A 57,671-nucleotide genomic window follows, 5' to 3' on the forward strand; every position below is an offset into this window, starting at 1 on the left:
TCAGTGGTTCGAATCCACTCTCCTCCATTTTATAGGGGCATAGTTTAAAGGTAGAACAGCGGTCTCCAAAACCGTTAGTGTGGGTTCAATTCCTGCTGCCCCTGCCATGGCGAATGTGGCGAAGTGGTTAACGCACCGGATTGTGGCTCCGGCATTCGTGGGTTCGATTCCCATCATTCGCCCTTTTTATTCTTGGGGTATAGCCAAGCGGTAAGGCAAGGGACTTTGACTCCCTCATGCGTTGGTTCGAATCCAGCTACCCCAGTTTCTATAATTTATTCTTTATTTTATAGATTGATAATAGTATAATGGCGGTATAGCCAAGTGGTAAGGCAGAGGTCTGCAAAACCTTCATCACCGGTTCAAATCCGGTTACCGCCTTAGTACTAATAAATCAACTTGCCGGCGTGGCGGAATTGGCAGACGCGCTGGACTCAAAATCCAGTGCCCGTTGAGGGCGTGCCGGTTCGACCCCGGCCGCCGGTATTGACTAAGATGTCTTCATCTTAGTTTTTTATTGAGAAATTAAATAACATCTTTTATGATGGCGAATGTGGCGAAGTGGTTAACGCACCGGATTGTGGCTCCGGCATTCGTGGGTTCGATTCCCATCATTCGCCCTTTATTCTTGGGGTATAGCCAAGCGGTAAGGCAAGGGACTTTGACTCCCTCATGCGTTGGTTCGAATCCAGCTACCCCAGTTATTCTTTTAATTTGCCGGCGTGGCGGAATTGGCAGACGCGCTGGACTCAAAATCCAGTGTCCGTTGAGGACGTGCCGGTTCGACCCCGGCCGCCGGTATTACGAAAAACCTTGAAATTTAATTTCAAGGTTTTTTATTTTATTTAAATACTATTTTATAAACCCATAGATCAGTATAGGAACAGTAAAGTTTATTAGGTTTGAAAAATTTTTTTGTATAGAAAAAAGAACCTGTATTAAAAAATAATAATATTTTCTACTAAAATATATTGAAATAAAATTTCATAATTATATAATTAATTATGAACATTCTTTGCTTCATCATGCAGTGAATGCTTTCTATTTTATTGAAAAGGAGTGGTTTTAGTGGAAAAGCTGATGAAATGGGTTGAGGAAAAACTTGTCCCACCAATGGCAAAAATTGGTACACAGCGACATTTATTGGCAATTCGTAATGGGGTTGTTTCAACACTGTCATTGATTTTGATTGGTACATTTTTTATGGTTTTCATCAATTTACCGTTTCCTGGATGGAATGAATTTATTGCCCCTTATTCGGCAACGATCGTTTTACCTTTCAGGATTACGATGGGATTAATGGCTATTTACGCAACTTTTGTTATGGGTTCGGATTTAGCTAAATCATATGGGTTGGATAGTGTGACGGGTGGTATATTATCACTAGGGACGTTCTTTATGTTACAAGTTCCTGTAAACGTTTTAACACCTGAAGAGGCACCTCTTGGCTGGGTCTTACCGATGAGTTCTTTAGGAGCATCTGGGATGTTTGCCGGGATCCTATCCATGATTTTTGCAGTGGAAGTGTATCGTTTCTTTAAAAAGCGTAATATTACTATCAAAATGCCAGAACAAGTACCACCTGCTGTTGCCCGTAGTTTTGAGGCATTGATTCCTGGTGCAGTGATTTTAACAACGACTTGGTTGATTCGAAGCGTCGCGGGCTTTGATGTAAACGCTGCCTTGTTATCGTTATTCGAGCCTTTAACCAATATTTTAGGGAATAATCTGCTTGGTGTTTTATTACCGATGTTTTTGATCCATTTGTTGTGGTCATTTGGGATCCATGGCATGAGTATCGTAGGGGCTGTCGTTCGTCCAATGTGGCTGATTATGTTGGATGAGAATGCGAAGGCGTTAGCAGATGGTACAGCTGCTACCAAATTGCCTTATATTGCTCCTGAACAGTTTTATCAATGGACAGTTACGATTGGCGGTGCAGGAGCCACGATTGTGGTATCAGTTTTGTTTTTATTCTTTTGTAAATCAAAATTCTTAAAAGAAGTTGGTCGCTTTTCCATTATTCCTGGTATCTTCAATATCAATGAGCCGATGATTTTTGGAGCTCCTATGATGTTGAATCCTTATATGTTCATTCCATTCAACTTAGTTCCTTTAGTTTTGACTATTGTCAGCTATTTTGCAGTCAAATTAGAAATGGTCAATGGATTTACTGTGTTGCCAACATGGACATTACCAGCACCAATCGGCGGCTATCTTTCAGCAGGAAATGACTGGCGTGTGGTTGTTTTGATTGTGATCAATACACTGATAGCATTTATCATCTATTATCCATTTGTAAAAGCTTATGATAAAAAGATGTTGTCAGATGAACAAAATAATAATGGAGATAACGAAATACAAACTGCTTAAGTCTGATTTCAGAGGTGAAAAACAATGTATTGGCTGATTTTATTTTTTGTTTTTATCTTTTTATTAACGATAAGCCAACTTATGTTGAATATGCTGGCTATGCGTCACGTTCACATCAATCGTTGGGTTTGGGCACTGGCATCATTTTTGATTGTGATTCTTCCAAAGATCATTTTACCGCAGATGAATGTTTTATTATCATGGGGTACATATATACTTTGTGGAATTTTTGCTATCAATTTTATGATCGAGCAGCATAGGTGGTTTGTCACATCGAAGCTTTAATCGAAGCTTTAAATGTTCCAAAAGCAGGCTTGTAAATGCAAGCTTGCTTTTTTACCGTTGTATCAAGAACAATAGACCATACTCCATACTAACTGAGTCGTTTCTTTTCTTTCCGTTCTGCCATTGATGTTTTTTTATATAAAGATTATGATTGCTTTAACCGATTTGGCAGAAAGAAGGAGATAAAAATGAGCGATTTATCAACAATGGATTTAGAATTAGTGGATGCTGCAACCGAAGTCATTAAATCAAATATTGATTTGGTGTCTTTCAATCATACAGTAGGAGCTGCAGTACGTTGCACAAACGGTAATGTGTATACTGGTGTGAATGTTTATTCGAATCATGGGGCATGTGCAGAAATCATTGCGTTAGGGACAGCAATCAGTCGTGGTGAACGTGATTTTGAGTGTATCGTAGCTGTGGGTGGAGATCATTCTGACATGATCTATTCTCCATGTGGGAATTGCCGACAGTTTATATTGGAGTATGCACCTGATTGTGAAATCATTGTCTCAACAGAAGAGGGGGCTAAAAAAATCAAAATTACGGATCTCATTCCATATGCTTACCACAGATCAGAATGATTTTATACAAACAGATTCTCTTTTTATTTTCAATCAATAGAAGGTTTAATGATGTTGGATGAATGATTATCGGTATACAAGGAGATGCAGTGTCATGGGGAAGCTAGTCATATTAAGAGGAAATTCAGCAAGTGGGAAAACAACGACAGCTAAAGCTATTCAAAATCATTTTCCTATGGGGAAGGTGATGCGAATCTCTCAAGATGAAGTGAGAAGAGGAATGTTGAATGTCAAAGATAAAATAGGAAATCCTACACCAGATTTGATCCGTCAGTTGGCAGAATTTGGAAAAGACAGATTTGATTTAGTCCTTGTTGAGGGGATCATGAGCGCAAAAATCTACAAAGCGATGCTTATGGACCTGTATGAGAGCTTTCAAGGAAATGTATTTGCTTATTATTACGATCTTTCTTTTGAAGAAACGCTGAGACGTCACAGCCAGAGAAAGATGTCAAAAGAATTTGGTGCAGAACAAATGGCGGAGTGGTGGTTGGAGCACGATATACTTGGATTGCCTAATGAGAAGATACTGACTGCCGAATTAAGTCAACAAGAAATGATAGAGAAAATACTTCAGGAGATTGATCTGCAGGTAGACAGTTGATTTTTTATCAAGAAATAATTGGTGATAAAAATTAAAATTTTTATTCTGTTCTAAACAATTATGGTTGTTTAGAACTTTTTTTTGTGTATGATATAAAGGAGAAATAATTTTTTAAAGGGAAGGAAATTGTTTTGATAAAAGTAGATGGAGCATTACTGAAAGAATACCGAAAGAAAAAGGGGTTAACCCAAGTACAATTAGCAGAAGGTATTTGCGAACAGGCAACTGTCAGCAATATCGAAAACAAGAATATGTCACCAGGTATCAACATCCTAAGTGCGCTTTGCAAAAAGTTGAATGTCGAGATCTCCGATATATTAGTGGAAACAGAAGAAGACAAGATCAGAAAAAAATTAAGTGAGATTCAATCGTTGAATGCTGTATCGAAGTACAAAGAATCTTATGAAATTTTACAAACGATTGATCAGAAAAAAGTAAGCAATTCTGATCTTTTAAACCAAATCTTGTTTTATCAAGGACTGCTTGATCATCTTTATGCAAAAAAAGAAGATGCAGCATTGTTTTATTTCAATCAAGTGTTGGAACAAACGACCGAAACAGATATCCATCATTTACAAGCAGCTGCAAATGTGGCCATGATCTATTTGGCAAAAGGAGAATTAGACTTTGCAAAAGTGTATGTGGAACGTACGCTTAAAATCTTGAATGATACTGATTTTGATAATCTGATGGTTTGTGCCGTATATTATAATATCGCTACCTATTACAGCAAAATCGAGAACTATGAAAAAGCAATCCAGTTGTGCGAGAAGGGGATCGAATACAATAAGAAACATAAATCGACCCATTCATTGGAATACTTGCTTTATGAAATTGCTTTTTGCCATAAGCAACTAGGAGAAGACGATTATTTAGAAAGATATATGGATGCCAAAAAAGTAGCATGTTTCAACGGGAATGATCACGCGGTGAAAGTGATCGAAAACGACCTTAAATAAAGAAATCTTGACAGAAGTGTTCAACTTTAAGAACATCGTATATTCGAAAAAAAGAGATGTGACAAAAATTTTTGTCACATCTCCTTTATTATGGTTTAATTTCGATTTCAGCAGTTGCTTCAAAACTTTTCAACATACGATCTAGTCCATCTACTAATTTCGATTTCGGACAGCCGATATTCAATCGTAAAAATTGATGACCGTTTCCGCCATAAATCGATCCATCCATAATCGCCACTTTACCTACAGAAATCAGCTTCTCTCTTAAAAGAGGGATATCTGATACAGCTTTGGATACATCCAGCCACATCAAATAGGTTGCTTCAAGATCGACGACTTTTACATCTGGCAGTTTTTCCTGGATAAATGCTTTTACATACCGCTGATTGCTTTCAAGATAATGATTCAATTCATCTACCCAATGACTGCAATACCGATAGGCACTCATTGTCGCTAACATACCGAAAACATTGGTAGAAGATAACCCATCCGCATTTTTTAACTTCCTTTGAAAATGCTCACGTAACCCAAGATTCGGTATCAACGCATAGGCAAATGTCAATCCAGGGAAGTTAAATGTTTTTGTACCGCTGGTGACAATCGCCACTTGTTCATAATTGAAGCGTGTGATAGGTATATGCCTTTGTCCTCGTCCTAAAATGTCCATGTGTATCTCATCAGATAATAAAAATATAGAATACTGACGGCACAATGCCACGATTTTTTCTAATTCCCATTGTTTCCATACTCTTCCGGTTGGATTGTGGGGAGAGCAGAGAAGTAGTACTTTGTTTTCTGGCCTGGCTAATTTATCTTCTAAATCCGTAAAATCGATCCGGTACTGACTTTCTTCATAGATCAAAGGATTCTCGACTAGAAGTCGGTCATTGTCTTGGATGACTTTAAAAAAAGCATCATAAGCTGGCGTTTGTAAAACCACTCCTTCCCCTTTTTTAGTAAGCATTTGAATAAGGGTAGATACTGCATAGATAACTGTTGGAGTGTACATGATCCATTCTTCTTCCAGTAGTGTGTCAAAACGGGATTGATACCACTGTTTAATTGCTTCTTTTAATTCATGATGATTCCAGCGGGTATAGCCAAATACTGGATGGTTCATTCTTTCTTTCAAAGTTTCAAGTACTTCTTCGGGGACCATAAAATCTGTATCAGAAATCGTAAAAGGGAGTAAATCAGCTTCTCCAAATCGGTCTTCAACGTAGTCCCACTGTGTACAGTACGTTCCTTTTCTATTTATAGCGGTATCAAATGTCACAAAATTCACCTTCTATCTTTTTATCCTAAAATCGTATCAAGCTGATTGCGAACAGTTGTGACTTTTGTTCCGATAATCACTTGGACGTTTTGATGATCGAGATGGACCACACCTAATGCTCCTAGTTGTTTTAACTTTTCATCATCTACGATATCTGCATCTGCTAAAACTAAACGTAAACGTGTAATACAATTATCTAAAGATTGGATGTTTTCTTGACCGCCAAGTGCTGCTAAAATTCCTTTTGCATCGTATCCGCCTGTTTTATGAAAGTTCACTTCTTGATCGGTATATTCTGTTTCATCCACTGTCTTGTCACGCCCAGGTGTTTTTAAATCCAATTTTATGATTACTGTTTTGAAGACAATATAGTAAATACCGAACCACAAAGCACCGATTATTAATACCCACCACCATTTTGTGTCATTACCTTGGAGTAGACCAAAAATCACAAAATCTAAGATTCCACCATCTGTATTCCCGATTACTACACCTAATAATGCCATGACCATAAAACCTAGACCAGTCATGACGACATGGAAGAGCCATAATAGCGGACTAATGAATAAAAATAAAAATTCGATTGGTTCTGTGATTCCGGTCACAGCTGTCGCAATCACACCTGAAATCAATAATCCTTTGATTTTATGTCGATTTTGTGGTGCTGCGGTACGATACATAGCTAATGCTGCTGCAGGCAGTCCAAAAATAAATGTAGGCATTTTTCCCTGTGATAAAAAGGCAGTTGCACTTGGCGAAATAGGCAAATTGTTTTGCAATTCTGCATAAAAGATATTCAGTGCACCAAATACTTCTTTCCCATCAATGATCGCCGAACCACCAGCTTCAGTAAAGCGTATCATCGAAACTAGAATATGATGAAGCCCGAATGGAAGAAGCAGTCGTTCCCCTGAGCCGAATAAGAAGGGACCAAATATTCCTGAACGTTGGATTAGCTGGCCGATAGCCATAATGACCATAGCGAATAAAGGCCAAATCAAGGGGATGATCAAACCAACAAACCCTAAAACTAGAGAAGTGATAATCGGTACAAAACGAGCCCCTGAGAAGAAGGCGAAACTATCTGGTAACTGAACAGTATAAAACCTGTTATGCAACTTATAAACGATGATTCCAGCAATGATCCCTCCAAGAACACCCATTTCGATCGTCTGGATACCAAAAACCATTCCTTGTCCAGCTTCTCGCAAGTGGTCGGCATCAACTAAACGATTTGTCAGGACTAAGTAAAAGTTGATGGCTAAATTCATGACAGTGTAACCGACGAATCCAGAGAAAGCGGCCACACCTTTTTCCTTACGAACTAATCCTAATGGAATGGCCATGGCAAACATGACTGGCAAGTAGGTAAAGGCAAAACCGCCAATAGCAGACATGAATTGGAACACTGCTTTGACTGTTGGATATCCTAAAAACGGTAAAGTCTGAATCATTGATTCACTGGAAAATGAACTACCTAACCCTAAAAGAATACCCATGAAAGCTAACAAAGCAACCGGCAACATAAAAGTCTTTCCCAACCCTTGAAAGAACTCCCAAAAGGTCGATTTCTTTTTCTTTGTATCCATTTTTCTTCCTCCATCTCTTAGTAGTTTTAAGATCTTCAAAAAAATGATTGCGTTTTCATAGATAGGTTTATTATAGCTAACTAAAGGAAATAAAAAAGAGGAGACAGATATTCTGTATCCTCATACATGATTGAGTAAGCTGTTTCACTAGAAATAGCAACAAATTATAGCTAATTGTTTTTCATTTGGTCTGCATACATCAAGAGTACTGTATCAAATAAACAAATGACAGAAATTCTTGAACTTAAATCGACACTGTGGTGATAGCGAGTCGTTCCCTTTGCATATAAGGAAATCGTCGATAATTTTTCCAAGTTACTTCCCTTGGTTGAAATAATGCTGATGATAGGGACTTGTTGTCTTTGAGCAATCTGGGCATAGGAGAGGATACCTTTTGTTTCTCCTGTGAAACTGACGAAAATAGCTAAGTCTTCCTGATTTAAATTACTTACAGCTGCTTCTTGTTCATCCCAATCTGAACGAGCAAATGCTTTTTTTCCTAAAAAAGTCAGTTTTCGAGCAAAATCTGTACAAATAGGGAAGCTTCCTCCTAATCCAAAAACTTCAATAGTATTCGATTGATGGATCAATGTCATCATTTGTTTGGCCTTTTCTTCGCTCATTTGATGGAACGTTTCTGTAACATTTGAAGTGATCTGGTTCGTGATTGTTTGAAAGCTTCGGCTATTTCCTTCCTGTTCCTCTACATGGATGGATTGATCGATGGCGTATTTCAACTCTTTAAAACCTTGATAGCCTAAATGTTTAGCCGTTCGGGAGATAGTAGCAGTTGAGACAAATAAATCATCAGATACTTCATAAATCGTTTTTGTTCCAATATCGGACAAATGGAGGAATATATAATCCAATATTTCATTTTCGATTTTACTTAACGAGGAACGCTTCTTTTCTAGTAAAGCAATCAAACTATTGCTTAACATGGACGGTACTCCTTTCAATATCTAACAAAAATAACACTCGTAAACAAATAGCTCTGTTGAGTTTAGATAATAATCTAACTTATTATATAGCGCTTTCATGAAAATGTATATATAATAAAAGTTAGTTAAAATACTGGGATGATCTAAAGACAAAAGAGAAGAAGGTAACCAATGAATCGTAACAAGCCCAAGATTGCTGAACAAAGTCCAAAGAAAATCTTTCTTTTCGATATGACATTCAGTTTGATTTCTTCTGATGGACTTTTGCAAACGCAACGTTTAGAAAGAAAATTGACACATTTCTTTCAAAAAGCGCAAAAAAATGTGTCAGTCAAAGTCTATGATTCTAGCCAAATAGACAAAGAAGCAAAGAGAGCAGACATCTTATTGCTCACTCCTTTACTTGGATACGCAAAAGATAAAATAGAAAGTCAGTTCCCTGAAATACCTGTTTTCGTGATATCTAAGGAAGAATATGGAACTTTGGATGTGGAGAAAATAGTTAGTAAAATGGTTGATTAAATCAAATTTTGATTGTTCCACCATTTTAGCGTTTTAAGAAGTCTCTGCTATGTTCAAATGATAATTTTGAATGTAGCAGAGTTTTTTACGCAAACAAACATAATTCTTAAAATGAATCTACTTGGATGATTTTTGTCCCCGTATTCTTGATCTCGTCTAATACTTTTTCAGAGCAAAATTTATCAGTGATCAAATAATCAAAGACTGAAATATCAGCAATCTTGAACTTTGATGTCAGTCCGATTTTTCGATGATCAGCAACTAGAATCTTGCATTTGATTGTCTGGTTGATCATCATTTCATTGATTGTTGATTCATTCAATATTTTCGTTGTGACCCCATGTGCGACATCGACTCCGCTGCAACCAATGATACAAATGTCTGCATTGATTGAAGAAATCGTATTTAATACGATATCGCCCACCAGTGCTTCTTTTGGAAAGCGCATCTCTCCGCCAGTTAAAATATAACTGCAATTATCTTTGTGAGGAGAATAGTTGATTTTTACGTTGTTTGTAACGACGGTCAAATGGTTAGATTGAAGAAAATCCAGTGTTTTCAATGCAGTCGAGCTAGAATTAATAAACAATGTATCATAATCGCTAATGTATTTACTAGCTTCTCTGGCAATCGCTTGTTTAATCCTTTCAGGACCAGATTGATCAAAATCAGTCTGGTTTTTGTAATTATAAGAACAATAACCGTAATTGCGGATGATCTCGTTTTTTTCTTCTAATAAATTTAAATCTCTGCGTATCGTACTAATAGATACATCCAGAGATTCAGCTAATTCAAAAGTTGACAATTGTTCGGTTTGCTGAAGTAGTTCCAAAATATCTTTTTGCCGTTTTTCAATATTGACAAGTGAGTTTTTCATGACTGTTGCCTCCTGAAGGTCACCTTGATCCATGGATTTATTTGATTGGTTGTTCATTTAAATATTCATATCTGTCTTTATTATACTGAAACGATCATTAACCTTTAAAAGAAAATCATATAAAAGACAAACAGTCATATAAAAGGGTTTTCACGCATGCGGTTACGCATTAAGATTTACTTGTAAGTCGTAAGAATGATATGGGGGGAGCAAGCAAATGAGCAAAACGGTGAATGAAGTGACAAAAGAAAAGTGGATATTAGAAACATTTCCAGAATGGGGTACGTATTTGAACGAGGAAATCGAATCAGAGGTAGTGGAACCTGGAACTTTTGCTATGTGGTGGCTAGGCTGTACGGGAATTTGGCTGAAAAGTCATGAAGGAACGAATATCTTATGTGATCTATGGTGTGGAACGGGAAAACGCAGTCATGGAAATGGCATGATGAAAAAAGGGCATCAGATGATGCGTATGAGCGGTGTTCAAAAGATGCAGCCTAACTTACGGACTCAGCCTTTCGTAATCGATCCTTTTGAAATAAAAAATGTAGACGCTTTAATCGTCACACACATCCATTCCGATCATCTAGATATCCACACAGCTGCAGCCGTTCATCAAAATTGTCCTGAAGCAATATTCATTGGACCAAAAGAAGTGGTTCACACGTGGCAAAAATGGGGGATCCCTGAAGAAAAAACGATTATCGTGAAACCAGGTGATGCGGTCAAAATCAAAGATATCAATGTAGTAGCTTTAGAAGCGTTTGATCGGACAGCGTTGGTTACTTGTGAAGATCCGGAAGAAGTATTGAAAGGAAAAATGCCTCAGGAGATGGATCAAATAGCAGTAAATTATTTATTCGAAACATCAGGAGGTACTCTTTATCACGCAGGAGATTCACATTATTCCAATTTATTTGCCAAACATGGCAATGACCACAAAATCGATGTCTGCTTAGGAGCCTACGGTGAAAACCCACGAGGGATAACAGACAAAGTTACTTCTGTTGATATGCTGCGCATGGCGGAGTCATTGAATGCAAAAGTAGTGATTCCTGTCCACTACGATATTTGGTCTAATTTTATGGCTGATCCTAAAGAGATTACTGAAATTTGGAAATTCAAGAAGGATCGCTTACAGTATGGGTTTAAACCTTATATCTGGCAAGTAGGCGGGAAATTCATCTATCCGACAAACAAAGATGATCTTGAGTTTAATTTTTATCGCGGATTTGAAGATGTCTTCTCGATTGAAAATGATACACCGTTTCCGTCGTTTTTATAAGAAAGAAGGGAAGTTTCTTGCTGAAATACTTTTTTGACCATCAATTGATCCATTACCCAGATAAAGAAATCACGGATTGGCGTGAAGCTATCGCCGAAAGCTGTCGTGTATTGATTGATAAGAACATCATTGATCAAACGTATGTTGAAGAAATCATTCATTGTGTAGAAAAATATGGACCTTATATTGTGATTGCACCTCAAGTAGCCATGCCGCATTCTTCAGAAAAAAGTGAGGGAGTTTTTGGAACGGCTATTTCATTTACCAAGTTGAAGCAGCCAGTCCGTTTTGAAAGTGAAGGGGAGAATGAGGAGAAAACGGCCAGTTTGTTTTTTACACTCGCAGCAAAAAATCCAGAAGAACACCTAGAAAATATCCAAAAATTATCCGAATTATTAATGACAGATGGATTGGTTGAGCGTCTCATCTCTACGAACTCCATCGATGATTACCAAGTTGTGATGGCGGAATATAATTAATTGATAGAGGAGAAAAAAGATGGGGGAATTTTTGTTAAGCATTTGGACGTATTTTGCAACAAATATCTTGACGCAGCCAGCGTACCTGATTGGTTTTATCGTGTTATTAGGCTATATTTTGCTGAAACGCCCACTTCATGAATGCATCGCTGGATTCTTAAAGGCAACGGTTGGCTACTTTATTTTGACTGTTGGCTCTGGTGGTTTGGTCAACAATTTTCGACCAATCTTGGTTGGACTGAAAGAACGGTTTAATTTGGATGCCATGGTTACAGATCCTTATTTTGGACAAAATGCTGTGGATGCTGGATTAATGGAGACATTTGGCCGTACCTTTGGAGATGTGATGATTCTATTACTGATTGCGTTTGTTTTAAATATTTTATTAGTCCGTTTTCAGAGATATACGAAACTGCGATCCGTTTTCACGACCGGAAATGTTCAGGTCCAGCAAGCAGCTACCGCTTTTTGGATTTTACTGTTTTGCTTTCCTGATCTAGGCAGGATACAAGTATTGATATTTATGGGATTGATTTTAGGGTGTTATTGGGCAGTAGCTTCTAACTTAACAGTAGGGATCACGCAGGAATTGACAGAAGGTGCCGGATTTGCGGTGGCACATCAGCAAATGTTCGGAATCTTTATTTTTGCCAAACTAGCTGAATGGATGAAAAAGCGGGATGAAAAGAAAAATCGATCGATCAAGCAAGACAAGAAAATCGAAGATATCAAATTACCAGGATTCCTGTCGATATTTAATGAGAATATGGTTGCTACTTCGTTGCTCATGCTATTTTTCTTTGGGATCATTCTGCTTGTACTAGGCAAAGATTATTTGATTCAAGCACAATTCATGCAAGAGGGGCAGAGTTTCTTATTCTACATTATGACGACTTCCTTGAATTTTGCGGTATATCTGGCAATCTTGCAATTAGGTGTTCGGACTTTCGTCGATGAACTAACTCAATCCTTTCAAGGAATCTCAAACACGATTTTACCAGGAGCTGTTCCAGGAATTGATGTAGCCGCTACTTTTGGCTTTGGTTCGCCAAATGCGGTAACGATTGGATTTTTGTTTGGTGCTTTGGGCCAGTTTTTGATGATTGGTTTACTGATTTTATTGAAATCGCCAACGATCGTCATAGCCGGTTTCATTCCATTGTTCTTTGACAATGCTGTTATAGCAGTTTATGCCAATAACCGAGGTGGATTCAAAGCTGCCTGTCTGTTCCCATTTCTTTCTGGAATCATACAAGTAGGCGGTTCAGCATTATTCGCTACATGGATCGGGATGTCAACATACGGTGGTTATATCGGGATGTTCGATTGGGCGACAGCTTGGCCATTATTTACAGTAGTCATGAAAGTCCTAGGTTATGCTGGAATCGCCGTAGTCGTCATTGGTCTATTGGCTATTCCGCAGTTACAATATCGGAAAAATCCTGAGGGGTATTTCTTGATTGTAGAAGATTATGAAAAATATGCAGAAAAGCAGAAAGCATAAAAGAAATCTGATTAGACAACACTCATAATGGAGGGATTAGGATGAGAATTTTAGTATCGTGTGCAAATGGATCAGGAACCAGCTTGATGATGATGAGAAGTGTAGAAAAAGCAATGAAAGAACTAAATATACCAATTACCAAGATTCATCATTGTGCTATTTCAGAGGGAAAAAGCTCAGCGAGTCAATATGATGTCGTTTTTACACCAGTCAATTTTTTGAATATGTTTACTCAGGCAGAGAAAAAAGGCGTTACAGTTATCGGTATCAAAAATGTGATGTCCGCCAAAGAAATCAGTGAAAAATTTGCTGAAACAACGTGGTATCAAAAAAACAAGTGAAAGAAGGAACCAAGATGAGCAGGCCGAATCTACAGATTGCGTTAGATCACAATTATTTAGAACATGCATTAGGCGATGTTATGAAAGTCGGTGATGTAGTAGACATTATTGAAGTGGGAACGATCCTTTGCTTACAGGAAGGACAAAAAGCGATTCGCTGTATTCACAGTATATTTCCAGACAAAAAACTGGTCGCTGATACGAAATGTGCAGATGCTGGAGGAACAGTAGCAAGAAATGTGGCTAATGCAGGAGCAGATTGGATGACAGTCATTTGCTGTGCAACAATGCCAACGATGAAGGCAGCACAAAAAGAGATAGGCGAATTACAAGTAGAACTCTATGGCAATTGGACTTTTGAGCAAGCCAAGGATTGGTATAACATCGGAATCCGACAGGTAATCTACCACCAAAGCCGTGATGCGCTCTTATCTGGTGAAGCTTGGGGTGAAAAAGATTTGTCGAAGGTCAGCAAACTGATTGAACTAGGCTTCAATGTTTCTATAACTGGTGGATTAAATCCAAACACATTACAATTGTTTGAAGGAATCGATGTGTATACCTTTATCGCGGGTCGGGGGATTACAGCAGCAGAAGATCCAATGAAGGCTGCACAATGTTTCAAAGATGAGATCATTCGTATCTGGGGGTAAGGAAATGGCTCAAATCGGGATTTATGAAAAAGCATTACCCAAAGATATTTCATGGAAAGAACGTTTTTCCCTTGTAAAAGAAATGGACTTCGATTTTATCGAGATGTCGATTGATGAGACGGATGAGCGGTTAGCACGATTAGATTGGTCTGAAGAAAAGATAGCTGAGCTGAGAGAAGAGATGTTTAGCTCTGGTGTACGTATCCATTCGATTTGTTTAAGTGCGCATCGGCGATTTCCGTTTGGTTCTGCTGATCCAGAAAAGAAAAAAGCAGCGAAACAACTAATGAAAAAAGCAATCCATTTGGCGCATAATCTAAGCGTCAAAGTAATCCAAATAGCTGGATATGACGTTTATTATGAAGAGAAATCAATGAATTCCAGAGAAGACTTTATCGAAGGAATAAAAGAAAGCGTAAAGGAAGCTTCTAAATATGGCATCATTCTTTCCGTGGAAATCATGGATGATCCATTTATGAACTCCATTTCAAAATTTTTAGAAATCAAAGAACAGATTCATTCCCCTTTTCTACAAGTATATCCAGACCTAGGCAATTTGTCCGCATGGCCGGAAAATAATCCGGCTCGAGAACTTGAGAAAGGGATCGATTATATCACTGCTATCCACTTAAAAGACACGTATCCTGTAACAAAAGAATATTCAGGTCAGTTTCGTGATGTTCCTTTTGGTAACGGATGCGTTGACTTTCTTGGATTATTGAGACATTTGAAACGTTTAGATTATGATGGAACATTCCTGATCGAAATGTGGAGTGAAAAAAGTCAAGACTTTCGAAGAGAAATCCAGCAGGCAAAAGACTACTTAAGTTCTAAATTGAAGGAGGCTGGTTATGATGTCTTGTGAAGAAAAAATTGCAGCAATGAAGCAACGTGTCTTTGAAGCAAATCTGGCATTGCCGCAATACGGATTAGTTAAATTGACTTGGGGCAATGTGAGTGAAGTGGACCGTGAGCTAGGAGTCATCGTTATTAAGCCAAGCGGTGTCCGATATGAACGCATGCAAGCAGATCAAATGGTTGTAACAGATTTGTCAGGAAATATAATAGAAGAAGACAGCTTGAAACCATCTTCAGATCTGCCTACCCATGTTGTTTTATACAAAGCTTTTGAAGATGTAACTGCTGTTACTCATACTCATTCTACTCACTCTGTCATGTGGGCGCAAGCAGGCCGAGATTTGCCAGCTTATGGCACGACCCATGCTGATGCTTTTTATGGAAAGATTCCTTGTACACGCCAATTGACGAAAGAAGAAGTAAAAGAAGCTTACGAAGTTCATACAGGGAATGTGATTGTCGAGACGTTTAAGGAAAGAAAATTAGAGCCAAACGAAGTCCCTGGAGTACTTGTCTATGGACATGGACCATTCACTTGGGGGCACTCACCTATGGAAGCAGTAGAAAATAGCCTGATTTTAGATGAAATTTGTTTGATGGCTAAAGAAAACGAGTTGATCAACCAAAATATAGGTGAAATCCCACAATATTTGCTAGATAAACATTATTTTCGAAAACACGGAAAGCATGCATACTATGGGCAATAGAGATGCTAGGGTAAGGGTAGAAAATTAAAAGATAATACTTGATAGAGAGAAACAGAGGTTGTGAAGAAAATTTATCACAACCTTTTTTATTTATCAAAAAGGATGCATTCTAAAAGGAAAGAGGAATTTTAAGGAATTGAGAGAATCTTTACAGGAGCGTTATACGTGATAGATTAAATAGTCAAAGAATTGTATTATTAGAGGGAGAATTGTATAAGAAAGGAAGAAAAAAATGAATGTTGATTCCCTTATGATCGATGAGATTTCTGAATTATATAAGAGCGTTGGTTGGACGAATTACACAAAAGACACTGCAAGGTTAGCTAGAGCATTTGAACAATCTGAATCTCTGATAAAGCGTAATGGGGAAGGGAAGATTATCGGAATCGTTCGTTGGATCACTGATTTTGCGACGATCGCATTTATTCAAGATATCCTCATTCATCCGAGGTATCAGCGCCAAGGAATAGGCAAAGCGCTTTTGAATGAAGCTTTGGAGAAGATTACCAGTTATGGACCAGTCCAAATCGAATTATTGACAGATGATACTGAGAAAACAAAAAAATTTTATGAATCAGTAGGATTTGTTCAAGTAAAAGAAATGGATGCTGTTTCTTATATAAAGGATACTAGAAGAAAAGAGGGACTTTTTGGTAATGACAAATACTATGTATAACGTAAAAAGAAAAAACGGGAGGATAGATTCAAGTATCACTCAATCTATCCTCCTATCCTCGTCTATTTTATTTTTTTATTCACTTCTTTATCAAATACTATTTTTTGTACATTTGGACTAATATAAAAAATGAATACATGATTTTTTTTAAAAGAAAATGCTATACGATAATTTTTTTTATCAATATTGACTTTCATTTCATATATTCCCTTTGCCGAGCGTATTCGTACTGGTTTTATACGAAAAAAATTATGGTCTACATGCTCTATGACTTTTTTAGAAATAGTTTTTTTGTATGCGAGATGTACCTCTTGCGGAAATTGTTCCAATAGTTCACTGTCAAACTCAACAGTATAATCCATATTTTGCTTCCTTTCTATACGGCTTAAGTGTTGGAATAAGTCATTCATTAGTTTTTGCATTGTTACTTTTCGATGATGGTTACAACTGCTTTGCCGCAAGTCAGTTCTTTTTCCAGCTCGCTCTTTATTTTTATGGCACATGGTTTGGAAAAAGGTGCTGCTTCTTTCCATGAACCAAGTAAAGGATACTCATTACTCATGCCTTTCACATATTGTTTGTTTTTGACACCTTTTGTTTTTACTTCTACATAATACATTTGATCATCTTCTTTCTTGCTGTTTTTAGTTCATATTCAAATATATGTAAGCGAAAATGATTATGTATCTATATCTTTATGATAAATAAAAAGAATCAATTTGAAAGTTTTTTTCACTCGATATAACTAATTTGAATAATACATATAATAAAAACGGATAGAATCTGTTGCTTTATTGAATCACTTGTTTTGAATAATCAATAGACAAAAGCTATCTCTAAACGTACTTTGTAAAATAATATCATTTAAAAATTATTAGTTAATCGTTAAATATAATAAATTAAAATAAGCCTATAACTATTTATTTTAGTTATTGCTTTTCTTTTTCGCATATTATTAAGTAAAAAAATTAGCAGTATCTGTAATATCAGAAGAGGACGATCACCATTTTAAAAGTCATGTTTCTATCTTAAGAAAAGAGAGTAGGTTCTATAATAATGATAAAAATATTTTATGTTCTGTTAATTGGTTGTATCACTATATTGAGTGGCTGTACAGCTACTACAGAAGGTCAAACAAGCATACCTAAAAAAATATCTCTTACACAAAAACAATTAGATAGAGCAGATAGGCTTTCAGGACATTGGTTTTATCATGAAGAAGATACTAGATTCGATATCGAGATTACAAGTGACCAGATCAAAGTAAAAAAGAAGAAGACAGAAAACAAGGAAGAGGAAACAATTTATAGCATCTATAATTATGAAAATGAAAATGGAAAGATAAGCATTTATGGAACAACGGATAAAAAGGAATTTTATATTTCTGAAGTAGATACTGATACAGTTTGTATCGGGGGTGGGATAGCAGACATAGAAAGTGCTTGGCGGGTTAAAGCACATAAGCAAACTTTAGAATAGAAATTTTATTGATATATTTTTCTAAGAGATAGTAAGTGGCGAGGAAAAGGGAGGAGATAAATAAATACTGTATAGATTATTATCTGAATGATCAAGAAACTATTTTTTAGCTTAGAGAAGATTCTAATAATAAAAATGGATAAGCTTCTTAATCATTCGGATAACATCTTATGTGGATTTCAATGATGCTTGTAACTAACGTAATAAAAACCTGAAACAAAAATAGCTCCGCCGATGATATTTCCAATATAAACGGGGATAAAATTCGAGAGAAATTCTAACCAAGTCGCTTGACCTTCAAATATGGCAGCAGGTATCACAAAACAGTTGGCCACACTATGTTGGAAACCGATTGCCACAAAAATCATGACTGGAAACCAAATCGTTAATACTTTGCCGGCCGCATCTTTTGCCCCATATGATAACCATAATGCTAAACCAACAAACCAATTACAACCTATTCCAGACCCTAATGCTTGCCACCAAGAAACAGCGATTTTATGATCAGCAATATGAATCACTTGGTCGAGATAGACACCTGAATGAGTTAAACCAACAAAGTGACCAAAGAAATAGGCAACGAAAATTGCACCAATAATATTTGCAAAAGTAATCACTGACCAATTCTTAACTAGCTGTGAGAAGGTGACTTTTTTATCCATAAAGGCAATCGCCACAGCCATCATATTTCCGGTGATCAATTCACCACCGCCAAGAAGGATGACCAGCAGACCGATAGGGAAAACCGAGGCACCAACTAAACTAGTCAAGCTAGCCATAGATTCTGGGATAGAAGCAGAGACCCGTACGTATGCCAAATAACCTAGAGAAATCATGGCTCCTCCGATAAACCCTAAAATCAGTTTAGCTAAGATAGGTTTCTGTATTTTTTTTGATCCAAGATGAATACTGATTTCCATAATTTCTTCTGGTGTGTGCATGATACTTCGACGCCTACTTTCTTAATGAATTTTCATGTGATAAAATATAGTGAAAAAATTCACATTTTTCTTGTTGATTATATCATCTTATTATTTATATGTGCATATTATTGTAAAAATTTTTATTTAATCACATTGGATTCTAAAAAAGAAACAAAAATAAAAGTTATGTATATGGTGGTCAAAAAGTAAATAATATCAGTTATCAAATTTCCTGTAAATTTTCTTGAAACTACAGCATATATTACTTTAAAACAATCTACATTTTTTATAAAAAAGGAAATGAATAACTGAAAAAATTATTATAGGAGAGAAAAAATATCACCATAATTGGTTTAGGATTAACTGTATATTTATTTATATAATTTGTTTATAGACATGTGAAGTTATTTGCAGAACCTTTATTTGTATTATACGAATCAAATTCCTCAATCGTCAATGAACTTGCTAATTTAATGATAGCCTTGCTGTTTACTCCCGCGTTGAGAGTCATAACTATTTTGGTCTGTTTAGTGCTATTATTTTTCGTTAATAAAAAGAAATAACGTAGTATTTCAAAAGACAAAGAAGTGGGATGATGATTGCTATAGTATGTTATACGTGGTGCTAGGTAAGTGAGAATAAACAAAAAAACTGTAGAGCAAAGAAATTTTTTTCTTTGTCTACAGTCTGAGGTGGTGACATATCTTTGTCACCACCTTTTTTTGTCGCACAAATAATTAATCGGATATTTTATGTTCATGTTTTTTGTGTTCAACGAGTATTGATAGGGAAAAGATACATTTTAGATGCTTTTAACTGTTAATTTACAAAACAAGGTAAACGAATAGAAAAATGAAAAAATAGATACGGAAGAATATGTTTGATTAAAAAATGCCATGAAGAGAAGGAAGTTGATGATACATGAAAAAAATATATTCAAAGGAAATCGATTGTTTTAGAGGCATAGCTGTTTTAGCAGTGATATTTTATCATTTGCCAAATAGTAAGCTACCAGGCGGATTGCAAGGAGTAACGATCTTTTTTGTGGTTTCTGGTTTTTTAATGGCTAAAAATACGATAAGAGATGAAAAAAACAGACAATTCAGTTTTCTACATTTTTACTATAAGCGTATCAAACGTATTTATCCATTTTTACTGTTTTCTTTGGTCGTATCCATTTTCATACTGGGGATCAGCAACATTCGATTGATAGGAAATATTCGTAGTGAGCTACCTAGTTTGATTTTTGGCTATAACAATTGGTGGCAGCTGAATCAAGGCGTATCTTATTTCGACTCTTACTTTAATGCTTCTTTATTTAAACATTATTGGTCGCTTTCCGTTGAGCTACAATTTTATTTGATTTGGCCATTTTTGTTTATTGTCATGAAACGTATGAGAAGAAAACAAGTGTTTTACTTAATCTATACATTGATTTTTGTTTCTATTCTTTTTAGTTTATTTTTACCTTCAGCTAAGGCATATTATCATACGGTGGCTAAACTTTTTCCATTTTTATTAGGAGTTTGGGGGTATTTTAATCGAATAACTATTGCCCGTTTCTTTGAACAAAACAGTTTTAGTAAAATCTGGCTTTTACTACTAGCTAGTCTTTGTTTGATCCTGTTGCCGATTTTTCCTTATACACTAAATGAACTACTGATTAGTATTTGTTTTGCTTTATTGTTAGCCAGTGTCGATGATGTAAATATTGCAAAAAAAACCAAAATCGCTAGTACAAAACTTTCTTTTGTAGGAAAAATCAGTTATGAGCTTTATTTGGTGCATTTTCCAGTATTGATTGCTCTGACAAATCTATTCAAACATTATCATTTGAAATATTTGGATATCGCAAGTTTATTCACTGTGTTTTTGTGTACATTACTCATAATTACTTTCTTTAGAAAAGGAGTGCAGAAGATGAGATCACCCAAAACTTGGACAGCTATGGCACTAATGATGATCGGAGTTTCTGTACTGGTATTACGTGCTCCAGCCAATCGGTTGACTGCTGACCAAAATCAGTTGCAAAGTTTATTAAAAGAAAATTCTAGTAAAGCAAGTGCAGGAGAAAATCAGTTGTCACAAGAGAAAAAAATATTATTTATCGGAGATTCTGTTATGCTGGGGGCGTATCAGGAACTGAAAGAGACTTTTCCAAAAGAAGCATTGGTAGACGCAAAAGAGTCAAGACAAATCACTGCGTTACCAGAAATCTTAAAGGAGCATAAAGATTTAGTTTCTTACCAACAAATAGTGATCGGGTTAGGAACCAATGGTGTGTTAACAGATGATGCTATAGAACAAACCATGTCTTTGCTCAAAGATAAAAAAGTGTACTGGGTAAATATAAAAGCTCCGACTGGCTGGCAAGAGACGATAAATGCCACATTAGCTAAATTGCCAAATCAGTATCCTAATATAACGATGATCGATTGGTATAGTGAGAGCAAAAACCATCCTGAATTTTTTTATGATGATGAAACCCATTTGAATGAAAGCGGACGTACAGCTTATGCAAAGTATATTGCTTCAGTGATCCAATAAGGTAGTGATCACGTGTTTTAACTTTACTTTTTCCTAATAGGTGAATCAATTTAAATAAAAAATACTTCATATGATAAACGGTGTTTAAGAGGAGGAGCTTTTTAATATTCGTGGTAAAAAAGAGATGGGCGAGGTCGTTAACTGAGAGCTTCTTTAAAAGAAATCGTTCGATGTTAGAAAATGGAAATATCCTCTTTGTTATACAGAACATGAGCGAGACGACAATACTAGGAATTATGTTCTGATCGAAGTTTTATGGTTACAAGCAGCAATCAGCTTAGATAAAATTAAGGACCGTAGGAACCAAGTAAAGAAGGCTGTTAGTAAAGAAACAAACGATCAAGTATGTTTTATTCTCAGGGAGATTCACTTCAAGTAGTAAGAAACAGTGGGTTTAGCTAAGGGGAAAGTAGCTCACACAGTGTTACTTAAGAAGATGCAGTGAATAAATATAATAGTAATATAATGCTAGAAAGGACTGTGACAAAAGTCGTGTCACAGCCTTTTTTGTTATTTTAATTATCGTACAGTCTTTTTTTAATGATTGCTTAAGCATTAAATATTAAAAAATATAGAGTTCAAAATTTCTGCACAAATTAGATGAAAAATTTGAACAACAAAAAGTGTATTTTTATACTATAATAGCTTTTGAATTTAGTTACTCTATTCAAAAGTTATGCGATGGACAAGTAAAAGAATAAATAGAGGTGAGAAAATGAATAGTTTCAAGAAAAAATTTGTGAGTAGATTTTTAAATATGAAAAATTTTTTTGAAAAAAAGGGAGATTATGATGCATATAATTATGTATTAAATCTAGAAAAGCAAACATATTATACACTACGTAAAAATGATGATAATGATTTTTGGACTATATTACCTAAAATGCTTTCGATTGACTCTAAGCTTTCCCTTTTAGAGGAATTTATTAATTTAGACATTGAAGAATTTTGCGGGGGAAAAGAGTTAATTAATATGATAGAGAGTGATTATCATACCTATTATAAAGAAAGTTGTGGATATAAAGTGGATGAGCAATGTCCACAATCAATTATTTTTTACGTTGAGTAATATGGACTATTAAGCAGGAAAGCAACTAGAAGCTACTGATTTAGTATTTAAAATATAAACTATATTGCTAACAATTATTTTCTAGAAGGAATAAAAGAACTAAGAATCAAGATGATGTCTTGACTCTTAGTTCTTTTAACATGGAAAAGATGGATAATGCACTGTTAATTCATGATGCATCATCAAAAAAGTTGGAAGGAGAAGATAGAAATCATTAACTGATTTCTACAGATGGTAAATGAAAAAACAAAATATTAGCAAGAATTTGCCTAAATAGATAGTAACACTTTCTAAATTAAATACAAGCGCATTCATAAAATGTTTATACAAATATCTATGTGACAAAAATTGGATATTTTCACAATAAATAGGAATTAAAATAACGAATTTATGTTTGTTTTATTTACCAATCAAATTATCTTAATGCAGGAATAAAAAATTAAATTACATATTGTTAATCATTTACATCTCCATTAATAACTCAAAATAAAAAGATGTTTTTATTTTTATTCTATATTTCAGAAAAAAAATTAAACTAGATTATAATAATTCTTCATGTAAAAATGAAAACAATTACAGCTATAATGGACATTTTAAGATAAAACAATTATGAAATCGATATCCGTTTATATACTTATCATAAGCTAGAAGCAAATAACTAGCCTATGTAGGTAAGTGAGATTATATTTATTAAAAGGCTTCTTTTGTTCGATCAGTTATAGTCGAGCGAGAGAAGTTTATTCTTTGATTAAAATAAACAAAAGTAACTTATTGAGGTGAAATGATGCAAACTTTTTTAACTAAAACATCTTTCAAAAAAGTAGTTTTATTAGATTATTTGTTAGAAAAAGACAATTGGTGTGCAATGGAAGAACTTAGAAATTTACTTAATGTTACGGAGAAGTCAGTCTTACATTATATAGAAGAACTAGAGGATTTATTTAAGCAATATAATGGGAATATCCTTCTGAAAAATGAAGATAATAAACGCTTTTTCATAAAAAAAGAGAAAGATTTTCCTATTTATAATATTTATCTTCATTTTTATAAAGCTTCCTATAATTATCATTTGATTGATTTTATGTATAGATATCCCAGAAGTGTTCTAAAAGATTTTGCTAAAGAGCAATTTACTAGTATATCTACTGTTTTCAGATATGCGAAGCTCTTAATTCCCTATTTTAGGCGATATCATATAGCATTTCATCCATTTCAGTTAGAATTGAATGCATCAGAGGCAAACATTCGTAGCTTTTTTTATTATTTCTATTGGAATTCTACACGTGAAAGTAGTGATAAGTGGCCATTTCATATCGAACAAAAGGAAATAGAGAAGTATATAGTTGCTTTTGAGGGGATTTATGATATTACGTTAACTATTTTTCAAAAACGTGTATTTTCTTTTTGGTTAGCCATTAACATAGAAAGAAGTTCATTTAGAAAAGTACGAGTAGATAATGAATATAAATCAGTTATCTCAGATGATCCGCATTTTAATCTTTTGAAGAAGTGGTCAAAACAAATCAATCTTTCTTTTAACAGCGATGAACTGTGTTTCCTTTATCGAATAATTTATTCTTTTGGAGTAATTGATGGAAATGCAATATATGAAAATAGTCATGCATATGCACATCAGCGACAAAATACTTGTTCTTATCGAGCAGTTGAGAATTTGGAGAAAGTTTTACAAAGCATGTTCCGTTTTTCTTTAGATATAAAGGATCCAGAACTCATATTCAATTTTATTGCGTTTCACGAAAGAAGTTATCTATTTTATGGTAATCCAGATCTTTTTTTTAATCGCTCGTATATCGAAGAAATGAAAGAAGAAGAACCTCGAACTTATCACATAATGGAAAAACTCAAAAAAGAATTACAAGCAAATGCGGATTTGGACGTATCGAAGAAATTAGAAAACTGGGCACAATTATTTTTGAATTATTATTATGTGCTAGATTATTATGATTTGTTTTTAACAAATACTAAACCGATTAAGATTTTAATACAAGATGATTTACACCATACGCATCGGTTATGGTTAATGAATAAAATTAATTTGTATTTTGGGCATTCTTATGTTTTTGCTTTTTATGATTACAGGACAAATATATCTGAAGTAGATTTGGTCATTTCTAATTACTACATCGACACTGGAAAAACGCCGTTACTGTTAATGAAAAATATACCTACCGAAAGAAACTGGCGTTTGTTTGAGAAAACGATTTATCAATTAAAAAAAGAAAAAAGCTAGCTTTCTTATGAAGAACAGCTAGCTTATTTGAATGGATCATCTAGTTTGCTTTCTAATTTTTTCTTTATTTGGGAAAATAGTTGAACTAGATAAAAAGTACTGGACGTGTCAAAATTATTTTGGATCAAATTAGATCTATTATTATTTAGGAGGAATTATAAAATGAAGAAAACAATGATCACAACTGCTGCGTTAGGTTTGTTAGCAGTAACTGCTTCGGGAAGTATGGTTTCTGCAGATATGATATCAGGGACAACTAATAAGACAGACGTTACTTTGACGGAAGGATCTGGAACAGATGTCACACCAGTTGTGCCAGATGACACGCACGATGATGATCCAAGTACAGGAGACGTTGGTTCTTTATCGATTCCCTTTGCATCTAATATCACATTTGGCCAACAAGAAATCCAACAGGGAGATACGGATTACTATGCATTGAATAAAAAACCGCATGTACAAGTAAACGATACTCGTGGAGGAGCAAAAGGCTGGACATTGGGAGTTACCATTTCTCCATTTATTGGAGAAAATGGGAAAGAGTTAACTGGAGCGAAGATGTCTTTGACAAATGGTCAAGTAGTAACTAAAGACAATACTTCTGAAGCTCCTAAATTAGCCAATCAAACATTTGATTTAAATGAAGCTTATCAAGATGTGATGCTTGCTAAAGAAGGACAGGGAGCCGGAGCTTTTGCTGCAGTTTTTGAAGGAAAAGATGGGCATAATGAAAACGTGAAGCTTCATGTACCACGAGCTGGAGTAGAAGCACAAAGCTATACAGCTGATTTGACTTGGGTGTTGTCTGATGCTCCAGCATAATGTCCGAAAAGGGTGGGGGAGAAGCTTTCCCCTCTTTTTTGTTGGTATAGTATTCTTTGCTTTATTCTATTTGTCTACAAACATATTCGCAGATTCAAACAAGGTATCTTTTGATGCACAAGCTATTTTACCAGATAATCAGCAGTCAGAAGCAAGTTATTATGATCTAAAGGTGACACCTGGCGCCACACAAGATTTATCACTAAAATTGAAAAACACTACTGCCAAACAAATAAAAGTAGTGGTAGAAGCCAATAATGCTTGTACCAATAAAAATGGAGCAATCGATTATTCTAACCATGAGGCTAAGTTATTGGGAAAACCTGTATTCCAGGATTTAATTTCTAAATCACAGACGATCACATTGAAGCCTTCTGAGGAACGTGATGTGACCTTTCAATTGAAAATCCCAGAGAAAGGTTTTGAAGGAACCATTTTAGGAGGATTTTATTGCTATGAAGATACAAAAGGAAAAGAAGAAAAAAATGAAGGTTTTAGTCTAAAGAATAAGTTTGCATATACAATCGGTGTAAAGCTAGTTTGTTCAGATAAAAAAGTGGAACCAGGATTTGCTTTAACGAAGGTTAAACCCGGGTTAGAGAATGGCTATTTGACTCTTTTTGCCAATTTAGAAAATTCGGAGCCGGTACTTAAAAGCAAAATGGATCTACATGCAGTTATCAAGAAAAAAGGGGAAAAAGAAGCGTTACATGAATTCAACCAAAAAGTGTCTTTTGCACCACGCACACAATTTCAGATTCCTTTTAATTTGAATAATGAGCCACTGAAAAAAGGAACCTATGAATTAAGTATTCAGTTAAAAGATGATTCAGATAAAAAATGGACACTCTATAAAGAATTCGTAATCAAAGGAGAGGACGAAACGCTCAACAAAGAGGCAGTGGAAGTAAATAAAGAAAATAACGATCATTCTTTATTCTATATTCTTTTAGTTCTTTGTTTGATCATTATCATCAGTTTAATTGGGTATATTACTAAGTTACGACGAAAAAATCCATAAAAGTATTCGAATCATTTTTTAAGATTGTGAAGTGGGGAAACGATCTTAAAAAATGTGTGAATAATTCATATATGTAATAGATGATTTGGATAACTTTCTATAAAAATGATTGTATAAAAGATGTGGAAAGGAGACAAAAATGAAAAAAATTTTAACAATTATTTGTCTGGGATTGCTGATTGGGGCAGCAATCCCAGTGTCTGCATCAGCTGATGATCAAACAACTAGTAGGGTAGGAATTACTTTTTACCAGTCTACTAATAAGGTAGTACCTATGAAAAAAATAGTTGTACCTGATAAGCTAGATCAGATTGCGCCAAGAGAATATAACCAATTGTTACCTAAAACAAATGATAAACAAAACTGGTTTATGAATATAACTGGTATAAGCCTCCTAATACTACTATACTATCTAAAAAAATTTTTATTAGCAGGTGAACAAGATGAAAAAAAATAAGCAGATTATATTATTATTGCTATTTTTTAGTGGCTTCTTGTTTTTCACATCTCAAGGAGTAGAAGCAGCGCCGCGACCTTTAACAGATTTAGGATATTTCCATTGGGCAAATCAGGCAAAAACACCTGCAGACAACACTTTTATAATGCATTACAACGATAATCTTTCAATAGAGCCAATAGAAGGGATAGCTAATACAAGCTTTATAGAAGTCAACCGTAACACTAATAAAAGTAAAGCATTAGTAAAAAATGTAGGATTTTATAAAGGGAAAAAAGTAAATTTACTAATAACTTTGGAACGAAATAAAGGAAACTTAAATGGGGGCTCTATTTATTTAACCAAAGATGATTTTTTAAGAATTTATATTTATGGAGAAATGATTGTAACTTATGACTTTTTAGATGAGGATAATCAGCCTCTAACATTGGAAACTTCGTTTAATTATAGTGGCTTAAATCAAAATAAATATATCGGTTTTTTATCTCCTGGAACTTTGATCAAAGGGCTGTATGCTAATAATCCTACGAATATCTTATATGATGTTTGGGATGGAGGACCAGATGACTATTGGGTATATTTTAAAAACACAACAGGAGGAGGAGCTTGGGGAGTTGATCCAAGGCAAGATTTGGAACTAACAACAAAACCAATTTCTAACGTAAAATTTGTCATCCATAATAATGATTCAACTACTTCTTCGATAAAGTACAGAACAGATTTTTTAGCTGAACCAGAGTTTCCTGTAGCTTACGGAGTAGATTCTTCATTTGAGAAAGCAAATCAGGACATTTATTTAAGCGCACAGCAAACGATTCCTAATATAGAAAAATGGGAAAAAAATAAATCAATGGAGTTATGTTTTAATTTACAAAAAATTTATTCGACCCATCAATATTCTTTTAAGGAAGCAAAAGTAACTAATCTCAATGGTGATGATTTAACAGACTTGTTTAAAATAAGCAATGAACCAAACGGTAATGTCGCTTTAGTGATAAACAATTTAAATGACAAACGTTTATATGACACGGTACTGCTATATGATATTAAACTAAACTGGAAGGGAATGGATTATCCTGTAGACATCGGTCTGATTAAAGATGAAAAGTTACCATTATCATTCGACATAAAGACATTGCTCAATGATCAACCACTAGGAGAACAATCAGGGAAAAGTTCTGTAAATTACAAAGGTAAAATAATCATTCCTTTTCTAGATGAGAAAGATAATATCTTACAATCACCTTTAGTTAAAGAGGGAATCGTCACCACTCCGTATGATGTTTCAAAAGATTATCCTGAAATAAAAGGATATTATCCTATAAAAAACAGTTCCAAAGATACAGGAATTTATTTACCAGATGAACAGACGATTGTTCATAGATATAAGAAAGGCGAGCCAATACAATTTGAATTACTAGATAAAGAAGATCCCTTATATGTATCTCGCTTCACCAAAGATAGAGAAATTACGTTTAATTTTTCACATGAAGCTAACGAGAAGATTTATTTGATGGCTAAATGTGGGAAAGAAGAAATAACTTTGGAAAAATATTCTGAAGCGGCTGAAACAGTAAAGAATCGTACTTTTCATTTTAAAGCACCAGAAAAATGGTTGGGTCAACAAGTCTCATTTTATTTAAAAGATGAAGAAGGACGTGTTTCTCAAGAGGAAGTAAGAACGATTCAAACAGAACCAAGTCCCCAACTCACACTTCCTGAAGACATTAATTTCGGGGTGAAAGAAATACCATCCATGAATACTGTTTCTTCGCTAGAAGAAGGAAATATTTTTAAAGTAGAAGACAATAGCAAATTAGATAAGAGCTTGTGGACCATCAAACTGTCTGAAGAAACCCCATTAATGAATAGCCAAGGTGATAAACTTAATGACCGATTATCTTTTACGACGTATGAGGGGAAAGAAGTTCATCTAAATTCTACGGAACAAGTTATTTGGCAAGATAGTGGGAATGCAAAAGTCGATCTATCTGATAAACTGCATTTGAAACTACAGCCTTCGGATAACACAGGAAACTATAGTGGTATATTAAAATGGAATTTTGAAGATGCGCCAAATTAAAATAAGGGAGGGTTGGATGAGGAAAAAATAGAGAGAAAAAATGGGAAATTAAAAAGAATTTCTATTAGGTGTATCTATTGTTTTTTTTACTTTTGAATAGTTACTGAGGAAAACGGGTATATAGCGTTTAAGAAGTCCATGCATTGAATATGTATGGAAATCTTCATGCTATCATCAATGTATAAATGCTTTGCAGTATTATTCTATTACCATCTCTGTTAAACAATTCTTTCTAATTTTCTAACTTTTTTAATTCTAATCCTGACCATATTAAATTTTTTGGGATTTTTTTTTAATATTTAATATATAATAAGAGGAAAGGAGGAGAATATGGCAGATTATTTAGAAAATAAGGTCATAGGAAAGTACTTTCGTTCACCTACTGATCAATTTTTAGGTATTATTCGTGTTTATGGTACTTATACAGAATACCGTGTAATAGAAGGAGTCCCTGAAAAGGATGCTATGCTAGAAATCATAGATGTTCATTCCGGTGTGCTTCTTACAAGAGTGAATAATAGTTTATTTGTAAACGGAAGAGGGTATATAGAATGTTGGTTGTGAAAATAATCGTTGGAGTATTTGTTGTAGCTTTTCTTATCTGGTTATTGACTAGTACTGCAGTTGTTGTACGTCAAGGGGAAGTAAAAGTAGTAGAAAGTTTTGGTAAGTATGTAAAAACGTTGGAGCCAGGATTACATTTCCTTATTCCAATATTATATACTGTGCGCGAAAGAGTATCGCTAAAACAGATTCCTTTAGAAATAGAACCTCAAAGTGCTATTACAAAAGATAATGTAATGGTTGAGATCGACGAAGCTATCAAATATCATGTTACAGATGTTCGAGCATTTGTTTATGATAATGAAAATTCCGTAGTATCAATGATCCAAGATGCGCAATCGAATTTGCGTGGAATTATCGGGAAAATGGAGCTAAATGAAGTATTGAATGGTACTGAAGAAATTAATGCCTCTTTGTTTGCTTCAATTAAAGATATTACTTCTGGCTATGGTTTGGCAATCGATCGAATCAATATTGGGGAGATAAAGGTATCTAAAGAAATTGTTGAATCAATGAACAAATTGATAACAGCTTCAAGAGACAAAGAATCAATGATTACTCGTGCAGAAGGTGAGAAATCATCTGCGGTACTTAATGCTGAAGCTAATGCATCTAAAATGACCATTGATGCACAAGCAAGGGCACAACAAACCCAAATTGACGCAGAAGCAAGAGCAAAGCGCATTCGTATTGACGCAGAGGCAGAAGCTGATCGTATTGAAAAAATTACTGAAGCAGAGAAAAAAAGAATAATAATCTTAAATGAAGCGATCAAAAATAGTCAACTCGATGAGGTATCCTTATCTTATTTAGGAATAGAAGCATTTAAAGAGGTAGTTTCTAGTCAAACAAATACCATTATATTACCTTCTAACATGACGGAATTAGGCAATATCCCTGTAGCAAAACAGTTATGGGAGAAACAAATAAAGGGAAATTAATTATGGATTACATTTACGTTTTAAAATAGTATAAATCTTTATCTTACTTACATTGTTACTGAAAAGGTCAGTGATCCGTAACCTTGGATTTCATAGTTAGAGAAAAATCACTATTCTTTTTTATATTGTCAAAAAGTAATCTATACAATTCTCCCTCTCAAAAGTTAGTTTAACTATTGAGAGGGAGAATTTTTGCAATATAATACTTCTTGGATTTTTCGATCAACATTTCCTATCGTTATCAAATTGATACGTAACCTTAATTTCATAGATTGCTTTTTGAGAAAATATTTCACTCCAATTGTAATGGCTTATTAAAGATATCTCTTTTGCGCCATATCAATATAACTAGTATGATTAAAACAAATAAAGAAACGATTATGCTCATATAATCAATTGAGCTATGATAGATAGTTTGGAAAAGTATACCTTCGCTATCTTTTGGAGAGTTTGCTAAACCAAAAAAGTCCGACATAAAAAAATTATAGGCACCGTGAGAAGCTGCTGCAACCCAAGTATTAGAAAATAGAACTCTTAGTAAAGCCCATACCATACCAATTAAAAAATAGTCTATCAACTCTAGCGTAAATCCTCCTGCATTGCTCAGATGCATTAACATAAAAAATAAACTACTTACTACCACTCCCCATAAAAGATTAGTTTTTTCCACGATCCCACCTAATACAAATCCTCGGCTAATTACTTCTTCTTGTGATCCTTGAGCTAGATAAAACACCATGCTTATTAGTAATGTAGACCAAGAAGATTTCGCAAAAACTTCTTGGAAATCAGCTCCGCCAATTAATACATAGCCGAATACAATAAAAGCAATTAAGAGACCTCCAATTAAATACCCTAAGATAAACTTTTTTAAGAAATCTTTTTTAGAAAAACCTAATATTCTGATATCTTTATATATTAACTTAGTTAATACTACAAAAAAGAAACTAATCATTAAAAAAAAGAAAACATCAAGTATCAAGCTAACTAATTGGTTTCCTTGCAGATTTGGAAATAGTTGTTCAAAAAAAACGGATTTTAAATAAATGGAAATAAACAAACCTAAAAAAGCGACAAAATAACTCAGAACAGGGGGGATTATAATAGCAATTGCTTTCTTCATGATTCTCATAAGTCAACCTCCTTTTTTATTTTATTCTAATTGAATAAACTTATTTAGTAAAACAATCTCTCTAATATACGTTTTATGATCTTATAAACATACGTATAAAGTTTAAATGATGGAATGTAATGATAATTTAATTTATTATCCATCTGAGAAACTTGGTTTAAACCTGTAATGAGTTGTTTTTTAATGAAAAATCACTTTTTCTCCTTCCTTAGTAATCTCCAAAAGCGAAATGATTAAAGTACATCCTTAAAAATTAGGTGAAAGCTGATTACTTTCATAGTAGGTGACTAAGGCAGATAAATAAAGACCGTTTATAAAGTAAATAAAGAAGAAAAATGATAGTACGAAATCATTATGAAAAGCTGTCTCAACAACCGTTAAGAGAATATTTTTTATTTAAATATTTAAAAAAATTCTAAAAACAGTAAAATTTTCAAACTATTTTTATTTCTATTATCGTGACATAATTAAGTCACTATCACAGACCGTTGACAACTATCTTCCTTTTGAAAACGATTCTCAGGAGTATTTGTGATAGTACTCTTCTCATTATCATTATTCTGCTAGCACTAAACCATTCTCCTATGATTATGATAATGACCTTCTGTTCAAGAGCCACTTAGAAAAGTGGCTTTTTTGTAATCAAAAGATCCATCTTTCAGGATAATAAAAATGATTTTTTACATTTTGGTTTATTAGTAGTTTTACCTCAAAATTTTTATGAAAATAGAGCTTTCTCTCATATATTGAATGAAAGTTAACATGAGCGAAAACGCATCTGTATAGTTAATTAGGTTCGAAGTACTGGTTTAGACAAATTTATTATCAAGCTTTCTATCACCTATTAGCATCTGTTTAGAAGTAAATCAAACTGTTTAAACAGTTTGAAAAGTATTAGAAAGCTCAAGGAATGGGACTTTCTTATACTTTTATTTTTTGGCATAGTATTTGCTTAATATAAAGTGAGGTGAAAAATATGAAAAAAAAATTTTTAGTTGCAACACATGGGCGACTAGCAAGCGGCTTTCAAAATTCAATGGCGATTTTAGCTGATAAAGGAGCAGAACTTGAAGTCATTAATGCATATTTAACAAATGAAGACTATACGCCCATCATTTCTAACTTTATAGATTCTATCGAAGAAGGAGAACAAGGAATTATCTTTACCGATCTGTTTGGCGGAAGTGTAAATCAAACAGTGGTAGCAGAACTGATAAAACAAAAAAAAGATCAATTGTTTGTCATTTCTAATAGTAATTTAGCAATTATATTATCTTTAGTCCTAACACCGGAAAATGAAGTCTTTACAAAACAAAGTATAAACGAAGCAATTGAGATAAGCCAGGTTCGTTTAGTATCAACAGATTTGCCTACAGAAGAGACATTTTTTTAAATCAAAAGTGTAAGAAGAAACTATTATAGTAATTTGATACAAAATAAGGAGGAAAAAAGAATGATAACTCAAATACGTGTGGACGATCGACTAATCCATGGTCAAGTAGCTGTAGTTTGGACGAAAGAATTAAATGCGCCATTATTAGTGGTTGCTAATGATGAAGCAGCAAAAAATGAGGTCATGCAAATGACATTGAAGATGGCTGTACCAAATGGAATGAAACTATTGATTCGTTCGGTGGATGATGCTATCAATATATTCAATGATCCAAGAGGAGCCGACAAACGAATTTTTGTCATTGTAAATAGCGTATCCGATGCAAATAAAATAGCTCAAAATGTAGAAAACATAGAAACAGTCAATGTTGCTAACGCAGGTAGATTTGACAAATCTGATCCATCAACGAAAAAAATGATATTTCCTAGTGTGCAGTTGAATCCTAATGAATTAGCTGCAGCAAAGGAATTAGCTAAATTAGATCGAGTAAATAGTTACAACCAGGTGTTGCCGTCAAATCCGCAATTAAGTTTAAAAGATGCATTAGAATAGGGAGGAATAAAATATGTTAATGCACGCAACTATGGCAGCTTTAGCAGTATTTATCTGTTTTGCGGGTAACTATTTGACTGGACAAAGTATGATGGAACGTCCATTAGTAGTAGGTCTCGTTACAGGTATTTTAATGGGGGACATGAAAACGGGTATTTTGATGGGAGCCTCTTTGGAAGCCGTATTTTTAGGAAATGTAAATATTGGCGGAGTGATAGCAGCAGAGCCAGTAACGGCCACAACTTTAGCTACAACTTTCGCCATCATTTCTAATGTAGAACAAAAAGCAGCAATGACTCTCGCTGTGCCAATTGGTATGTTAGCTGCATTTGTCGTTATGTTTTTGAAAAATGTTTTCATGAATATCTTTGCTCCAGCTTTAGATAAAGCTGCACGTGAAAATAACCAAAAAATGATCCTTACGCTACACTTTGGTACATGGGTGATCTATTATTTAATCATTGCATCTATTTCTTTCATTGGAATTTTAGCTGGGAGTGGTCCGGTAAATTCTTTTGTTGAACATATCCCTCAAAGTCTAATGAATGGTCTTAGTGCAGCTGGAGGGTTGTTGCCTGCTGTTGGATTTGCCATGTTGATGAAGCTCTTATGGGACAATAAGTTAGCTGTTTTTTATATCCTTGGGTTTGTTCTAACCGCTTACTTACAACTGCCGGCAGTGGCTGTTGCTGTGATTGGGGTTGTTATCTGTGTTGTCAGCGCTCAGCGGGATATTGAAATTAGAGAGGCTGGTAAAAATGGTAATAGGCATGACAAAGGGCTAATGACAAAAGCAGAAGAAGAGGAGGACTTTTTCGCATGAGATTCCAAGAAAACTTGACAAAAGAAGAAAAGAAAATGATGCGTTCTGTCTTTTGGCGTTCATGGACGATGAATGCCAGTCGTACTGGAGCAACGCAATACCACGCAGTAGGCGTCATTTATACGCTGCTGCCAGTTATCAATCGTTTTTATCAAACAAAAGAAGAACGTGCAGAGGCAATTGTTCGCCATACAACCTGGTTCAATGCAACGATGCATATTAATAATTTCATTATGGGATTAGTTGCTTCAATGGAAAAGCAAAATAGTGAAGATGAACATTTTGACGCCAGTTCAATCACTGCTGTTAAAGCATCATTAATGGGACCAATATCAGGTATTGGAGATTCATTTTTCTGGGGAATTTTACGGGTAATCGCAGCGGGTATCGGTATTTCTTTAGCAGCAACTGGTTCTCCGCTAGGTGCAATCATATTTTTATTGATTTATAATATTCCGGCTTTTCTCATTCACTATTACGCACTGTATAGCGGCTATTCTGTGGGTGCCAGTTTTATTCAACGAATGTATGAATCAGGTGGAATGAAAATTTTGACAAAAGCTTCAAGTATGTTGGGCTTAATGATGATGGGATCAATGACAGCATCGAATGTCAAATTCAAGACCATCTTAGTGGTGAGCGTGGAAGGCAGCAAAGAAGTGATGAAAATTCAAGATTACCTTGATCAATTATTTATAGGTATCGTACCATTAGCGGTGACGTTATTTGCATTTTGGTTATTACGGAAAAAAGTCAACGTAAATGTAGTAATGTTTGGTATTATGTTTTTAGGTATTATATTAGGACTGTTAGGGATATGCTAGAAAACACTGCTGTTTTTTTCGATGTTGATGATACATTATTAGACAATTATAGTGCCTTCAAATGTACCATCCGAAAGTACTATCCTGATTCTTTCCTCGAAGAACCTTTTTTAAAGCGTCTTTATCATGAATTCCGCTGTCATAGCGAAAAGATTTATAAGTTTTATCAAGAAGGAAAATTAGATAAAAAAAAGAAAGACGAACGATGGTTACTAGTGATGGAAACATTAAATTCAAAGAAGAATACCAATTTATCTGAATTAGATGCTTACTATCATTTATGCCAAAGCAAACAGACTTTGTCAGTCGAAATGTCTTTACTTTTAAGTGTTTTGAAAAAAAGTGGAATTCTATGCGGAATTATAACAAATGGATTCGCTCAGCAACAGCAAAGTAAACTAGATCAATTAGAACTTGATCGTTTTATCGAACCGAGATGGCAATTTATTTCAGAAAAGTTAGGTGATGCAAAACCAAGTGTAAGCTGTTTTCGAAAAGTTTCTAAACAATTGCCAGAAAAGATAACAAAAATTTATTATTTAGGGGATAGTTATCAAAATGATGTTATTCCATCTAGATTAGCCGGCTGGTGTCCGATCTGGTTGAATCATTTTGTTGATGATGAAGCAGCAGAGATTCTACAAGCTAAAACCGACAATGAAGCAGCCACCTTGATATTATCTCAATTACTACGTTCGAAATAAGTAGAGCCGTGTCCCATAGGAAAAACTACTGTAGCTAAGAGTATGATTTGATACACTCTGACTGCAGTAGTTTTGATTTTTTAGTATTCCATCTGCTGTAAGTCTTTTTGGAGAATATGGCATTTCCATTTCTTATCATATACTGTATTTTTTATGAGGGAGGTTTGAGTATGCGACAAGAAACGAGAGAGCAGTTACTGAATTTATTATCTGAAGCAACTACCTTGACAACACAGGAGATTGCTGATTCTATCTCATTAAGCCGCTCAGCAACAAGTTTATATTTGAATGAATTATTAGATAAAAATGAAATACAAAAAAGCGGAACAAAACCAGTGTACTGGTCAATTGCCGAATCAGAAAATAAAGGCGTGAAAGATGCGTTTGCTCAGTATATTGGAAATAATGGTAGTGCTAAACGAGCAATTGAGACGTGTAAGGCAGCAGTATTGTATCCACCATTAGGATTACCACTTCTTTTGCACGGAGCAAGTGGAGTTGGAAAAAGTTTTTTAGCACACTTAATTTTTAAATATCTTAAAGAAAATAAGTGTAAAGGAACAAAAAAATTTTTTGTCTTCAATTGTGCAGATTACGCTAATAATCCTGAGTTATTATCTTCTATTCTATTCGGACACACAAAAGGTGCTTTTACAGGAGCAGAAAAAGAAAAGGTTGGTCTTTTAGCGCAAGCTGATGATAGTGTTTTATTTTTAGACGAAGTACATCGATTATCTCACGAGAATCAGGAAAAACTATTTCAATTTATGGATACAGGGAATTTTCGGCCTATCGGCGAAGAAGCAGAAATGATTTCTTCGAATGTTCGATTATTATTTGCAACGACTGAAACGCCTGAAGAAGCACTATTACCGACATTTTATCGACGTATTTCCGTTATTGTTGAATTACCAACTTTTCATGAACGGCCAATATTTGAGCGTATAGAGCTAGTCAGATATTTGTTTGAGCGAGAAGCAAAGCGAATAAAAAAGAATATAGTTGTTTCAAACGATAATTTTTTTGCTTTAACAACACAAGAACTTTCAGGTAATATTGGAAGCTTATCAAATCAGGTAAGGATGAGTTGTGCTGATGCATTAAGGCTGACGCCTCATAGTCAAACATTATTTATAGGTCAAGATAAGAAAGCAACAGTTAAAATAACTTACCCCTCTACATCTAGTCCATCTATTGAGGAATACCAGATTTTTGCAGAAAGACTGATGCCTATATTAGATATAAATGAATTTGCTGAATTAAAAGAAAAATTACAAAAATTTGATAGTCAATACTTAGAAAATGTAGTGGCTTTGTCAAATGATAGTTTGTCTTTAAGTATGAAAACAAGCATCCAAAAACAAAATCGTAGAATCATTGACAATGAAGCGATGACGCTAGAACCCCTTGAAATTGTTTGCAGGTTACTACAAATCTTAAAAGGAAAACTACCAGAAAAAAATTTAAAAGAAAAAATACATCTACTATCAAAACAGTATCCTAGAACTATACTTTTAACTACTAATCTCACAAGAGAGCTTCCTCTAGAAATTCGCCCCTTTGTTACTTTCTTCTTAGGTGTAATGCTGATCGGCAAGGTCTCAGAAGACATCCGTTACCAAGCATTACTAGTAGCTCATGGAAACGCGACTGCTAGTAGTATTCAAGCTGTGGCAAATAAAATGTGTGGAGATTACGTTTTTGATGCTATCAATATGCCTTTATCATCTTCTGCTAGAGATATTATCACAAAAGTGAATGATTGGCTTTCAGAAAGAGATACATCTGAAGGAGTGATCATGCTTGTGGATATGGGCTCATTAACTCATTTATATAAGAGCTTGAAGCCTCAAATTTTAGGAGAATTATTAGTTATTAATAATTTAACTACCTCTTATGCACTAGAGATTGGACAGCAACTAATCAATGGAAATCTTTTTTATGAGATTGCAAAAACGGCAGAAAGTGATTTTGTAACGAATATCCAGTATTTTGAAGGTTTTGCTGTAGAAAAAAATGTCATTATTTCTAGTATATCTGGTCGTGATATTGCTAAGAAAATAAAAATGATCTGTGAAAAATACTTTAATCCTGACATTAAACTAATCGTATTAAACTACGGAGAATTAGTGAGCACATTAGAACGAGCTTCTTCGGAAGAAGGATATTTGAAAGAGACGGCGTTGATCTTGACAACTTCCTATCTGGATAACACAACCCCGGTTCCTAGTATTAATCTAATTGATGTTTTGGATGAAGATGCAGAGAATAAATTGAATAGACAATTGAGAAACCTAATTCATCCTAGTAGTGTTCCATTATTAACGAACGAATTCATCCATTTCTTTTCAAAAGAAGGTTTATCTGAAAAACTCGAATTTTTAAACCCTGATGTGATTATCCGACAAGTAGAAGATGTAGTAGAAAAGTGCGAGAAAAGATTCAGTCTTCAGTTGAATGCTAAAATGAAGTTCAATTTAATGATGCATCTAGCTTTGATGGTCGAAAGAACGATACTTGGTGCAGAAGACTATCCAGTCCCAGAAGATATCAACCAGCTGAAAATCAACAACAAATTGTTTTATCAAAATACACAAACGATTTTCTATACCTTGGAACAGTTTTATAAAATCAAAATATCGACATGGGAACTATATATACTTTATGAAATTTTAGCGGGATAGAAAGTATGAATCCATCTGTTTGAATATTTTTTATTTGAGTATGATCAATACCAATAAACGTGTATCATTGATTAGTTTTATTCATTACTTTTAAATATTTATAGTCATAGATAAGCTTCATGTAGGAATTCGTCAGCCGCGTATTATTCTACATGGAGTTTAATTTTTGTATGGTGATCCAGTCAAACTTTATTTAGGATAGAACGTGTAAGCCATGATATTTTTAGAGAATATACGGTTTAAGATATTGAAAGCTGTTCTCAATTTTTTAATTTAAAAAATTTGAAAAAGCGTTTGATTATTTATATTACGACTTAGTGCAATAAAAAACGTATTTTAACAGTACATGTAGTCGTCTTTATAATAGATAAACTCTGTAAGTTTAGTTAAAAAGCTATAAGTTGCACTTAGTTAAGTGCAAATATTTCATATTGTTGTTAGTTTAGAAAACGCTTATATTAGCAATGTAAGGAGAGATGATAATGCAACAGCTAACAAAAAGAGAAAGGCAGCTTTTGATTTACTTGGTGGAAATGTCTGAACCGGTAACAATCAAAAAGTTGGCTGAAAAAGAAAATGTTAGTGTTCGGACGATAAAATACGATCTAGATGATATAAGAGAGTGGCTGAATGAACGGAAGCAAGTCCTATATAGCAAACGTAGTCAGGGAATTTGGATGAATATTAGTAGCTCTGATCGAATCAAATTAAAAAGCGAATTGATGGATGTTAATCGTTTTGAAATATTTGCAGATCAAAGTCTCCGAATCAAACGTTTACTAATTATGCTTTTAGTAACAAAAGAAGCTATTACTGGAATGAAAATGGCCAACGCATTAGATGTCAGCAAAGATACGATCATGAATGATTTAGATGTGCTGGAAAATAATTTTCTTAAGGAAGGATTGACCTTGAATCGTCAGGCGCGAAAGGGTTTTTGGATCACAGGAGAAGAACGTCTAGTTCGATTAACGATTGAAGAGATTCTTCAAAAAGAGTTCACGGATTATGACATTTATAAATTAATGTCATTGTTATTGAACGGCGGTGAGACTGAATACTTTGAAATGTATTCTGCTACTGCTACACCTATCCAAGAGGTATTTAATCAAGTAATCATTCGAATGCGGCACTTACTGGAATTTGAAAATCTAGAGAAACTGAATTACGCGGAATTACTAAATATTCTGATTCGAGTGACAATTGCTACCGTTCGCTTACGCAAAGAGGCTACGATTGGTCGTTATCAATTGGTTGCTGAACAAGAATTAGACAAAAACGATCTTTCTTATCGCGTCATGCAGCAGGTCTTTGATTATTATCAGTTGCCACTGTTCGAGGATGAATATCATTATATCTATAGTGATACATTCGACACGATTCACCAGCAAGACGTTATGAAACTAGTTGAGAATGTGATTTATAAAGTAAGTAAAGCAATCAACCATTCTTTTTATCAAGATCCACAATTGTTGACGAATCTGTATGCTCATTTATCTATGCGATTATCGAGAAAGAAAAAATTTGTCAATGAATATAATCCTTTTAAAGAAGATATCAAGCAGAAATACCCGGAATTATTTGATGCGATCAAGCAAGCAGTTCGACAAGAAATAAGTGGACAAAATATTCTGATCAATGATTCTTTCGTGGCATATATTGCCTTACACTTTTTGGTTTCCTACGAAAGAGAAGAAGATCTACGAAGCGTTAGAGCCGTCTACATTTGTTCAACAGGGTTGGGTGTGACTAGTCTGATCAAGCAAAAGATCAATGAAGAATTAAATAATATCACTATCGTGGCATTTGCTTCAGTATTGAATGCGCAAGAAATGATTGCTACCAAAGATCCTGATTTGGTGATTAGTATTTTTCCAATCAATGGCATCGATCGTCCTTTCATCAAAGTCCATCCATTACCCACTGAACAGGACTTGAAAAAAATTCAACAAATAATAAAAAAAATACTAGCTTCTTCCAATCAGCAGGAAAGGCATAACTTGAATTTTAGAGAAACGTCCATCAATAAAGATACTTTAGAAGACTTTAGCAAGGAATTGATTTTGAAAGCTTATACGATTTATGAACGTTTACTTGTCATTTTGGAAGCAGAATTGATCCAAGAATATCGAGAAGCTTTTTTGCTTCATGTATTCTTAATGGTTCATCGTATCACATTTGATCAACAATATATGGCAGAAGGTCGTCAAGTAGATCAGATTATTTTAGACAAAGGAACACTGGTAGGAAAAATCGAAGCAGTTTTTGCAGAAAATAATTTAGGAATCAATCAGTCAGAAATCAGTGCATTATTCTCATATATAAAAGAAGGAGCGTCAAGTTAGTGAAAATGTCAGACGAGGCTTTAAAAATTATCGAGGAAAGTCAAAATCGGGAAAAGTTAAAACAAGTGATTGATCTAATTGAAGAGCGATTAGTAGAACATGCTATTGTACCAACCGAGTTGCAGTGGACCATTCTAATTAATCACTTGAATGAGATGCTGAAACGTTCTCAAAGAAAGGAAACGATTCCCGTAGTCGATCGGGATTTGTTCAAAGAAGTATCCAAAGAAGCCATAACTATTTCTGATGAAATAGTTAGAAGTATCGGTAATTTAACCGATGATGAAATATATGTTTTGTCGATTCATTTTGAAACAGCAAAAAATAATTAACATTTAGGAGGAAACAATCATGATTACAGTAGTTATTGCAGACCGTATGGGTAAAGGACAAAATGTGGCCAAAGGGGTAGAAGCAGCTGGCGGCAAAGCAGTTGTCGTACCAGGAATGGGGGCAGATATGCGTTTGGGCGATGTGATGCAACAAGAGCATGCAGATATGGGTATCTCTTTTTGTGGTAGTGGTGGTGCAGGTGCATTAACAGCAGCAACAAAATATGGCTATCCAGAACGACATGGTATGCGTTCGATTGAAGAAGGGATCACAGCTATCAAGGATGGCAAAACTGTTCTAGGTTTCGGCTTTATGGATCAAGAGGAATTAGGGAAACGTCTGACAGAAGAATTTATCAAAAAGCATGGAAAATAGAAAGAGGGACATGAAATGAGCGTTCAAAAGACAATTCAGCAAAAAGTTATTGTCTCCGGTAAAGGGGAAACAAAGCAACATGCTTTTGCATCAGCGTTAGCAGAAATTCAAAACAAAATAATGGAACAATCAAACGTATTATTGCGAATCGAACCAGTCAATGTGGATATTTTAAAGGCGGTCGAAAACAAATACACAGAACGCTTTCTATTTTTCTTCTTCCCACGGCAACGTATCAGCTATGAAGTCGAACTTTCTGTTACTGTGGCTGTAACAGAAATAAAATTGGCAGACATATCGTTCAGCCAGCAAATGACTGAAGATCCAAATGGGATTGCCATTCCATTTGTAACTAAAAAAATCTAATTTTGAATTATAAGGGGGAAAGAATAACGTGGATTTCGTAATCATTCTAGTCAAATCGGTTATTATCGGGGGATTACTTGGTTTTGCAGCATCTGTCGGGGCAGCTCGAATGTTTCATGCACCTAATACACAAGGTTTAGGAGCTTTTAGAACATTAGGCGAAATGAATGCCTGCATGGGTGATCCAGCTTCTCATTTTTCATTTGGTTTAGGCTTTTTCTTTAATGCATGGGCTTCTTCAGTTGGTGCTGGTGCATTCACACAAGATGTGACGCATCGAATCATTCCCAATTGGGCAGCGGCAGCACTTCTAGCAAAAAACAAAGATGTCACCCAGACCATGCATGATCCGAAAAAAATGGGGATCATTGGAGCGGTTATCGGGGCAGGGGTGGTAGCCTTCTTAAACACAACAGCTGCAGCAATTCCAGAGGCGTTACAAGTGACGGCGGTTTCCGTTTTGGTACCAGCAGCGACGATTCTGATCAATACAGTAATGCCAGTTATTTTTTGGTTGGCAGCTTTAGACGCAGGGAAACGAACTGGTTTTTGGGGCACTCTTTTTGGCGGTATCGCGCAATTGATCATGGGAAATGCGGTACCTGGTGTTGTTCTAGGAATCTTGATTGGTAAAGGCGTCGATGAGAGCGGTTGGAATCGCGTCACGAAGAGCATGATGATCGCTATTGTTTTATTATTTATTTTCAGTGGATTTTTCCGTGGATTTGATATGGAAATGATCAAGAGCTTCCAGCTTCAAGTGCCTAATTGGCTTGATAACTTGCACAATATCTTTAGTGTGAAATAGGAGGAGAATCATGGAGACAACAGAAGAACAAGCAAAAGTATTAGAAGTAAAGCGGCAAAAGAGCTTTTGGTTTGCAGACTGGTCTTTTCCGCTAATCGTAGGAATTATGTCCGCTGCTGTATTTGCAGGAACACACATGTATGTGATGTATGGTGTGGGTGCATTCAATGAAGTTTCGATCGTGGCGATGTTAAAAGCCGGGCTGGATGGCGGATCCTATGGCGCAGCGGCAGCGTTTGGTGCTAGTTTCTTATTTGCCAGAATTTTAGAAGGCTCTTTAGTTGGGATCTTGGACTTAGGCGGTTCGATCCTAACTGGGATCGGAATTGGGGTACCAGCAATTCTCTTAAGTATGAAAATAGCGGCACCAATCGATAATTTTGCACTCTCTTTATTGACTGGTTTGGTTCTAGGTTTGATTGTTGGTGGCATCATTGTCTTGATTCGTAAATTTACGATCAATCAATCAAATTCCACTTTTGGTGCTGACGTCATGATGGGGGCAGGAAATTCATCTGGACGTTTTTTGGGTCCATTAATTATATTAAGCGCGTGTGCAGCATCTATTCCAATCGGCATTGGCGCTACATTAGGAGCACTAGGATTCTATGCTTGGAAAAAACCAATTGCTGGAGGTGCTATTTTAGGAGCAATGATTTTAGGAGCAATCTTCCCGGCAGTAAATTAATAGAAAGAGGGTCATTAAATGTTTGATACTTTGATTAAAAATGGAAGGTTGGTTGATGGATCTAAGATAGAGGTCGCTATAGAAAAAGGCATGATTAAAGCAGTTGCAACAGAAATAAATCAGCCGGCGCAAGAAGTAGTTGACTTGGAGGGAAAGTATTATTTATCCGCTGGGTGGATCGATGATCATGTCCACTGCTATGAAAAGATGAATCTTTATTATGACTATCCTGATCAGATAGGGGTCGAAAAAGGTGTGACGACGGTCATTGATGCTGGAACTACGGGAGCAGAAAACATCCGTGAATTTTATCAATTGACGAAATCGGTCAAGACAAATGTGTATGCGCTAATGAATATCTCTAAATGGGGCATTGTCAAACAAGATGAACTTGCTGATCTAACAAAGATTCAAGAAGATCTAGTAAGTACTGCGTTAGCAGAACTGCCGGAATTTATTGTCGGGATCAAAGCGAGAATGAGTAAGACAGTTGTTGGTGAAAATGGCATTAAGCCATTAGAATTAGCTAAAAAAATCCAGTCAGAAAACAATGATCTGCCATTGATGGTTCATATCGGTTCTGCACCTCCTGAGTTAGAAGAAGTATTGTCAAGAATGGAAAGAGGCGATGTATTGACCCATTGTTTTAATGGAAAACCAAACGGTATTTTAGATCCAAAGACAGATCAAATTAAAAACTTTGTCTGGGATGCTTACAATAATGGTGTTGTCTTTGATATTGGACATGGGACGGATAGCTTTAATTTCCATGTGGCAGAAACCGCACTAAAAGCAGGAATGAAAGCTACCTCTATTAGTACGGATATCTACATCCGCAATCGTACAAATGGCCCAGTTTTTGATCTAGCAACTACTTTAGAAAAATTGAGGGTAGTCGGCTATTCTTGGGAAGAAATCATTGAAAAAGTTACAGCAGTTCCTGCACGGAATTTTCATTTGAAGAATAAGGGCCAGTTAGCTGTCAATTATGATGCAGATTTGACGATATTTGAGATTGTTGAAAATGAAAAGGAATTGAAAGATTCCAACGGATTTACACGTATAGCTAAAGAACAAATTTTACCGATTAAAACAATTATTGGAGGCGTCATATATGACAATTAGCTATGGAAAGTTTGATTTAAAAGAAGTCATTAATGCATCGGGAAAAATGACGATCCTAGGGGTTTCTAAGGTATCTGAAAGTGTCCTAGCAGCACAACGATTTGGAGGCGAGCATTTTTTTGAGATGAGTGATCTTGCCATCAAAACCGGCGCTTATCTTTCTCAATTACTGAAAGTGGAAGATGCGCAAATCGTTTCTTCTGCTTCAGCAGGGATTGCTCAATCTGTTGCTGCTTTAATCGGACAGGGCAACATGTACCATGTCTATCATCCCTATACAGAAAAAATCGCTAGACGGGAAATCATCATACCTAAGGGACATAATGTAGATTATGGGACACCGGTTGAAGTAATGGTTGCTCAAGGTGGAGGAAAAGTCATAGAAGCTGGCTATGCAAATATGTGTACACCGGAACATGTTTCCATGATGATTACGGAAAAAACTGCTGCGCTTCTATATATTAAAAGTCATCATGCAGTTCAGAAAAGTATGCTGACGGTGGCAGAAATGGTAGAAGTTGCCAAAGCTCATCGTTTGCCATTGATCGTTGATGCAGCTGCGGAAGAAGATTTATTCAAATATAGCGAAATGGGCGTTGACTTAGTGATTTACTCTGGGGCAAAAGCAATCGAAGGTCCGAGTGCCGGACTGGTCATAGGAAAAAAGAAGTATATTCAATGGATTCGGCTACAGTCTAAAGGTATTGGCCGAGCAATGAAAATCGGTAAAGATAATATTTTAGGCTTTACCCAGGCCTTAGAAGATTATTTAAAAAATGGGAGCGAATCCGGTGACTCCATGAAGCAACGATTAGCACCTTTTGTTAAAGCAATCAATCAACTTCCTGGCCTATCAGCGAAAATAGTTCAAGATGGTGCCGGCAGAGATATTTATCGAGCAAGTGTAACGATTAGTGGCGATAAAAGTGCGAAAGAAGTCATTCAGGAATTAAAAGCACAAAATCCATCAGTCTACACCCGAGAATATCAAGCAAATAATGGAATCATTGAGTTCGACATTCGTTCCGTCAGCCAAAGCGAAATGGAAAAAATTATAAAAAGATTGAGAGAAATCATGTAGGAGGCTTTTAAATTGTCAGTTATCCCAAATTATTATAAAAATCGTGTATGTTTAAATGTATTAGCTCATTCAGTTGAAAATGCAAAAGCATGCTATGAAGCAGCGGAAGGGCATGTCGTACTAGGTGTGCTATCGAAAAATTATGCTAGCGATGAAGCAGCAATCGAAGATATGAAAAGGTACCAAGACGCAACCAATAATGCGTTGTCAGTTGGATTAGGCGCTGGAGATCCAAACCAAAGTCAGATGGTTTCGCGTTTATCTAGGGTTTTACAACCACAACATGTCAATCAAGTATTTACTGGCGTGGGGACTTCTCGTGCTTTATTGGGCCAAAATGATACGGTCATCAATGGATTGGTTTCACCAACAGGTAAGATCGGCTATGTCAATATTGCTACAGGTCCGTTAAGTTCACAAGCGCCAGCAACTGAAGTGCCTATTGAAACTGCCATTCAAATGCTGCAAGACATGGGAGGTACTTCAATCAAGTATTTCCCGATGGAAGGCTTAGCACATAGGGAAGAATTTAAAGCAGTTGCGGAAGCTTGCGCAAAATATGATTTCTATTTAGAGCCAACAGGAGGAATTGATCTTTCAAACTTTGAAGAAATTCTGAAAATTGCAATCGATGCAGGTGTAAAAAAAGTGATTCCTCATGTTTACAGTTCAATTATAGATAAAGAAACAGGAGATACGCGTATAGGAGACGTAAGGATACTATTAAGCATGGTAAAAAAAATTATTCACTAACTTATTAGAAAATAAGAAGCTTATTCCAGAATGAAATGAAATGGAATAAGCTTTTTATAATTAATTACGAAAATTGTTAATGTAGATAATAATTTAGATGTACGTAAGCAGAAGTACAGAAATGCAAGATTTTCCAATACTATTTTATTCAACATAATAAATTGTGTATCAATTTATTTAGCGAAGTTTTTATTTATTCCAAAAATTTCAGTTATTACGGAATCATTTTGTGCTTAATAAAAAGAAACCGTTTTTATATACTGTAAGTGTAGAAAGAAAGGCGGTAGGAAAATGAAAAAAATTATTGCAATTACATCCTGTCCAGTTGGCATTGCCCATACATACATGGCAGCAGAAAACTTAGAGAAAGCGGGGAAAGCAGTTGGCGCCGAGGTAAAAGTCGAAACACATGGTTCTATCGGTATCGAAAATGAATTGACTGCAAAAGATATCGAAGAAGCAGCTGGTGTAATCATCGCAGCGGATACTAAAATAGATAAATCACGATTTGGCGGCAAACCATTGATAACCGTAGGCGTGCAAGAAGGAATTCATCATGCAGATGAATTGGTAGGAGAGATTTTAGCAGGAAAAGCGCCAATCTATAAAAGTACAGAGACCACTATTTCAGCCGAAACTAAAAGTGAATCAGAAAATTTAGGTAAGAAAATCTATAAGAGTTTGATGAATGGTGTTTCATATATGGTGCCATTCGTAGTTACAGGAGGATTATTGATCGCGATTTCATTAACATTGGGCGGAACAGCGACGCCTGAAGGAATCAAGATACCAGAAGGAACGATTTGGGCAACGATGAATAGTATCGGAAGTATTGCTATGGGATTGATGGTTCCAATCTTATCTGCATTTATTGCGCAAAGCATTGCAGATCGTCCGGGACTTGTTCCTGGATTTGTTGGTGGGATGTTAGCAGCAAATGGCGCATTATATGGTAGTGATGCGAATGCGGGGTTCTTAGGCGGAATCATCACTGGATTTTTAGCAGGTTTCATTGCTTTAGGAATCAAGAAAGTACGAGTACCGAAAGCTTTACAATCGATTATGCCAATCATTGTTATCCCAATTTTAGGATCATTGGCAGTTGGTTTTGTGTTTATCTACGTTATTGGAGAACCAGTAGCTCTTTTATTTAGTTCGTTGACTCACTTTTTAGCAGGGATGCAAGGAGGAAGTGAAATTGTTTTAGCTATGATCTTAGGAGCAATGATTGCTTTTGATATGGGTGGACCGTTCAATAAAGTAGCTTTTCTGTTCGGATCTGGCTTGATTGCAGAAGGAAATTATTCCATTATGGGTCCAATTGCTGTAGCTATCTGTATCCCTCCGTTAGCATTAGGATTGGCATCATTGATATTGAAAACCAAATTTACAAAAACAGAACGAGAAGCTGGTAAGGCATCCTTAGCAATGGGGCTGTTCGGGATCACAGAAGGTGCGATTCCGTTTGCTTCAACAGATCCATTACGAGTGATTCCAAGTATTGTAGTCGGAGCGATGACAGGAAGTGTCATCGCAATGCTTTCAGGAGTGACAGATCATGTCGCTCATGGCGGTCCAATCGTAGCAGTTTTAGGAGCAGTCGATCATGTAGCCATGTTTTTTGTAGCAGTGATTGCAGGTATTGCTGTCACCGTGTTAATGTTAAGAATCTTGAAACCAACATTACAACATACTGCAGTTGCTGCAGCAAATGGGGTAGCGGTAGCGGATTTATCAGAATCTGAAACAAGGGGTGTTTATACAAAACCTGAAACTTTTGATTCTATTACGGATATTATGTCAGATGAAGCCATCGTTCTAGGAGAAACAGCAACAACTAAAGACGGAGTAATCGAAGATTTAGTCCAACGTTTAGAAAAAACAGCGGCTATCACAGATAAAAACGGGTTTAAAGAAGTCATCTATGATAGAGAAAAGGAAAGTACGACGGGAATCGGCATGGGCATCGCTATTCCACACGGAAAATCAGCTTATGTTCTTAAACCAACAGTGGCTTTTGCCAGAAGTCAAGATGGAGTAGAGTGGCATTCTTTAGATGGAAAACTTGCACATATGATCTTTATGATTGCTGTACCTGAAAACAGCCAAGGAGATATGCACTTGAAAATACTGCAACGTCTTTCACGTAAATTGATGGATGATGATTTCCGTCAAGCATTGATGGATGCGCCAGATAAAGCAGCGGTTCACCAATTATTAAGTGAAATGTAATAACATAAGATGAAAAATCGACCGTGATGAGACATAATAGATGTGTTATCATGATCGATTTTTTATTTGGAAGGGAGTTTCTGCTTATTATGAATCAGCGTCAGCAATCTTTGATTTACCAATTAATTGAAACGAATAATTATATCACAATAAAAAAGCTAGCAGAGCATTTCCATGTGTCGGAAAGAACGGTTCATAGCGATTTGAATGTCATTGAAACTTGGTTCAGAGACAAACAGCTGCCTTTGATGATTGAAAGAAAAAAGGGGACAGGGATCTTGTTGAATGGTCTGCCTCACGAAAAGGAACAATTGAAACGAGCACTTAATGAAGAGGCACAAACAGAAATGGATAAAAACCAGCTTCGTCAATTATTGATTTTCCATCTGCTAGTAGCAAAAGACGGATTTAGTCTTGAAGAGCTTTCAGAAAAACTATATGTTGGAAAACGTTCGATTCGTAAAGAATTGACAGAGCTGAAAAGCTTTTTTGAGTACCATCATTTACAGCTAGTATCCAAAACAAAACTTGGCACTTTTCTTAAAGGCGATGAACAAGAAAAAAGACAGCTGCTTGTTAAGACGCTACGCAATATGCAGAAAGAAGATCCGCAAAGTCCTTCGTTGAAAGAGTTTTTTGCCAAAGATACATTAAAAGTCATCCAACATACATTAAAAGAAGTTTTCTATGAAAATCATCTAGAACAGCCAGGAGGACTGGCTAGTGTGGAGATTCATATCTATTTTATGCTTGAGCGAATGAAACAGTACCAGAAAGTGAAATTAAGTAAAGACGAAAATGAAGTCGTTGAGCATACCCAAGCACAGCAGTTAAGTAGTCAGATCTTAGCAAGACTAGCCACTATTTACCCAATTGAATTTTCTCCTGATGAAATCAATTATCTGGCTTTGCGTATCGCCAATCTTTTTACAAACTCACAAGCAGCCACACGATTTCAAAAGGAATCTAGTACACTTGCTGATCATTTGATTGTACAAGTGGAGCAGTTTTTAGGTTATTCATTGAAAGAAGATCAGTTACTGAAACAAAACTTAAGGTCTCATTTATCTTCGACCTATTTTCGACTCCATTATGGCTTGCAGATTTCTAATCCACTGACGAAAAATGTATTTAGTACGTACACACAACTTTTTTTAGTTTTACAGTTGATTCTAGAAGATTATTTTGAGAAAGAAAATTTTTATGTTCCGCAAGATGAGACAGCTTATTTAACGATCCATTTCCAAGCGGCGATCGAGCGACATAAACATCAGAAAAGTAAAAGATACCAAACAGTTCTAGTCAGTGAATATTCAAAAGCTATGGCTACTTTTCTTGAAGCACGGCTGAACAGAGAACTTCCGGAATTAACGATTATAGATTTAATTGAATATAAGCAAGAACTAGAGAGGGAAGATTTTCCACCTGTTGATTTTATTTTGACTACATTACCGTTTAAATATGAAAATATTCCAGTAATCGAGATTTCACCAATGATCACAGAAACTGATCTGGTCTATTTGACAAAATATATGCTGGAACATGTACCTATCAAGAAGAAAAAAACGTTTGATCTAGCAAGCTTTACTCATCCATTTTTGATCTTTCCTCAGCTTGAATGGACTGACCCAGTAGATATTTTAAATTTTATGGGGAATGTCTTAGTAGAACATCATTATGTGGAGCCGGAATTCGTCGATTCTGTCTTGGAACGAGACCGTCACGCCAGTACTAGAGTGGCACCATTTGTAACGATTCCTCACGGTAATCCGCTGTATGTAAAACATTCGATGATTTCTATTGCTACAATGAAAGAACCAATCCTATGGCATGGGGAACAGATACGTATCGTACTGCTGTTGGCAATAAAGAGAAAGGATTTGAAACATGCAGAGTTCAAAAAAATTTTTTCTGTTATTCACTATTTAGAAAAGCAGCCAGAACAAATGGCACAGTTGATGCAATCCAATCATCCACTAGAGATTTTAACCTTGTTGTCTAGTTATGAATAAGCAGATATTAAAAAATTGCCTTTATATCTATAATAATTCTATCTATTTATTTGAAGTTGAAAAACTAAATACAAAGGGACTGTAACAAAAGTCTTGTTACAGTTCCTTCTTCAGAATAACGGTGTTCAAAAGCTTGCACCTGCGGTAATAAGTCCAGCCAATTCAAAAACATGAAACGCTGTTTTTGTTTGGCTGGACTTATTACTTGATGCAGAACAGCTTCTCCACAACCTCTATTTAATGAAATGGATTATAGAATCGTCCGTCATTTAGGATCACTAATAAAATCCCTATTGAACAAAAAAGGACAACGAGAAATAGTGCAAGATAATCATTCCGTTGCAATGGTTTTGCCGACAGCCATGTCCGTCCTTTTTTCTTTCCAAAACGCCGAAGTTCCATGGCAGAAGAAATCGTCTCAATACGTTCTAAACTAGAAAAAATCAATGGGATCGCAATCGTCAAATTTCCTCGTACCCGTTTCATGAGAGAGGCTTTACCAGAGAGTTCATTTCCTCGTGCTTGCTGGGCTTTGGAAATCGTTCGAAAATCCTCTTGGATATCTGGAATGTAGCGTAGCGCTAAAGAAAAGGCATAAGCAATTTTATAAGAGCCACCGATTCGATGGATACTAGAAGCTAATTCACTTGGATTCGTCGTTAAAATAAAAATCAAACCTGGAGGAATGGTAACGAAATATTTAATCAGTAAATTGAATTCATAAAAAACCTGTTCTTGAGTGAGCGTATATCTACCGATTCCATCAAAGATGACATGGCGAGTACCATAGATAGCTACTCCGTATTCTGGGGCAAATAAATAAACAGTCAATAAATTCAAAATGGAGAAAAAAGCAATGAACTTCAATACAAAAGAGATCTCAGAATAACTAATTCTGGCTATCCGAAAAATGAGAACCGAAAACACAGCAAGGCAAAGCAAAAATCGTGTGTCATAAGAGACCATCCCAATAATCGAAAGTAATAGAAAACAAAAAAGTTTGGTAAAACCGCTGAGTTGATGGATGATTGTTTTTTTCGGTACATAACCGATGAGATTATTCTCTGTCATAAGGGTCCCCCTTATGCTGAATAAAAGCCGAAACGAATCCGCTAGCATCTGTCAGCTGATTACTTTTTGCCAAATGATACAAACTAGTTTTCCGCAAGCTTGCCGAGGTAACTAAATCGGTTGAAGATAGTACCTTCGAAGGTATTTCATCTGCAATAATTTGTCCTTCTTTCAAAACAATCGTCCGTTCTGTATATTCCAGCATCAAGTGCATATCATGAGTGATCATCAAAATCGTGAGACCTTGCTGATTCAATTTTTTCAAAAATTTCATCATTTTAGTGTAGTGATAGTAATCTTGTCCAGCTGTCGGTTCATCAAGAATCAGCAATTCTGGTTCGAGTACCAATATAGATGCAACTGCTACCCGTCGTTTTTGTCCATAGCTCAGCGCTGAAATCGGCCAGTTACGAAATTCATACAATCCGCATACTTTCAAAGTTTCCAAGACTTTTTCTTGGATGTTTATCGGATCTTCACCGCGATTTTCTAAAGCCAAAGCAACTTCTTCAAAAACTATGTTTTTAGAAAGCATTTGGTTACTGTTTTGCAGTACATAGCCAATTTTGTCTGCGCGCTCTTTGATGCTTTCAGATATGATTGATTGGTCTTTCCACAATAGTTCTCCTTGTTGGAAAGGTTGGAAACCGGTGATGAGATTGGACAATGTGGATTTTCCTGCTCCATTATGTCCGACTAAACTAACCATCTCTCCTTGATGAAGAGTTAAATCGATTCCTTTGATGATTGGTTCCTTACCGAAGTGGAAGGATACATCTTTCAATGTCAATAGCGGCGTTTTCTTTTTAGAAGGGGAACAAAAAGTCCCTTGTTGTTTTGCTAAAGCAGCAGCAATCTTTGGGGAAACCAGTTGATCGACTTGTGTTAAATCTGGGAATTCTGTCAATGAGAGTCCAGAACGTTTTAATGCTGTGATGTATAAGGGTTCACGAATTCCGCACTTCGACAATAAATCACTTTTCAGCAATTCAGTAGGAGCTATATCCGCAATGATCTTTCCCTCATCAATCAAGATGACGCGATCGACTGGTGCAGCTAACACTTCCTCCAAACGATGTTCAATAATGATCGTCGTAAATTGTTGCGATTGATAGAGACGGTCAATCATCTGGATTGCTTCATAGCCTGTCTGTGGATCAAGATTAGCTAATGGTTCATCAAACAAGAGAATAGGTGTTTCATCGATCAAAACACCAGCCATTGCTACCCGCTGCTTTTGTCCGCCAGATAGATCTTGCGGACGTTTGTCTAATTGGGCCAGTAAATTTGTCTTTTTTGCCCAGAAATTGACTGCTTCTTGCATTTCTTTTTGTTCGATCATCTCATTTTCAAGAGAAAAAGCGATATCTTCAGCTACTGTTAATCCGACAAATTGGCTGTCAGTATCTTGTAAAACGGTGCCTACTTCTAATGAAAGATCATAGATAGAAGATTCACTGAAATTTTTACCATTGATCGTTAATTGACCAGTAAAACTTCCTTTTTCATTTTGTGGAATGATGCCATTCAAACATTTTCCCAAAGTTGATTTTCCTGAGCCGCTAGGTCCTATGATCAAAATTTTTTCCCCAGGATGGATAATCAAATCGATATTTTTTAATGTTGCTTCAGCTTGGCTGTCATATTGAAATGTAAAATTACGAAACTCAATCATTTTAGTTCCTCACGTTCTAAGCTTCTTTGTTCAAACTTCCTTTTTTGACTTTTGTCTGTGCATAAGCTTTCAATAAAATAATGCCGATAATTCCCGTCACAATAGCATTTGTGATTCCAGCAACGATTCCTTGCGTGAAGACTTTACTTGGGGCCTCTGCATAAATCAAAATATCTCCCACAGGCGCAATAATCACCCATGTCACTAAATTGGCAATCGTTTCACCCACGAGGAAGAGCGTGATTTCTTTTTTACCAAATATGCCTTCTTCAATTGGGATACGTTTGGTCAGTAAACCAAAAAACACACCTAAAATCCCAGATGCAATGATCCATGACCACCAAGCACCATAAGTAGTTAAATCACCCAGTGCATGGCCAATAAAACCAGCTAATCCTGCAACGACTGGCCCGTAAACTACGCCTAGCAGCGCTAGAAAAGGGTAAGAGGTCGCGATATCCGTATTTGGAACACCTGTTGGAATGGTGACGAAACGTTTTAAGATAAAGAAGACAGCTGCTCCGATACCGATAGCTACAATATGCTTTACTGTAAATTTTTTATTCATTCTATTTTCCCCCAATTGTTTATTTATGAATACGCATTTCCAATTTTTGACCACATCATGTCAAAATTTTGTTGGATGATTCGAAATTTTCCGAAAATTCACTTCCTTTCGATAGTATCCAAGGTCAAGTAGTGGATGGACTTTATTAGTATCGATAGTCGATTCAAAAGTGGGTACAAAAAAATGCCCTAGCAAAAAATTGCTAAGGGCATAGATATGCGTTACCACCTTTGGTTATAAAATCCTCACAGACTTTACCTCGATCAGTACCCAAAAAAATCATCTTTTGGAAACTGTGCCTTGTTAACGGTAGACATCCGTATTTCCTTAAATATTCGGGAAATCCGCTCAAAAGCCATTTTCAAGTAACAGATACGCATTCCTTTTCACCAAGCAGGAACTCTCTTTGGCGTCTAACATTACTTTACTTTCTTTGTCATCGCGTTTCATTGATTGCTAATAAAATAGCAGAGAAGTATCCATTTGTCAACGGGAGGAACGATTGATCTAGCAAAAAGAAGAGAAGAAGTTTTTGCTAGAGAACAATTCTATTTATCAGTTAATTGTAAAAACATTTTTGAGAATTCCTTTATAAACTTGGAGCATATTGATTTAAGTCAGAAACCTTTGTTTTGATTACTTCTCTGACTTTTCTGAATTCCGCTAATATTTCTTCTTCGCTCCCGACAGCTTGTGCAGGATCTTTTAGGTCCCAGTGAAGGTGTTCGTGATTGTTTGGAATGGCAGGGCACTTGTCTTTGGCATCACCACAAAGTGTAATGATCAAGTCTGCCTGAGCAAAGTAATCTCTATCAATCAAATCAGACGTCTGTTTGGAAATATCGATGCCGTCTTCTGCCATGATTTTTACAGCTCTTGGATTCAAACCATGTGTCTCGATCCCCGCACTTCTGATCTCAAACTTTGAAGGAGGCAGATATTTACGCGCGTAGCCTTCTGCTATTTGACTGCGGCAAGAATTGCCCGTACATAAAAAATAGATTTTTTTCATTTGATTTCCTCCGTTATGGATTAGTAACTGTAATTGTTTATCTAAAGAAAACTCTATATGATGGAGCGAAAAAATAATGGGTTTCTTAGTTTATATATTTCTTGTGGTTCAGCGTATAAATTGATGTGTACAAAGAACTCATCCTGTCTTTTTTACCATAAATACACGTTAGAAACAATCATTTTGAGTCAAAAAACAACGATGGGAAAGACTATTAAAAGAGATTAAGACATGGCAGATGATGAAGGAAGTAGGGGTATAGTCAGCCGATAAATTTCTTGAATATAACGCGAGAACAATTATTCGTCTTTTAAGAAAAAAAGTAGTAGAATCAGTTCATATTAAAAATAAAAAACCTTCCATTTTTGTAGGGTTGGAGGAGGTCATTACCTTGAAAAAAATCGGCTTTTTAAGCTTTGGACATTGGATGGAGCAAGGATCGCTCGTGAAAACAGCTCAAGATGCTTATTTGCAATCCATCGATTTAGCAGTGGAAGCAGAAAAAATTGGAGTAGACGGAGCGTTTTTCCGCGTACATCATTTTGCCTCTCAGATTGGGTCGCCGTTTCCTTTGCTAGCGGCAATCGGCGCAAAGACGAGTAAGATCGAAATCGGCACAGGACTTATTGATATGCGCTATGAAAACCCTTATTATATGGCAGAAAATGCCGGATTGACAGATATCATCACACAAGGAAGAGTGCAACTAGGAGTGGGTCGTGGTTCACCTGAACAAGTCCTAGATGGCTGGAAATACTTTGGGTATGATTACAGTGAAGAAGAAATCAAAGAGGTGACACGGGAACGCACCCTTGAATTCTTGGAATTACTTGAAGGAAAACCATTTGCAGAACCAAATCCTCAACCAATGTTCCCACAAGGATCAGGAAAATTACGGATCGAACCTTATTCAGAAGGATTACGACAAAGAATCTGGTGGGGAGCTGGTTCGCAGCAAACGGCAATCTGGGCAGCACAACATGGAATGAATCTGCAATCATCTACATTAGTCAATTACGAATCCCATGAGCCGTTCCATATCCAACAAGCAAACCAATTACGTACGTATAAAGAAGCGTGGAAGCAAGCAGGTCATGATTTTGAACCAAGAACATTGGTCACTCGCTCGATCCAGCCAATCACCACTGATTTGGATCGACGCTTATTTGGACAAGACGGTAGTCCGCAACAAGATGCTGTCGGCTATCTTGCTTATCACCGGAACCCGACGATTTTTGGAAAAACTTTTGCTGGTGAACCTGATCAATTAATCAAGGAGCTAGCTGAAGATGAAGCAATCAAAGAAGCAGACACAGTACTTGTCACGATTCCTAATACTTTGGGGGTAGAATATAACATGCACTTGCTTGAAACAATCGTAAAAGATATCGCTCCAGAATTAGGATGGCGGTAAAAAGGATATTTCTGTAAGTGCAGGATACTTAAGTGAAAAAATAAACACTTCTAACAATCAGTTAGAGGTGTTTATTCATGTTTTCATGAAGTTCATAGAGAAGGAAAGTGAGTTATCCGTTTGTTCAATGAGAATGTTCATAAGCTTCTTTTACATGTTGGGGTAAATCATCAGGAATCAGTTTCAATACGGCTTCTTCATTGCCGGTTTTTATTGCTTCTTCATAGTACCAGCTTTTGTAATTTAGCATAGCGAGTACTCTTTCTAATTTTGTTATTTCTTCTTCTACAACTTCTTTTTGCTTTTCAAATAGTTCTTTACGAACCGCAAATGTCTTACTGCCTTCTTTGCTCCATTCCATGAATTGCTTGATGTCTTTTATTTCTAAACCAGATTTTTTCAAACAATCAATGACTCTCAAAGCCTCTAATTCACTCTCTGAAAATTTTCTAATACCGGAAACACGCTGGATATCAGGAAATAATCCCTCTTTGTCGTAATAACGTAAAGTAGAAACAGGCAATCCAAACATTTCAGACACTTGTCCAATGGAATACATAAAAAAATCCTCCTAAATTAAAATTTTATCCTTGACCTAAAGTCAGGTTTAAGTTTTATCATGATAATACATTCAAAAACAAATGTCAATTTTGATCGAAGGAGCGTTTAGAATATGAGTAAAGAATTAAATATCACCCAAGAATGGGACAAAGTATTTCCAAAAAGCGAGCAAGTCAATCATCGAAAGGTGACCTTCCCAAATCGTTTCGGTATCACATTAGTCGCTGATTTATATGTACCAAAAGAAGTAAGTGAAGAGAAATTGCCAGCAATTGCTGTGAGCGGACCATTTGGCGCAGTAAAGGAACAATCGTCTGGTCTATATGCGCAGACGATGGCTGAAAGAGGCTTTTTAACGATTGCATTTGACCCATCGTTTACAGGAGAAAGCGGAGGAGTACCACGATATGTTGCTTCGCCTGATATCAATACGGAAGATTTTCAAGCGGCAGTAGACTTTTTATCTG

Annotated in this window: 56 protein-coding genes, 8 tRNA genes and 1 other annotated feature (1 of these 65 only partly in view); of the genes, 51 read left to right on the forward strand and 13 right to left on the reverse strand. The window is 35.7% G+C overall.

The window, feature by feature from the left end; genetic code table 11:
- The first annotated feature begins 33 nt into the window (after positions 1 to 33).
- The 13 genes from HMPREF2988_RS11175 to HMPREF2988_RS11235 all read left to right on the forward strand — a co-directional run bounded on the left by HMPREF2988_RS11175 (position 34) and on the right by HMPREF2988_RS11235 (position 4,808).
- A tRNA-Trp gene (locus HMPREF2988_RS11175) sits at positions 34 to 107 on the forward strand.
- Between the two features lie 2 nt (positions 108 to 109).
- A tRNA-His gene (locus tag HMPREF2988_RS11180) sits at positions 110 to 182 on the forward strand.
- Positions 183 to 193: 11 nt separating this feature from the next.
- Positions 194 to 265 (forward strand) — tRNA-Gln (locus HMPREF2988_RS11185).
- Between the two features lie 45 nt (positions 266 to 310).
- A tRNA-Cys gene (locus HMPREF2988_RS11190) sits at positions 311 to 381 on the forward strand.
- Between the two features lie 20 nt (positions 382 to 401).
- Positions 402 to 486, forward strand: a tRNA-Leu gene (locus HMPREF2988_RS11195).
- 61 nt (positions 487 to 547) lie between these two features.
- A tRNA-His gene (locus HMPREF2988_RS11200) sits at positions 548 to 620 on the forward strand.
- A 9-nt stretch (positions 621 to 629) separates the two neighbouring features.
- Positions 630 to 701, forward strand: a tRNA-Gln gene (locus tag HMPREF2988_RS11205).
- Positions 702 to 716: 15 nt separating this feature from the next.
- Positions 717 to 801, forward strand: a tRNA-Leu gene (locus HMPREF2988_RS11210).
- Between the two features lie 267 nt (positions 802 to 1,068).
- A complete protein-coding gene (locus HMPREF2988_RS11215; RefSeq protein WP_002320565.1) occupies positions 1,069 to 2,373 on the forward strand; it encodes a PTS sugar transporter subunit IIC in 1,305 nt (434 codons plus the stop codon).
- A gap of 24 nt (positions 2,374 to 2,397) precedes the next feature.
- A complete protein-coding gene (locus tag HMPREF2988_RS11220; protein ID WP_002309692.1) occupies positions 2,398 to 2,658 on the forward strand; it encodes a hypothetical protein in 261 nt (86 codons plus the stop codon).
- A gap of 188 nt (positions 2,659 to 2,846) precedes the next feature.
- The gene (locus HMPREF2988_RS11225) at positions 2,847 to 3,245 is read left to right on the forward strand and encodes a cytidine deaminase family protein (RefSeq protein WP_002292397.1); all 399 of its coding nucleotides are present in this window, start codon (positions 2,847 to 2,849) and stop codon (positions 3,243 to 3,245) included.
- 94 nt (positions 3,246 to 3,339) lie between these two features.
- Entirely contained in the window at positions 3,340 to 3,849 is a 510-nt protein-coding gene (locus HMPREF2988_RS11230; protein WP_070770661.1) for a kinase, read from the forward strand.
- A 131-nt stretch (positions 3,850 to 3,980) separates the two neighbouring features.
- Entirely contained in the window at positions 3,981 to 4,808 is an 828-nt protein-coding gene (locus HMPREF2988_RS11235) for a helix-turn-helix domain-containing protein (protein WP_002340565.1), read from the forward strand.
- An 88-nt stretch (positions 4,809 to 4,896) separates the two neighbouring features.
- On the opposite strand, the gene HMPREF2988_RS11240 is transcribed toward HMPREF2988_RS11235, so the two are convergent.
- The 3 genes from HMPREF2988_RS11240 to HMPREF2988_RS11250 all read right to left on the reverse strand — a co-directional run bounded on the left by HMPREF2988_RS11240 (position 4,897) and on the right by HMPREF2988_RS11250 (position 8,614).
- Positions 4,897 to 6,093 carry a MalY/PatB family protein gene (locus HMPREF2988_RS11240; protein ID WP_180363534.1) on the reverse strand — a complete coding sequence of 399 codons (1,197 nt, stop codon included), beginning with the start codon at positions 6,091 to 6,093 and terminating at the stop codon, positions 4,897 to 4,899.
- 11 nt (positions 6,094 to 6,104) lie between these two features.
- Positions 6,105 to 7,673 carry a maltose/glucose-specific PTS transporter subunit IIBC gene (gene malX / locus HMPREF2988_RS11245; RefSeq protein ID WP_070770663.1) on the reverse strand — a complete coding sequence of 523 codons (1,569 nt, stop codon included), beginning with the start codon at positions 7,671 to 7,673 and terminating at the stop codon, positions 6,105 to 6,107.
- A 170-nt stretch (positions 7,674 to 7,843) separates the two neighbouring features.
- Positions 7,844 to 8,614: a MurR/RpiR family transcriptional regulator gene (locus HMPREF2988_RS11250; RefSeq protein WP_002329072.1), complete on the reverse strand. Its 771-nt coding sequence runs from the start codon at positions 8,612 to 8,614 to the stop codon at positions 7,844 to 7,846.
- Between the two features lie 171 nt (positions 8,615 to 8,785).
- Here HMPREF2988_RS11250 and HMPREF2988_RS11255 point away from each other — a divergent pair, with 171 nt between their 5' ends.
- Entirely contained in the window at positions 8,786 to 9,136 is a 351-nt protein-coding gene (locus tag HMPREF2988_RS11255; protein WP_070770664.1) for a PTS sugar transporter subunit IIB, read from the forward strand.
- Between the two features lie 106 nt (positions 9,137 to 9,242).
- Here the strand turns inward: HMPREF2988_RS11255 and HMPREF2988_RS11260 are convergent, their stop codons facing one another.
- Positions 9,243 to 10,013: a DeoR/GlpR family DNA-binding transcription regulator gene (locus tag HMPREF2988_RS11260; protein ID WP_070770665.1), complete on the reverse strand. Its 771-nt coding sequence runs from the start codon at positions 10,011 to 10,013 to the stop codon at positions 9,243 to 9,245.
- A 217-nt stretch (positions 10,014 to 10,230) separates the two neighbouring features.
- On the opposite strand from HMPREF2988_RS11260, the gene ulaG reads away from it, so the two are divergent.
- The 8 genes from ulaG to HMPREF2988_RS11300 all read left to right on the forward strand — a co-directional run bounded on the left by ulaG (position 10,231) and on the right by HMPREF2988_RS11300 (position 16,516).
- Positions 10,231 to 11,298 carry an L-ascorbate 6-phosphate lactonase gene (gene ulaG, locus HMPREF2988_RS11265; protein ID WP_002342717.1) on the forward strand — a complete coding sequence of 356 codons (1,068 nt, stop codon included), beginning with the start codon at positions 10,231 to 10,233 and terminating at the stop codon, positions 11,296 to 11,298.
- Between the two features lie 17 nt (positions 11,299 to 11,315).
- Complete coding sequence (locus tag HMPREF2988_RS11270; RefSeq protein ID WP_002342716.1) at positions 11,316 to 11,777, forward strand: PTS sugar transporter subunit IIA; 462 nt, start codon at positions 11,316 to 11,318, stop codon at positions 11,775 to 11,777.
- 19 nt (positions 11,778 to 11,796) lie between these two features.
- Entirely contained in the window at positions 11,797 to 13,281 is a 1,485-nt protein-coding gene (locus tag HMPREF2988_RS11275; protein ID WP_070770666.1) for a PTS ascorbate transporter subunit IIC, read from the forward strand.
- Between the two features lie 41 nt (positions 13,282 to 13,322).
- Positions 13,323 to 13,622, forward strand: a complete 300-nt coding sequence (locus HMPREF2988_RS11280; protein ID WP_002292382.1) for a PTS sugar transporter subunit IIB — start codon at positions 13,323 to 13,325, stop codon at positions 13,620 to 13,622.
- A 14-nt stretch (positions 13,623 to 13,636) separates the two neighbouring features.
- Positions 13,637 to 14,275, forward strand: a complete 639-nt coding sequence (locus HMPREF2988_RS11285; RefSeq protein ID WP_070770667.1) for a 3-keto-L-gulonate-6-phosphate decarboxylase UlaD — start codon at positions 13,637 to 13,639, stop codon at positions 14,273 to 14,275.
- Between the two features lie 4 nt (positions 14,276 to 14,279).
- The gene (locus HMPREF2988_RS11290; protein WP_024636575.1) at positions 14,280 to 15,140 is read left to right on the forward strand and encodes an L-ribulose-5-phosphate 3-epimerase; all 861 of its coding nucleotides are present in this window, start codon (positions 14,280 to 14,282) and stop codon (positions 15,138 to 15,140) included.
- Positions 15,130 to 15,840, forward strand: a complete 711-nt coding sequence (locus HMPREF2988_RS11295) for an L-ribulose-5-phosphate 4-epimerase (protein ID WP_070770722.1) — start codon at positions 15,130 to 15,132, stop codon at positions 15,838 to 15,840. The genes HMPREF2988_RS11290 and HMPREF2988_RS11295 overlap by 11 nt, the downstream gene beginning before the upstream one ends.
- A gap of 232 nt (positions 15,841 to 16,072) precedes the next feature.
- Complete coding sequence (locus tag HMPREF2988_RS11300; protein WP_070770668.1) at positions 16,073 to 16,516, forward strand: GNAT family N-acetyltransferase; 444 nt, start codon at positions 16,073 to 16,075, stop codon at positions 16,514 to 16,516.
- Between the two features lie 62 nt (positions 16,517 to 16,578).
- Here the strand turns inward: HMPREF2988_RS11300 and HMPREF2988_RS11305 are convergent, their stop codons facing one another.
- Together HMPREF2988_RS11305 and HMPREF2988_RS11310 are read right to left on the reverse strand one after the other, a co-directional pair.
- A complete protein-coding gene (locus tag HMPREF2988_RS11305) occupies positions 16,579 to 16,878 on the reverse strand; it encodes a hypothetical protein (RefSeq protein WP_070770669.1) in 300 nt (99 codons plus the stop codon).
- Between the two features lie 62 nt (positions 16,879 to 16,940).
- Positions 16,941 to 17,135: a hypothetical protein gene (locus HMPREF2988_RS11310; protein ID WP_002292375.1), complete on the reverse strand. Its 195-nt coding sequence runs from the start codon at positions 17,133 to 17,135 to the stop codon at positions 16,941 to 16,943.
- A gap of 437 nt (positions 17,136 to 17,572) precedes the next feature.
- Between HMPREF2988_RS11310 and HMPREF2988_RS11315 the strand changes: the two genes are divergently transcribed.
- Entirely contained in the window at positions 17,573 to 17,995 is a 423-nt protein-coding gene (locus tag HMPREF2988_RS11315; RefSeq protein ID WP_070770670.1) for a hypothetical protein, read from the forward strand.
- 179 nt (positions 17,996 to 18,174) lie between these two features.
- On the opposite strand, the gene HMPREF2988_RS11320 is transcribed toward HMPREF2988_RS11315, so the two are convergent.
- Complete coding sequence (locus HMPREF2988_RS11320) at positions 18,175 to 18,936, reverse strand: formate/nitrite transporter family protein (protein ID WP_070770671.1); 762 nt, start codon at positions 18,934 to 18,936, stop codon at positions 18,175 to 18,177.
- A gap of 903 nt (positions 18,937 to 19,839) precedes the next feature.
- On the opposite strand from HMPREF2988_RS11320, the gene HMPREF2988_RS11325 reads away from it, so the two are divergent.
- The 9 genes from HMPREF2988_RS11325 to HMPREF2988_RS11365 all read left to right on the forward strand — a co-directional run bounded on the left by HMPREF2988_RS11325 (position 19,840) and on the right by HMPREF2988_RS11365 (position 30,673).
- On the forward strand, positions 19,840 to 21,465 hold the full coding sequence (locus HMPREF2988_RS11325) for an acyltransferase family protein (RefSeq protein ID WP_070770672.1): 1,626 nt from the start codon (positions 19,840 to 19,842) through the stop codon (positions 21,463 to 21,465).
- Between the two features lie 715 nt (positions 21,466 to 22,180).
- Positions 22,181 to 22,534 carry a DUF7006 family protein gene (locus tag HMPREF2988_RS11330; protein WP_070770673.1) on the forward strand — a complete coding sequence of 118 codons (354 nt, stop codon included), beginning with the start codon at positions 22,181 to 22,183 and terminating at the stop codon, positions 22,532 to 22,534.
- Positions 22,535 to 23,318: 784 nt separating this feature from the next.
- Entirely contained in the window at positions 23,319 to 24,785 is a 1,467-nt protein-coding gene (locus HMPREF2988_RS11335; protein WP_070770674.1) for an AcpB/EbpR/MafR family transcriptional regulator, read from the forward strand.
- Positions 24,786 to 24,947: 162 nt separating this feature from the next.
- On the forward strand, positions 24,948 to 25,607 hold the full coding sequence (locus HMPREF2988_RS11340) for a WxL domain-containing protein (RefSeq protein WP_070770675.1): 660 nt from the start codon (positions 24,948 to 24,950) through the stop codon (positions 25,605 to 25,607).
- The gene (locus HMPREF2988_RS11345; RefSeq protein WP_070770676.1) at positions 25,594 to 26,628 is read left to right on the forward strand and encodes a WxLIP family cell surface protein; all 1,035 of its coding nucleotides are present in this window, start codon (positions 25,594 to 25,596) and stop codon (positions 26,626 to 26,628) included. The genes HMPREF2988_RS11340 and HMPREF2988_RS11345 overlap by 14 nt, the downstream gene beginning before the upstream one ends.
- A 139-nt stretch (positions 26,629 to 26,767) precedes the next feature.
- Entirely contained in the window at positions 26,768 to 27,085 is a 318-nt protein-coding gene (locus HMPREF2988_RS11350) for an LPXTG cell wall anchor domain-containing protein (protein ID WP_070770677.1), read from the forward strand.
- Entirely contained in the window at positions 27,072 to 29,168 is a 2,097-nt protein-coding gene (locus HMPREF2988_RS11355; protein ID WP_070770678.1) for a MucBP domain-containing protein, read from the forward strand. The genes HMPREF2988_RS11350 and HMPREF2988_RS11355 overlap by 14 nt, the downstream gene beginning before the upstream one ends.
- 330 nt (positions 29,169 to 29,498) lie before the next feature.
- A complete protein-coding gene (locus HMPREF2988_RS11360) occupies positions 29,499 to 29,732 on the forward strand; it encodes a hypothetical protein (protein WP_070770679.1) in 234 nt (77 codons plus the stop codon).
- Complete coding sequence (locus HMPREF2988_RS11365; protein ID WP_002320350.1) at positions 29,720 to 30,673, forward strand: SPFH domain-containing protein; 954 nt, start codon at positions 29,720 to 29,722, stop codon at positions 30,671 to 30,673. The genes HMPREF2988_RS11360 and HMPREF2988_RS11365 overlap by 13 nt, the downstream gene beginning before the upstream one ends.
- A gap of 292 nt (positions 30,674 to 30,965) precedes the next feature.
- Here the strand turns inward: HMPREF2988_RS11365 and HMPREF2988_RS11370 are convergent, their stop codons facing one another.
- A complete protein-coding gene (locus tag HMPREF2988_RS11370) occupies positions 30,966 to 31,805 on the reverse strand; it encodes a CPBP family intramembrane glutamic endopeptidase (protein WP_180363535.1) in 840 nt (279 codons plus the stop codon).
- Positions 31,806 to 32,781: 976 nt separating this feature from the next.
- On the opposite strand from HMPREF2988_RS11370, the gene HMPREF2988_RS11375 reads away from it, so the two are divergent.
- The 17 genes from HMPREF2988_RS11375 to HMPREF2988_RS11455 all read left to right on the forward strand — a co-directional run bounded on the left by HMPREF2988_RS11375 (position 32,782) and on the right by HMPREF2988_RS11455 (position 50,903).
- Positions 32,782 to 33,198, forward strand: coding sequence for a PTS sugar transporter subunit IIA domain-containing protein (locus tag HMPREF2988_RS11375; protein ID WP_070770680.1), 417 nt, complete (start codon positions 32,782 to 32,784; stop codon positions 33,196 to 33,198).
- Between the two features lie 60 nt (positions 33,199 to 33,258).
- Positions 33,259 to 33,750, forward strand: coding sequence for a PTS sugar transporter subunit IIB (locus tag HMPREF2988_RS11380; protein ID WP_002306991.1), 492 nt, complete (start codon positions 33,259 to 33,261; stop codon positions 33,748 to 33,750).
- Positions 33,751 to 33,763: 13 nt separating this feature from the next.
- Complete coding sequence (locus tag HMPREF2988_RS11385) at positions 33,764 to 34,573, forward strand: PTS mannose/fructose/sorbose/N-acetylgalactosamine transporter subunit IIC (RefSeq protein ID WP_002335572.1); 810 nt, start codon at positions 33,764 to 33,766, stop codon at positions 34,571 to 34,573.
- Complete coding sequence (locus tag HMPREF2988_RS11390) at positions 34,570 to 35,397, forward strand: PTS system mannose/fructose/sorbose family transporter subunit IID (protein WP_070770681.1); 828 nt, start codon at positions 34,570 to 34,572, stop codon at positions 35,395 to 35,397. Before HMPREF2988_RS11385 ends, HMPREF2988_RS11390 begins: the two co-directional genes overlap by 4 nt.
- Positions 35,391 to 36,101 (forward strand): HAD family hydrolase, encoded by a 711-nt coding sequence (locus tag HMPREF2988_RS11395; protein WP_070770682.1) that lies wholly within the window; start codon positions 35,391 to 35,393, stop codon positions 36,099 to 36,101. The genes HMPREF2988_RS11390 and HMPREF2988_RS11395 overlap by 7 nt, the downstream gene beginning before the upstream one ends.
- A gap of 170 nt (positions 36,102 to 36,271) precedes the next feature.
- Positions 36,272 to 38,785: a sigma 54-interacting transcriptional regulator gene (locus tag HMPREF2988_RS11400; protein WP_024634729.1), complete on the forward strand. Its 2,514-nt coding sequence runs from the start codon at positions 36,272 to 36,274 to the stop codon at positions 38,783 to 38,785.
- A 482-nt stretch (positions 38,786 to 39,267) separates the two neighbouring features.
- Positions 39,268 to 41,130, forward strand: coding sequence for a BglG family transcription antiterminator (locus tag HMPREF2988_RS11405; RefSeq protein ID WP_070770683.1), 1,863 nt, complete (start codon positions 39,268 to 39,270; stop codon positions 41,128 to 41,130).
- Entirely contained in the window at positions 41,130 to 41,462 is a 333-nt protein-coding gene (locus HMPREF2988_RS11410; RefSeq protein WP_002291790.1) for a PRD domain-containing protein, read from the forward strand. The genes HMPREF2988_RS11405 and HMPREF2988_RS11410 overlap by 1 nt, the downstream gene beginning before the upstream one ends.
- A gap of 19 nt (positions 41,463 to 41,481) precedes the next feature.
- Positions 41,482 to 41,838, forward strand: a complete 357-nt coding sequence (locus HMPREF2988_RS11415; protein WP_002291791.1) for a glycine-rich SFCGS family protein — start codon at positions 41,482 to 41,484, stop codon at positions 41,836 to 41,838.
- A gap of 15 nt (positions 41,839 to 41,853) precedes the next feature.
- Positions 41,854 to 42,204: a DUF4312 family protein gene (locus HMPREF2988_RS11420; RefSeq protein ID WP_002288312.1), complete on the forward strand. Its 351-nt coding sequence runs from the start codon at positions 41,854 to 41,856 to the stop codon at positions 42,202 to 42,204.
- 28 nt (positions 42,205 to 42,232) lie between these two features.
- Positions 42,233 to 43,012, forward strand: a complete 780-nt coding sequence (locus HMPREF2988_RS11425) for a DUF4311 domain-containing protein (RefSeq protein ID WP_002309666.1) — start codon at positions 42,233 to 42,235, stop codon at positions 43,010 to 43,012.
- 10 nt (positions 43,013 to 43,022) lie between these two features.
- Positions 43,023 to 43,700 (forward strand): DUF4310 family protein, encoded by a 678-nt coding sequence (locus tag HMPREF2988_RS11430; RefSeq protein WP_002309665.1) that lies wholly within the window; start codon positions 43,023 to 43,025, stop codon positions 43,698 to 43,700.
- 18 nt (positions 43,701 to 43,718) lie between these two features.
- Positions 43,719 to 44,825 carry an amidohydrolase/deacetylase family metallohydrolase gene (locus tag HMPREF2988_RS11435; RefSeq protein ID WP_070770684.1) on the forward strand — a complete coding sequence of 369 codons (1,107 nt, stop codon included), beginning with the start codon at positions 43,719 to 43,721 and terminating at the stop codon, positions 44,823 to 44,825.
- On the forward strand, positions 44,815 to 45,906 hold the full coding sequence (locus HMPREF2988_RS11440; RefSeq protein WP_070770685.1) for a DgaE family pyridoxal phosphate-dependent ammonia lyase: 1,092 nt from the start codon (positions 44,815 to 44,817) through the stop codon (positions 45,904 to 45,906). Before HMPREF2988_RS11435 ends, HMPREF2988_RS11440 begins: the two co-directional genes overlap by 11 nt.
- Positions 45,907 to 45,918: 12 nt before the next feature.
- Positions 45,919 to 46,659 (forward strand): 2-dehydro-3-deoxy-phosphogluconate aldolase, encoded by a 741-nt coding sequence (locus HMPREF2988_RS11445; protein WP_070770686.1) that lies wholly within the window; start codon positions 45,919 to 45,921, stop codon positions 46,657 to 46,659.
- Between the two features lie 291 nt (positions 46,660 to 46,950).
- On the forward strand, positions 46,951 to 48,891 hold the full coding sequence (locus HMPREF2988_RS11450) for a PTS fructose transporter subunit IIABC (protein WP_070770687.1): 1,941 nt from the start codon (positions 46,951 to 46,953) through the stop codon (positions 48,889 to 48,891).
- 89 nt (positions 48,892 to 48,980) lie between these two features.
- Positions 48,981 to 50,903 (forward strand): BglG family transcription antiterminator, encoded by a 1,923-nt coding sequence (locus tag HMPREF2988_RS11455; protein ID WP_070770688.1) that lies wholly within the window; start codon positions 48,981 to 48,983, stop codon positions 50,901 to 50,903.
- 237 nt (positions 50,904 to 51,140) lie between these two features.
- Here HMPREF2988_RS11455 and HMPREF2988_RS11460 read toward each other — a convergent pair whose 3' ends face one another.
- The 4 genes from HMPREF2988_RS11460 to arsC all read right to left on the reverse strand — a co-directional run bounded on the left by HMPREF2988_RS11460 (position 51,141) and on the right by arsC (position 55,229).
- Positions 51,141 to 51,974 (reverse strand): energy-coupling factor transporter transmembrane component T family protein, encoded by an 834-nt coding sequence (locus HMPREF2988_RS11460; RefSeq protein ID WP_070770689.1) that lies wholly within the window; start codon positions 51,972 to 51,974, stop codon positions 51,141 to 51,143.
- Positions 51,961 to 53,649 carry an ABC transporter ATP-binding protein gene (locus HMPREF2988_RS11465; protein ID WP_070770690.1) on the reverse strand — a complete coding sequence of 563 codons (1,689 nt, stop codon included), beginning with the start codon at positions 53,647 to 53,649 and terminating at the stop codon, positions 51,961 to 51,963. Before HMPREF2988_RS11465 ends, HMPREF2988_RS11460 begins: the two co-directional genes overlap by 14 nt.
- 16 nt (positions 53,650 to 53,665) lie before the next feature.
- Positions 53,666 to 54,217 (reverse strand): ECF-type riboflavin transporter substrate-binding protein, encoded by a 552-nt coding sequence (locus HMPREF2988_RS11470; protein WP_070770691.1) that lies wholly within the window; start codon positions 54,215 to 54,217, stop codon positions 53,666 to 53,668.
- A 201-nt stretch (positions 54,218 to 54,418) separates the two neighbouring features.
- Positions 54,419 to 54,666: a binding site (T-box leader), on the reverse strand.
- A gap of 140 nt (positions 54,667 to 54,806) precedes the next feature.
- On the reverse strand, positions 54,807 to 55,229 hold the full coding sequence (gene arsC, locus HMPREF2988_RS11475; protein ID WP_010732821.1) for an arsenate reductase (thioredoxin): 423 nt from the start codon (positions 55,227 to 55,229) through the stop codon (positions 54,807 to 54,809).
- 391 nt (positions 55,230 to 55,620) lie between these two features.
- Between arsC and HMPREF2988_RS11480 the strand changes: the two genes are divergently transcribed.
- Positions 55,621 to 56,643, forward strand: a complete 1,023-nt coding sequence (locus tag HMPREF2988_RS11480) for an LLM class flavin-dependent oxidoreductase (protein WP_070770692.1) — start codon at positions 55,621 to 55,623, stop codon at positions 56,641 to 56,643.
- 124 nt (positions 56,644 to 56,767) lie between these two features.
- Here the strand turns inward: HMPREF2988_RS11480 and HMPREF2988_RS11485 are convergent, their stop codons facing one another.
- A complete protein-coding gene (locus HMPREF2988_RS11485; RefSeq protein ID WP_002337766.1) occupies positions 56,768 to 57,202 on the reverse strand; it encodes a MerR family transcriptional regulator in 435 nt (144 codons plus the stop codon).
- Positions 57,203 to 57,316: 114 nt separating this feature from the next.
- Here HMPREF2988_RS11485 and HMPREF2988_RS11490 point away from each other — a divergent pair, with 114 nt between their 5' ends.
- A protein-coding gene (locus tag HMPREF2988_RS11490) for an alpha/beta hydrolase (RefSeq protein ID WP_070770693.1) crosses the window boundary here: on the forward strand, positions 57,317 to 57,671 show its start. 620 nt of this gene lie beyond the right edge of the window; the window shows 355 of its 975 coding nt (coding positions 1-355); its start codon is at positions 57,317 to 57,319; the stop codon falls past the right edge of the window.

Origin of the sequence: Enterococcus sp. HMSC061C05, assembly GCF_001814765.1 — a bacterium.
Classification (GTDB): domain Bacteria; phylum Bacillota; class Bacilli; order Lactobacillales; family Enterococcaceae; genus Enterococcus_B; species Enterococcus_B lactis.

What these genes read in the sequence shown, in the direction of transcription:
- HMPREF2988_RS11405 (WP_070770683.1), top strand. Translation starts at nt 39,268, where the DNA reads ATGCAACAGCTAACAAAAAGAGAAAGGCAGCTTTTGATTTACTTGGTG.
- HMPREF2988_RS11325 (WP_070770672.1), top strand. Translation starts at nt 19,840, where the DNA reads ATGAAAAAAATATATTCAAAGGAAATCGATTGTTTTAGAGGCATAGCT.
- HMPREF2988_RS11350 (WP_070770677.1), top strand. Translation starts at nt 26,768, where the DNA reads ATGAAAAAAATTTTAACAATTATTTGTCTGGGATTGCTGATTGGGGCA.
- HMPREF2988_RS11440 (WP_070770685.1), top strand. Translation starts at nt 44,815, where the DNA reads ATGACAATTAGCTATGGAAAGTTTGATTTAAAAGAAGTCATTAATGCA.
- HMPREF2988_RS11335 (WP_070770674.1), top strand. Translation starts at nt 23,319, where the DNA reads ATGCAAACTTTTTTAACTAAAACATCTTTCAAAAAAGTAGTTTTATTA.
- HMPREF2988_RS11390 (WP_070770681.1), top strand. Translation starts at nt 34,570, where the DNA reads ATGAGATTCCAAGAAAACTTGACAAAAGAAGAAAAGAAAATGATGCGT.
- HMPREF2988_RS11305 (WP_070770669.1), bottom strand. Translation starts at nt 16,878, where the DNA reads ATGGATTATACTGTTGAGTTTGACAGTGAACTATTGGAACAATTTCCG.
- HMPREF2988_RS11330 (WP_070770673.1), top strand. Translation starts at nt 22,181, where the DNA reads ATGAATAGTTTCAAGAAAAAATTTGTGAGTAGATTTTTAAATATGAAA.
- HMPREF2988_RS11450 (WP_070770687.1), top strand. Translation starts at nt 46,951, where the DNA reads ATGAAAAAAATTATTGCAATTACATCCTGTCCAGTTGGCATTGCCCAT.
- HMPREF2988_RS11430 (WP_002309665.1), top strand. Translation starts at nt 43,023, where the DNA reads ATGGAGACAACAGAAGAACAAGCAAAAGTATTAGAAGTAAAGCGGCAA.
- HMPREF2988_RS11400 (WP_024634729.1), top strand. Translation starts at nt 36,272, where the DNA reads ATGCGACAAGAAACGAGAGAGCAGTTACTGAATTTATTATCTGAAGCA.
- HMPREF2988_RS11460 (WP_070770689.1), bottom strand. Translation starts at nt 51,974, where the DNA reads ATGACAGAGAATAATCTCATCGGTTATGTACCGAAAAAAACAATCATC.
- HMPREF2988_RS11435 (WP_070770684.1), top strand. Translation starts at nt 43,719, where the DNA reads ATGTTTGATACTTTGATTAAAAATGGAAGGTTGGTTGATGGATCTAAG.
- HMPREF2988_RS11365 (WP_002320350.1), top strand. Translation starts at nt 29,720, where the DNA reads ATGTTGGTTGTGAAAATAATCGTTGGAGTATTTGTTGTAGCTTTTCTT.
- HMPREF2988_RS11295 (WP_070770722.1), top strand. Translation starts at nt 15,130, where the DNA reads ATGTCTTGTGAAGAAAAAATTGCAGCAATGAAGCAACGTGTCTTTGAA.
- HMPREF2988_RS11285 (WP_070770667.1), top strand. Translation starts at nt 13,637, where the DNA reads ATGAGCAGGCCGAATCTACAGATTGCGTTAGATCACAATTATTTAGAA.
- arsC (WP_010732821.1), bottom strand. Translation starts at nt 55,229, where the DNA reads ATGAAAAAAATCTATTTTTTATGTACGGGCAATTCTTGCCGCAGTCAA.
- HMPREF2988_RS11415 (WP_002291791.1), top strand. Translation starts at nt 41,482, where the DNA reads ATGATTACAGTAGTTATTGCAGACCGTATGGGTAAAGGACAAAATGTG.
- HMPREF2988_RS11340 (WP_070770675.1), top strand. Translation starts at nt 24,948, where the DNA reads ATGAAGAAAACAATGATCACAACTGCTGCGTTAGGTTTGTTAGCAGTA.
- HMPREF2988_RS11225 (WP_002292397.1), top strand. Translation starts at nt 2,847, where the DNA reads ATGAGCGATTTATCAACAATGGATTTAGAATTAGTGGATGCTGCAACC.
- HMPREF2988_RS11315 (WP_070770670.1), top strand. Translation starts at nt 17,573, where the DNA reads ATGATAAAAATATTTTATGTTCTGTTAATTGGTTGTATCACTATATTG.
- HMPREF2988_RS11320 (WP_070770671.1), bottom strand. Translation starts at nt 18,936, where the DNA reads ATGCACACACCAGAAGAAATTATGGAAATCAGTATTCATCTTGGATCA.
- HMPREF2988_RS11455 (WP_070770688.1), top strand. Translation starts at nt 48,981, where the DNA reads ATGAATCAGCGTCAGCAATCTTTGATTTACCAATTAATTGAAACGAAT.
- HMPREF2988_RS11275 (WP_070770666.1), top strand. Translation starts at nt 11,797, where the DNA reads ATGGGGGAATTTTTGTTAAGCATTTGGACGTATTTTGCAACAAATATC.
- HMPREF2988_RS11395 (WP_070770682.1), top strand. Translation starts at nt 35,391, where the DNA reads ATGCTAGAAAACACTGCTGTTTTTTTCGATGTTGATGATACATTATTA.
- HMPREF2988_RS11250 (WP_002329072.1), bottom strand. Translation starts at nt 8,614, where the DNA reads ATGTTAAGCAATAGTTTGATTGCTTTACTAGAAAAGAAGCGTTCCTCG.
- HMPREF2988_RS11220 (WP_002309692.1), top strand. Translation starts at nt 2,398, where the DNA reads ATGTATTGGCTGATTTTATTTTTTGTTTTTATCTTTTTATTAACGATA.
- HMPREF2988_RS11485 (WP_002337766.1), bottom strand. Translation starts at nt 57,202, where the DNA reads ATGTATTCCATTGGACAAGTGTCTGAAATGTTTGGATTGCCTGTTTCT.
- HMPREF2988_RS11355 (WP_070770678.1), top strand. Translation starts at nt 27,072, where the DNA reads ATGAAAAAAAATAAGCAGATTATATTATTATTGCTATTTTTTAGTGGC.
- HMPREF2988_RS11255 (WP_070770664.1), top strand. Translation starts at nt 8,786, where the DNA reads ATGAATCGTAACAAGCCCAAGATTGCTGAACAAAGTCCAAAGAAAATC.
- HMPREF2988_RS11345 (WP_070770676.1), top strand. Translation starts at nt 25,594, where the DNA reads ATGCTCCAGCATAATGTCCGAAAAGGGTGGGGGAGAAGCTTTCCCCTC.
- HMPREF2988_RS11385 (WP_002335572.1), top strand. Translation starts at nt 33,764, where the DNA reads ATGTTAATGCACGCAACTATGGCAGCTTTAGCAGTATTTATCTGTTTT.
- HMPREF2988_RS11370 (WP_180363535.1), bottom strand. Translation starts at nt 31,805, where the DNA reads ATGAGAATCATGAAGAAAGCAATTGCTATTATAATCCCCCCTGTTCTG.
- ulaG (WP_002342717.1), top strand. Translation starts at nt 10,231, where the DNA reads ATGAGCAAAACGGTGAATGAAGTGACAAAAGAAAAGTGGATATTAGAA.
- HMPREF2988_RS11310 (WP_002292375.1), bottom strand. Translation starts at nt 17,135, where the DNA reads ATGTATTATGTAGAAGTAAAAACAAAAGGTGTCAAAAACAAACAATAT.
- HMPREF2988_RS11280 (WP_002292382.1), top strand. Translation starts at nt 13,323, where the DNA reads ATGAGAATTTTAGTATCGTGTGCAAATGGATCAGGAACCAGCTTGATG.
- HMPREF2988_RS11420 (WP_002288312.1), top strand. Translation starts at nt 41,854, where the DNA reads ATGAGCGTTCAAAAGACAATTCAGCAAAAAGTTATTGTCTCCGGTAAA.
- HMPREF2988_RS11290 (WP_024636575.1), top strand. Translation starts at nt 14,280, where the DNA reads ATGGCTCAAATCGGGATTTATGAAAAAGCATTACCCAAAGATATTTCA.
- HMPREF2988_RS11230 (WP_070770661.1), top strand. Translation starts at nt 3,340, where the DNA reads ATGGGGAAGCTAGTCATATTAAGAGGAAATTCAGCAAGTGGGAAAACA.
- HMPREF2988_RS11360 (WP_070770679.1), top strand. Translation starts at nt 29,499, where the DNA reads ATGGCAGATTATTTAGAAAATAAGGTCATAGGAAAGTACTTTCGTTCA.
- HMPREF2988_RS11470 (WP_070770691.1), bottom strand. Translation starts at nt 54,217, where the DNA reads ATGAATAAAAAATTTACAGTAAAGCATATTGTAGCTATCGGTATCGGA.
- HMPREF2988_RS11465 (WP_070770690.1), bottom strand. Translation starts at nt 53,649, where the DNA reads ATGATTGAGTTTCGTAATTTTACATTTCAATATGACAGCCAAGCTGAA.
- HMPREF2988_RS11375 (WP_070770680.1), top strand. Translation starts at nt 32,782, where the DNA reads ATGAAAAAAAAATTTTTAGTTGCAACACATGGGCGACTAGCAAGCGGC.
- HMPREF2988_RS11300 (WP_070770668.1), top strand. Translation starts at nt 16,073, where the DNA reads ATGAATGTTGATTCCCTTATGATCGATGAGATTTCTGAATTATATAAG.
- HMPREF2988_RS11260 (WP_070770665.1), bottom strand. Translation starts at nt 10,013, where the DNA reads ATGAAAAACTCACTTGTCAATATTGAAAAACGGCAAAAAGATATTTTG.
- HMPREF2988_RS11380 (WP_002306991.1), top strand. Translation starts at nt 33,259, where the DNA reads ATGATAACTCAAATACGTGTGGACGATCGACTAATCCATGGTCAAGTA.
- malX (WP_070770663.1), bottom strand. Translation starts at nt 7,673, where the DNA reads ATGGATACAAAGAAAAAGAAATCGACCTTTTGGGAGTTCTTTCAAGGG.